We start from the raw sequence: 57,037 nt of genomic DNA on the forward strand, positions 1-57,037 counted from the left end.
AGCAATGCGGCGGTGCTCAGCCACGATATCCAGCACTTCGCCTTTCTCGCCCAACAGGAAGCGGAAGTCAGGGCGATCTTTGAACACCAGCGCATGGGTTTGACGCCATTCGCTGCGCGCCAGGCACAGGCGATGCAGCAGAGGGATCTGCGCCGCAATCGCGTCGTTCTCAGGCTGCCATTCGCTGGCACCGTCGCTTTCCAGCCAGTCGGAGACGTTGTCGTAAGCCAGTTTCGCTTTGGACTCAATCCACGCGGCAAAGAAGTGAATCTCTTCACTCAGGGTGCCGTCTGCTGCCACGTTCACGCGGCAAGCCAGCACCGGACGGCGCTCGTTCGGGCGCAGCGAACAGATGTCATCAGACAGCTGACGCGGCAACATTGGGATGTTGAAGCCCGGCAGATAGTTAGTGAATGAACGCTCAGCGGCAATCGCATCCAGCTCGCTACCGGCAGCCACATAGGCAGTCGGATCGGCGATGGCGATGGTCAGACGCAGCGCACCGTCGGCGGCTTCTTCCACATACAGCGCATCATCCATATCTTCGGTGCTGGCGCTGTCGATGGTAACGAATTCAAGGGCAGTGAGGTCTTCACGTTCCAACTGCTCGTCCAGCATTTCGCCGGCGGTCGCGTCTGGCGCCTCACGCTCAAGATTGTGACGGGAGAGGGTGACCCACCAGGGGGCTAAGTGATCGTCAGCCGTGGTGATAAACGCCGTCAGTTCAGCGTAGAAAGTGCGATCGCCTTTCAGCGGGTGGCGGCGCATTTCCGCCACGGCCCAGTCGCCATTCTGGAAATCATGCGTCACGTTACGATCGGCACGACACTGAATCGCGTCTTTCATCAGGGGATGATCGGGAACGATCGACAGGCGATCGTCTTTGCGCTGTACGCGGCCAACAAAACGGGTCAGGAAAGGCTCAATCAGCTTTTCCGGATCGGCAACTTCACGATCCTTATCGGTTTGCAGGACGGCGACCACGCGATCGCCGTGCATGACTTTTTTCATGAACGGCGGTGGAATGAAGTAACTTTTTTGTGCGTCGACTTCCAGGAAGCCAAAGCCTTTTTCGGTGCCTTTCACTACCCCTTCAACACGCGGCGTCTGGGAGTGGAGTTTCTCTTTGAGCTGCGCGAGCAGCGGGTTATCCTGGAACATAATCTCAACAGTTTTCGTGGCCTAAGAGCGGCAGACAGTTTTACGCGATTAACCGCTTCGCGGCAAGTAAAAAGCCGGGAAACCCGGCTTTGATTAATTTCTGAAAACGCAGTGAACTCAGGCGATGCGCAGGCCCGGTTTCGCCTCGGAGAGGGTGATTTTCACCGGCACCGATTTGGAGGTTGGCGTCCCGCTGCCGTCACCGAAGCTGGAAAGGGGAACCAGCGGATTGGTTTCCGGATAATAGGCGGCAAGGTTGCCCTGAGGAATATTGTAAGAGACCAACTTGAAGTTGAACACTTTACGGATAATTCCGTCATTCCACAGGGTTTCGATATCGACATCATCGCCGGCCGTGAAGCCCATTTTTGCCATATCGTCCGGGTGCATAAACAGCACTTCGCGCTGACCATAAACGCCACGATAACGGTCATCAAGGCCGTAGATGGTGGTGTTGTACTGGTCATGCGAGCGGAGCGTCTGCAGGGTGAACGGCACCTCAACATCGCCCAACTGCGGGAACAGAGAGTCCGGCAAGCGTGCGCTGCTGAACTGGGCCTTATTGTTCAGGGTGTTGAAGCGGAATTCGGCTGCGGCATTGCCCAGGTAGAATCCGCCTTTAATGTCGCACTTCTGATTGAAGTCGGCGAAGCCCGGAATGGTGGCGGCGATATGGTCACGGATCTTGTTGTAATCGGCGGCCAGTTCCAGCCAGTCCAGCTTCTGATTGCCGAGCACGGCGTTGGCGATGCCGGCGACAATCGCCGTTTCTGAACGCTGGGTATCGGCAATCGGTTTGCCGACGCCTTCAGAGGCGTGAACCATGCTGAAGGAGTCTTCAACGGTGATGAACTGCGGACCGGACGCCTGGATATCCTGCTCGGTACGGCCAATGGTTGGCAGGATCAGCGCATCAACCGCACCCGGGCACAGGTGGCTGCGGTTCAGTTTGGTGCTGATTTGCACCGTCAGTTCGCAGCGACGCAGCGCTTCTTCAGTGCGCGGGCTGTCCGGTGCCGCAGCGGCAAGGTTGCCACCCAGCGCAATCAGCACTTTAATTTCATTTCGCAGCATCGCTTCCAGCGCTTCAACGGTGTTATGACCGATGTTGCGTGGCGGCTCGAAGCCAAAATGCGCCGCCATGCTGTCGAGGAAGGCCTTGGAAGGCTTTTCATCGATGCCCATGGTACGGTTGCCCTGCACATTACTGTGGCCACGCACCGGACAAAGGCCCGCGCCTTTTTTTCCTAACTGTCCAAACAGCAGTTGCAGGTTGGTGATTTCACGCACCGTATCAACCGAGTGTTTGTGCTGGGTAATGCCCATCGCCCAGGTACAGATCACCCGCTCGGCGCTTTGATAAATCGCCGCCGCTTCACGGATTTGCTGCTCGGTAAGCCCCGACTGCTGGACAATTTGCGCCCAGTCTGTCGCTTCAACCACCGCCAGATATTCTTCCATCCCTTCGGTTTTGGCATTGATGAACACTTCATCAAACAGGCCTTTTTCACCGGCGGCAATCAGTTCGTTATGGGATTGCGACAGGGCTTTGACCATGCCACGGATCGCCGCCATATCACCACCGAGGTTCGGCTGGTAATAGGTCGAGCTGATGGTGCCGGCTTTGCTGGTGACCACTTCCAGCGGTTTTTGCGGATCGGCAAAGCGTTCCAGACCGCGTTCGCGCAGGGTATTGAAGGTGACGATTTTCGCGCCGTGATCGGCAGCGTGACGCAGGCTGTGCAGCATACGTGGATGGTTGGTGCCCGGGTTCTGACCGAAGACGAAAATCGCATCAGCATGGTCAAAATCGTCCAGGCGGATGGTGCCTTTACCCACGCCAATGCTGCGTTTAAGGCCGGTGCCGCTGGCTTCATGACACATATTGGAGCAGTCAGGGAAGTTGTTGCTGCCGTTCATGCGACCAAACAACTGATACAGCCAGGACGCTTCATTACTGGCGCGGCCGGAGGTGTACAGCTCCATTTGATCCGGATTGTCCATCGCCTTGATATGTTTGGCGATCAGCTTAAAGGCATCATCCCAGCTAATCGGTTCGTAGTGATCCGTTTCGCGGTTATAACGCAAGGGTTCAGTCAGACGCCCCTGATACTCAAGGAAGTAGTCACTCTGCTGATACAGGGAAGAGACGCTGTACTTTTCAAAGAAGCTGGCATCGACATAACGGCGGGTCGCTTCCCAGGTCACGGCTTTCGCGCCGTTTTCGCAGAAGCTGAAGGTGCTTTTATTGTCATCTCCCCAGGCGCAGCCCGGGCAGTCAAAGCCTTTGGCTTTGTTCATGCGCATCAGGTTACGCATGTTTTTCAGGACTTGTTTACTGTCAAAGACAAAACGGGTGGTGGCTTCAAGAGATCCCCAGCCGCCTGCCGCAGCCTTATACGGCTTAATTTCAGTTTTAAATTTCATTGGGCTTCACAGGTGTCTTAATTGTTTTAGAGTTGTTAAGAAACTATTGCTTCTTTTGTGGGATTAGTCTGCAACCCGGTAAAAAAATTGTCTAATTGATTGGTTTAATGGTGCGATAGGCGGTGTTTATCGCAAAAGCGTGAACTGACTCAAAGAATCGCCCGTCGCATTGTGTCTTTACCAGGCTCGTTGCCAGGAACAGGCTAATAATTAACCTTTCTTCAGTGACGACGAGGTGCCTGTGAAAGAATTTGCCAGCAAAATCCATGCGTTCGGCAAGGCGCTGATGATGCCGATTTCGGTGATCGCCGCCGCCGGTATTTTCCTTGGTGTGGCCGCCGCCATGCAGAACCCGGCGATCACTGGCGAAGCCTTTGCCAGCCTGCATACGCCGCAATTGATCATTGGTTTTATTCGTAAGGTGGCCGGGGCTCTGTTTGCCAATCTGCCGTTGTTCTTTGCGGTAGCCAGCGCCATTGGCCTGGCGAAGGCCGAAAAACCTACGGCGGCGTTTGCGGCGGTGATCGGCTTTATCGCTATGCATGTTGGCGTAAGCGCCACGCTGGGTGCGCAGGGACTGACTGCGGCAACCACCACGCCAGACGCATTGCAGGCCAAAGGCATGACGCAGACTGCGGCGATGATGACTTCCGCCGAATATATTCAGATGCTGGGCATCTTTACTTACAATATGAGCGTGCTGGGTGGGGTAATTTCCGGGCTGTTGACGGTAATGATTCATAACCGTTTCTATACCACGCAGTTGCCAACGGCAATCAGCTTCTTTGGCGGCAGGCGGCTGGTGCCGATTATCACCGTGCTGGTGCTGCCGCTGGTGGGGGTGCTGCTGGCGATGATCTGGCCGACCATCGGCGCAGGCATTGCCTGGGTTGGCGAGCTGATTGGCAAAAGTGGCCAGTATGGCGCATTCCTCTATGGCACCAGTGAGCGGCTGCTCATCCCAACCGGTCTGCACCATATTCTGAATGAAACGGTGCGCTTTACGCCCATCGGCGGGGTGGCGACGGTAAACAACGAGACCATTGTGGGCGCGCTGAACATCTTCAACACCGCCTTAACCCATCCGGGGTCGATCCCCGATGAAACGGTGCAAAATGCCACCAAGTTCCTCGCCCAGGGCAAAATTCCGGTAATGATGTTTGGTTTGCCCGCCGCCGCGCTGGCGATGTACCACACCGCGCGACCGGAGCATAAGCAGCGGGTGAAAGCCCTGGTGCTGGCGGGTGCGCTAACCTCCTTTACCACCGGCATCACCGAGCCGCTGGAATTCTGCTTTATCTTTGTCTCGCCGGTGCTCTATCTGTTCCACGCCGTGCTCAGCGGGCTCTCATTTATGCTGATGTCCGCGCTGCATTTGATGATTGGTAACATCCAGGGTGGCGCCATCGATCTGGTGGTGTTTGGTATTCTCGGCGGCAGTAAAACGCAGTGGTGGTGGGCCATCGTGCTCGGACTGATATATGTGCCGGTTTACTACTATGGCTTCAAGTTTGTCATCACAAAAATGCGTGTTGAAACCCCAGGGCGGGAGTCGGATGAAGCCGACACCGCGCCGCAAAAAGTCAGCGCCGATCAGCGAACCCAGGTGATCATCAGCGGCCTTGGCGGCGAAGCCAATATAGAGGACGTCGATTGCTGCTTCACCCGGCTCCGTGTGCGGGTAAAAGAAATGCGGGAAGTGGTCGATCAAACCTTAATGTCGACGGGTGCCAATGGCGTTAACCGGGTCAGCGATCATGATGTGCAGGTAATTTACGGTCCGCAGGTGGAAAAAATTGCCCACGAGGTGAAAACAGCGCTGGGCGTTGGCTGAAATCTGCCGATAAAAAAATACCGGCTGCGAAGCCGGTATGATGAACAGCATCTTGTGAAGACTGTTAAGGGGAGTAAACTTCAGCGGGTTTTCCAGAAAATAGCCCGCTCATTCAATCTGATAACCCGAATGCCAGCATTAAGGACCGCCTTCACCACATGAAAGTTAACAACGATGGACATTAAACAGCTTACCTATCTGGTCAATCTGGAGCGCGAGCGCCACTTTGGTCGTGCGGCGGAAGCCAGCTTTGTCAGCCAGCCTACGCTGTCGATGCGCCTGAAGAATCTGGAAAAAGAGCTGGGATTGTCGCTGATCAACCGCAGCAATAACTTTGATGGCTTCACCGCAGAAGGTGAACGCGTGCTCTCCTGGGCGCGTGAAATCGTCTCGGTATATCAGGGACTGAAACTGGAAGTGGAATCACTCAAGCACGGCGTGAAAGGCACGCTGCGCATCGGCGTGGTGCCGCAGTGCAGTATTTCCCTGCCGTTGATGCTGAAGGGCATCAGCGAACGCTATCCCCAGTTGGATTATCGCGTCGCGGTGTTAAGCGCGGACCAGCTGCTGGATGCGCTTAACAGCCACACGGTGGATGTCGGCATCGGTTTCTTTGAGCTGGCCACCCTGCGCGAGCTGCATTTTCAGGCTGAACCCTTGCGGGATGACGGCGTGGAAGTGGTGTTTCATCCGCAGCATTTTCCCCAGCTGGTTGGGGACACGCCGCTGGAACTGAGCGATCTTGCCGAGGTACCGCTGTGCCTTGCCGAGCAGACACGCTATTTCCGCCGCTATCTGGATACGCATTTTCGTGAAGCGGATATCCGGCTGCGCGTGGTGCTGGAAACCACTTCGATATTTCAGCTGGTGCAGGGGATTCAGGTGGGGCTGGGCTGTCTGATTTCGCCGTGCGGCCATTTGCTGCCGGAAATGACCCCGGAACTGCACAGCCGCAAGCTGGCGATTGCGCCGATGTCACGTCAGGCTGCGGTGGTGATTGCTGAACCGGGCAGGGCGACGCCGCTTGCGCAGCACTTCTTCGATGAGGTGCGTCGCTGGTTAAGCGAAGGACAGGGCGGAAGGCTATCCGCCCCGAGTTTAACGGGCTGAATCCACTGCGGGCGCGGTGGAACCCAAAGCCTGCATCAGGCGATTGTTCCACGCCGCCAGCGCGATACTTTGCACAATACTGAACACCGCGCGATCGCTAAAACCGGCTTCTTTCAGCGGTTGTAGGTGGGCGGCACTGAATCGCTCAGGAGAGCGGGTCAACTGGGCCGCGCAGTGGATCACCGCTTTTTGTTCCGCTATGGCTTTATTCAGCGCCTGTTCCACGCCTTCAAGCAGCGCTTCACGTAACGACGGATCGGCAAACTGCTGGAAACAGAGCGGGCTTCCGTTAATGCGCGCACTGACGGCGGAAGCCAGCCGACCGGCTTCAGTCCCGGTCACGTCCTGCATCGCGTTAAGTAAATTTCCCCAGCCATACAATGCTTCACCATCGTGGGCCAGCAGCCAGGCGCTATCACGCAACAGTTCCTGAGGCTGGCACCAGGTTAAGGCTTCCAGCTGACTGGCGGAGGCGTAACGTAACTCAACCGGCGGTAAAAACGGGCGCCAGGCGTCCAGATGCTGGAAGCAGTCGGTCTCCGCATCTTCTGGCAGGGTAACACCGGGGATCCAGCGCACCGGCAAGGCCAGCAGGGCATTCATCCCCGCCACAATACGCGCCTGATAGCTGACAAAACCGATCAGCTGATGGAAGGTGACGATATCCGGTGCCGTTAATCCCACTTCATCCAGACGGGCCAGCGCCACATTGTCAACCAGGGTTGGCTGGCTAGCCAGTTGACGGGCGTATTCGGTGATCTGGGTAAGGCGTCGGTTGCTCTCGCGGGAAGAGTCGGGGCCGGACAGGGGATTCAGACGCGCGGCATAGTGGTTACACAAGCGCTGAATGCCGGTGACCTGAGCCACGGTCAGCGCGGTGCTCAGACGATCGTAAATGGTCAGCGTATGGGTTTTGCTGGTGGTCAGCTGCTGCGGCAACAGCAGATGATACAAATCTCGCGAAGCCAGCATCGCAGGCTGACATTGGCTGATGGTCGGCCCTAAGGTGTCGGCATACTGCTGAGCCAGACCAAGCAGAAAGCGGTCTTCAATCTCGGCCGCTTCTGGAAACAGCGGCGCAGCATGGGGCGTTAATGTGGACTGCGTTTCATGATACCAGTGGCTGTTGCCGGGAAAACGGCGCTGTTCCATGATCATTCCTTTTCAAGTTAACCGGCCCGGTGAACCAAAGAAAGAGGGGTATGCGCGTCAACGGGCCTGAAGAGCCTGACTATCCTCGCGCAAGCGCTGAGGTGAACCAAAGAATGATCGGTGCTAACACATAGCGGAATGGTATAACGGCGCGGGAGTGGGCGTGAACCGTGCCGAAATCAGACATTCCGCACGGTTCTGGCAAAGCTTAGTTGAATTTATGCCAGGTCTTTACGCCAGGCGTCGGCTTTTAACGGTTCACCGAAGTGGCTGTTAATCAGGCGTTTGGTCAGATCGTGGAGCGGGCAGGCCAGCACCTCCGCTGTGCTGCCGCGTTCCACCACTTCGCCCTGGTGCATCACAATCACCTGGTCGCTGATGTGCTTCATCATCCCCAGATGCTGGGTAACGTAGATATACGAAATCCCGTGCTTATCCTGCAGCTCCAGCATCAGATTGATCAGCTGCGAACGCATCGACATATCCAGCGACGCCATCGCCTCATCGGCAATAATCACTTTGGGTTGCAGGATCAGCGCACGCGCCAGACCAACACGCTGTTTCTGACCCGGTGCCAGCATATGTGGATAGTACGCCGCATGATCGCGCAGCAGGCCGACCTGGCGCAGCGTGGCAATAATCCGTTTCTCGCGCGCTTCCGTAGAGAGTTCGGTGTTTAAGCGCAGCGGAAAATCGAGGATCTGGCCAATGCGCTGGCGCGGATTAAGCGAGGTTGACGGGTCCTGAAAAATCATCCGGATACGCTGGCTGCGATAACCATAATCGCCATACTCCAGCGGATGGTCATCGATCAGAATATCGCCGGTACTTGGCGCCACCATTCCGCTGAGCATTTTCGCCAGCGTCGATTTGCCCGAGCCGTTTTCACCAATGATTGCCAGCGTCTGCCGTTCTCTCAGCGTAAAGCTGACCTCTTTGACCGCCTCAACATGCTGACGACGAAACAGCCCGGTGCGATAGCGGAACGTTTTGCTGAGATTGCGCACTTCCAGTAGCGTTTCAACCATTACTGACTCTCCATGTTAAGTGGGAAGTGGCAGGCAAACAGATGGGATTTGGCGCCGGACAACCTTGGCGTTTCAATACACTTCTTCTGCGCATAGGGGCAACGCGGCCCCAGCCGACAGCCGATCGGCAAGTGTTCCAGTGACGGGATGGCACCGGGCAAGGTGTTCAGCCGGCTTTTATGGGGCATCGCAAGACCAAAATCGGGCATCGCGCGGATCAGCGCCTGAGTATAAGGATGGTGCGGCGCGACAATCAGCGCTTCGCTCGGGGCGGTCTCGACCGTTTGCCCGCAATACATCACGTTAATGCGGTCGGCCCAGTGACTAAGCATCTGCAAGTCATGGCTGATCAGCAGGATAGTGGTGTTGTTGTTTTGGTTCAGACGCGCCAGCAGGCGGAAAATCTGTGCCTGAGTGGTCGGTTCCATGGCGTTGGTGGGTTCATCCGCAATCAGCAGGCGCGGCTGGTTTGCCAGCGCGATGGCAATCATCACTTTCTGGCACTCGCCGTCGGTCAGTTCATACGGGAAGCTGCCCATAATATCTTTGTGATCCTTGATGCCGACGCGGTGCAACAATTCAATCGCCCGGCGGTGACGCCAGCGGAATCGCTGATACCAGCGACCCTTGTAGGTCCATCCGGGAATGGCCTGCACGATTTGCTGGCCAATGTTTTCAGACGGATCCAGACAGGACTGCGGCTCCTGGAAAATCATCGAGACGTTGTGGCCGATGATCTTACGTCTTTCACGCGGGGAGAGATGCAGCAGATCGATATCATCAAAACGCATCCGATCGGCGGTGACACGCCAGTTATCTTTTGTCACGCCGCAGATCGCTTTCGCAATCAGGCTTTTGCCGGAACCCGATTCGCCCACCAGCCCGCGCACTTCGCCTTCGGTCAGCGTGATGCTGACGCGGTCCACCGCCTTCACCGGACCGTCGGCGGTCATAAATTCAATCGTCAGGTTACGAATATCAAGCAACGGCATCTATTCAACTCCCGCAACGATGGCCCGACGAATACCGTCACCCAACAGGTTAACGATTAGCACGCTGAGCATAATCGCCGCGCCAGGCAGCATCACCGTCCACGGGGCAACATAGATCAATTCCAGCGCATCGCCCAGCATCGCGCCCCATTCGGGTGAAGGGAGCTGGGCACCCAGATCCAGGAACCCCAGCGCGGCAATATCGAGGATCGCCATCGACAGGGCGCGGGTAAATTCAGAAACCAGCAGGGCGAGGATATTCGGCAGGATGGCATACCAGAGAATATTCAGGCTGCTTGCGCCGTCCAGCCTGGCGGCAATCACATAGTCTTTCTCCAGCTCGTCATGCACCGCGGTATAAATGGCGCGAACCAGCCGGGGAATGATCGCCAGGAACACCGCCAGCAGGGCATGTTCGAGGCGCGGCCCGAGAAACGCCACCACGATAATCGCCAGTAACAGCGACGGGATGGAAAGCAGCGTATCGAGGATATGGTTCATTATCGCCGAGCGTAATCCTTTGGTCAGGCCGGCCAGCACCCCTAAAACCATGGCACATGCTGCAGCAAAAAACGTGACCAGGATCGCTGAACCGACGGTCGGCGCAGCGCCGCTTATCAGGCGGCTGAGAATATCCCGCCCGAGATCGTCCGTGCCGAGGAAGAACGACACGTCGCCATAACGCGACCAGGAAGGTGGCAGCAATTGGTAACCGAGGAACTGTTGATCCAGCCCGTAAGGCGCCAGCAAGCGGCCAAAGATGCAAATCAGCAGCAGCGCAATAAAGGCATAGAAACCGACCATCGCGCTGGTGTCGTGATAGAACAGACGCCAGGCGTTGCGTAGCGTGCTGGGGAGCCGCTCTTCGGCATAAATATTATCAGCGGGCATGTGATGCCACGTGATGCGGGGTAATCAGGCCTGGGCGTGGGTTAAATTCTTTATTCATATCAGTAATTTGCTCTCTTTTATGCTTCGCGCGGGCTCAATGTCAGGCTATCCGCCACCGGCAGCGTCACAAGCGCGACGCGGGTGAAGATCGGCCCGTACAACTCAGCATAGGCGATTATCCTTCTATATCACTGTCGCAGGCAAGGGAACGCAGAGAACAATTTCACTGATGGATTACAGAAGCTTACGAACGCTGGCGGAATATTGTTAACGCCAGCGCATGCGACGGTTGCTTTTAGCGGACGCGATTTCCCGCGTTTTTGCATGTGAAGTGGCGAGGAATAAAATCATCTCAGCCCGCCGAAATTATTTTGCAGACGTGTTAGTTTTTAATCTAATAACGCCATCCCAAGAAAAAATTTTTGGAAAAACGCTTCCCACTATTTATCTGATGTAAATCAGGGCACTGTAAAGACATCAACGCCTTAAGTTTTTCATTACCCTCTCTTTGATAATAAATATCATGCAAGATCGGAAATTATTAAAATCTATTTGATTCAGTATGTTGTGAATTTTATTTGGCCGGAAAGGAATATTTTATCGCAACCTACGGTGATAAGTTTGCAGTGCAGTAATTGCATTTAAGTGCTAGCGGAAAATGAGTGAAAAAAACCACGTTAGGATTAATCTTAATCGTCCATTTATTCCTGCAATATCTAATGTAATCATTAAATTCCATCTACGATCAATGTACTGATGAAATAAAGCGAACCCCATCCTGCACGGGAAATTAATAGTTAAATTAAGGGGCACAACATCAACCTGAGAGGATCATCATGACGCATTTAGAAAACTATCTCGCCTGGGTAAAAGATGCCCATGCGATGGAAATGCAGGCTGAAAGCATGCTGGAGAAAATGTCCGATCGGCTTGAGCACTATCCCGACCTTAAGGCGCGTATCGACCAGCATATTGAGGAAACCCGGCAGCAGCAGGGGCTGGTCCAGTCCGTCATCGACCGTTACGACACCTCAAGTTCCACCTTCAAGGACGCGATGGGCAAACTGACGGCCATGGGTCAGGCCATGGGCGGGATGATGGCCGATGATGAAGTGGTGAAAGGTGCCATCAGCGGGTATGTCTTTGAGAACCTCGAAATCGCCAGCTATACCTCGCTGATTGCGGCGGCAAAACTGGTCGGTGACGCCGAAGGCGTGCGTGTTTTCACCCAAATTCGTGAGCAGGAAATCGCCATGTCCGAATGGTGTCTGCAGCATCTCCCTGACGTCACAGAACAATTTATGATCCGCTCCGCCACCCCCGGCGTGGAAGCAAAAAAATAAGCCTGTTCCTTTATGCCCGCTACGGTGGGCATTTTTTCGTTATTAATACTGGTTATCCGGAGTAAGCAATGTTCAGACATGTAAAACAACTGCAGTACACGGTTCGCGTGGCAGGCCCAAATCCGGGGCTGGCAAATCTGTTGCTGGAACAGTTTGGTGGACCTCAGGGAGAACTTGCGGCGGCCTGCCGTTACTTCACTCAGGGACTGGGTGATGAGGATCCGGGACGCAAAGATATGCTGATGGATATTGCGACCGAGGAACTGAGCCATCTGGAAATTATTGGTTCGCTGGTCGGGATGCTGAACAAAGGCGCCAAGGGTGACCTGGCAGAAGGCACCGAGAAGGAAGGGGATCTGTACCGCAGTATTACCGGCAACGGTAATGACAGCCACCTGACTGCGCTGCTGTACGGAGGCGGTCCGGCGTTAACCAACTCTGCCGGGGTTCCCTGGACTGCGGCATACGTCGATACCATCGGCGAAGTTACCGCTGACCTGCGTTCCAATATTGCTGCTGAAGCAAGAGCGAAGATTTTATATGAACGCCTGATCAATATGACCGACGATCCGGGCGTTAAGGATGCGCTTGGCTTCCTGATGACCCGTGAAGTCGCGCACCAGATTTCCTTCGAAAAAGCGCTCTATTCCATCCGCAATAACTTCCCACCGGGCAAACTCCCGCCGATTGAGAAATACGCCAGTGCCTATTACAACATGTCTGCCGACGGGGACGTCAGAGGCAGTTGGAACTCGGATGAAAACTTCGATTACGTTGCCGATCCGGCCCCTGCCGTGGATGGCGGAGACGGAACGGCAAGCGTGACGCTTCCTGCGAAACAGCAGGCGGCGTTGGATGCCCTTGCGGCCCGAACCGCCTCCGATCCCCAGGTCAATCCGGTGACCGGCGCCGATATTGGTGCCGTCCCACCGATTGAAAATGAAACGGCATCGGAACCGCCAGCCGGCAAGCCGGCGAAAAAATAGCATTCAGTCCAGGGGCAGGGAAGCCTTTAAGGATGATGGGTTAAATCCATTTGGACTTTCTGAGCTTACGCCACATCAGCACGCACAGTAACAGCGTGCCGACCAGCGTTGCCGGATACCCATAGCGCGCCTGCAGTTCCGGCATATGGGTAAAATTCATGCCGTACATGCTGAATACCACCGTTGGAACCACCAAAATGGCACCCCAACCGGCCAGCTTTTTCACCACCTCATTCTGCTGAACCGTCACCAGCGCCAGATTCACATGCATGGCGCTGGTCAGCATTTCCCGCATGTCATCGGTATCCGCCACCACATGGCTGGCATGATCCTGCACGTCACGAATATAGGCCCGCAGCGGTTTTGGAATGATGTGTTCATGAATGCGGATCAGCTGGGTGCAGATTTCCTCTACCGGCGCGGCGGCATTCTTCAGCGCCAGCAGATGACGTCGCATGCTGTAAACAACCTGCACCGCGTCCCGATCAAAATCGCTGCGGAACATTGATTCTTCCATATCGCTGATTTTTTCGCCCAGCGCGGCAGTCAGTTCGGAATAGCGATCGGTAATGAAATCGAGGATGCAATACAGCGGATAGCCCGGACCATGCGACAGCATCTCCGGATTCTGCGCGGCGCGGGCGCGGACCGGGGCATAGCTTTCAGACGCGCCGTGGCGGATGGTAATCAGAAAGTTTTTACCGGCAAAGAGATGCGTTTCGCCAAAGCTGAAGTCACCTTCATGCTCCTTCACCGTTTTCACTACGATAAACAGGGAGTCGCCGTACTGCTCGATCTTAGGGCGCTGATGGGCAGTCAGGGCGTCTTCGACTGCCAGCTCATGCAGGCCGAACTCTTCCTGCACCTTATACATAAAGTCGGGCTCGGGCTGGTAAAGACCCAGCCAGACAAAGGCGTCAGGCTCTTTGATCACCTCGCTAATATCTTCCATGTCCACGACTTCATCCTGCCGGCCAGGCCGGTAAACCATGCTGTTGATTATCATATTGTTCCGGGTAGGGCTTCTGAGATGCTAACAGCATAATGCCTGTTATGCGTTTGTGCCTTCTGACAATGACAGGATTCAGTCCGCCAGGCTGGCTTTTATGATGGCAGCCAACTTTAGGAAGGCAGGTTCAAGCTCTTGCTCATCCATATGAGCAAATCCCAGCAGTAATCCCCTTGAGGTCACCGTGCCGACAAAATAGCGCGATAAGGGCCGCACCAGCAGGCCACTGTTGTTGGCTTGCCGTGCAATGTCAGCATCATCGCTATCAATGGGCAGTTGCAAAATCAGATGAAGACCTGCGTTACTGTTGTAGAGCCCCAGGGCATCGATCCCCATAACGCGGGTAATCAAATCGACCAGAATCTGCCTGCGGCGTCCATAGAGCTGGCGCATCTTGCGAATATGCGCCGCGTAATATCCTTCACCAATAAATTCGGCCAGCGCTGCCTGAACCTGCAGGTGTCCACCGCGATACAGTTCACTGTGCATCTTTTTAAGCGGTGCTGAGAGCGTTTTGGGCAACACCACATAGCCAAGCCGCAGTGCCGGATAAAGGGTTTTACTGAAGGTGCCGATATAGATAACCGGACTGTTCTCTTCAAGTCCCTGCAAGGAGGGAACGGGTTGGCCGGAAAAACGGAACTCACTGTCATAATCATCTTCAACGATCCAACTCCCTGAGGTCCGGGCGATCGACAACAGGTGCTGACGGCGACTCAGGCTCATCACCGACCCCAAAGGATACTGATGAGACGGGGTGACGAAGATAAGCTTTGGCGAGGCACCCACCGTCTGCTCGGGAATAAGGCCCTGTTCATCTACCGGCATCGGCGTAATGCCGACGTCGTTGATGCGCAGAATATTCTTGATCCCCCAATACCCCGGCTCCTCAGTCCATGCGCTGTCACCGGGATTGCACAACGAACGCGTTACCAGGTCCAGCGCCTGATGAATACCTTGGGTGATGAGGATCTGATCGGGCGTACATCGCACCCCACGCGCCGTCCGCAGATAGTCGGTCAGGGCCACCTTCAGCACGTCCGCGCCGCCGGTGGAATCGTAGGTCAGGTGCTGCGGAAGGGGATGACGTACCTGACGATCCTGGAACTTCTTCATCACCCGATGAGGAAAATGAATGACGTCCGGTACGCCGGGAAGAAAAGGCCCCCACTGGCTGGGACTTGCGCTGGCATGATGCAGCAACTGCAGGCATCGGTCTGAAAGCACCGACCGATCTTCTGCCACGGGGTGTTCGGCATTGACCGACGCCTGGGGCCGGGCATCCAGATTATCCAGTACGCTGTGGGTGACGAACGTTCCATTGCTTTGCTGGGTAGAAATATACCCTTCGGCCTGCAATTGCTCATACACCCGCAGCACGGTATTGCGGGAGATCTCAAGTTCGTTTGCCAGATCGCGCGTCGGCGGCATGCGGGCAGCGGGGTTGAGGTTGCCATTCAGAATCGACTCAGAGATCGCCGAGTAGAGTCGCTTATGCAGTTTTCCTTCCACACGGTGAAAAAATGCCTGTCTGATCACATCTCCAGCAAGTGAACGCATTTGGATCCTATAAATAAAACAGTCTGGCTCTCGTTTAAGGTACCAAACGCTGACAGATTGTCTCTGGTATTACAAACACTTTGTAAAGAGATGAGGCAATGACTATGAACAATAACGAGCTGCAGCAGCGTCGTCTGAGTGCCACTCCGCGCGGTGTTGGCGTCATGTGTGATTTTTATGCTGCGTCGGCTGAAAACAGCACGATCACCGACGTCGAAGGGAAGACCTATATCGATTTTGCGGCGGGCATTGCGGTGCTGAACACCGGCCATCGGCATCCCAGGCTGGTGAAGGCGATGGAGCAGCAGTTGCAGGCCTTCACCCATACCGCCTATCAAATTGTGCCTTACGAGAGCTACGTATCGCTGGCTGAGAAAATTAATGCTGCCGTGCCGATCCCCGGCCCACTGAAAACCGCCTTCTTCTCAACCGGAGCGGAAGCGGTGGAAAACGCCATTAAGATTGCACGCGCGCATACCGGGCGTCCGGGGGTTATCGCCTTTAGCGGCGGTTTCCACGGTCGCACCTACATGACGATGGCCCTGACCGGTAAAGTGGCGCCCTATAAAAAAGGGTTTGGCCCATTCCCCGGTTCCGTTTACCACGTGCCGTATCCTTCCGAGCTGCATAACATTTCAACAGCCGATGCTTTGATCGCCATTGAACGTCTGTTTAAAGCAGATATTGATCCCAGCCAGGTGGCCGCCATTATATTTGAGCCGGTACAGGGTGAAGGCGGATTTAATGTCGCGCCTGCTGAACTTATCGCCGCCATTCGTCACCTTTGTGATGAGCACGGCATGGTGATGATTGCTGATGAAGTGCAGAGTGGTTTTGCCCGCACCGGGAAACTCTTCGCCATGGATCATTATGCCCATCAGCCAGACCTGATGACGATGGCCAAGAGCCTGGCGGGAGGGATGCCGCTGTCAGGTGTGGTGGGCAAGGCAGAAATAATGGATGCGCCGTCACCAGGCGGACTAGGCGGCACCTATGCCGGCAACCCACTGGCGGTGGCTGCTGCCCATGCGGTGCTGGATGTTATTGACGATGAAAAACTCTGCCAGCGTGCGGACCTTCTTGGCGAACGTTTACGTGTTGCGCTGGTGGATTGCAAAGAGTCCTGTGCGGAACTGGTGCAGGTTCGCGGCCTGGGTTCGATGATTGCGGCGGAATTTTGTGATGCGAAGACGGGTGCGCCTTCCGCAATCACTGCCCAGCGGATCCAGAAAAGCGCGCTGGAACAGGGTCTGCTGCTACTCACCTGTGGTCAATATGGCAATGTGATCCGCTTCCTTTATCCCTTGACCATTCCCGACGACCACTTTGATGCCGCCCTCAACATCCTTAAATCAGTGATAAAGAGCTGAAGGACTAACGCTTCCTCATTCCCTGTGCCGGAATACTTCGCTCACACGAGCGCCGACGAGTGTTATTACTCGTCGGTTTTTTTTATCCCGCTTTCCGCAGCAAGCCATTAACAAAAGTGTGACATACGCAATATACATATAACTTATTATGTTTTATAAATTAGTCACTATCGCCTGCGATTATGCCCCAACAGAGAGCGACATATGGAACAGACATCTGAAAAAAATAGCCATAACCATCAACCTGAAAGCAAAGAGCAGTTCAACCGGTCAATCGGTCTGATTTCCAACTTTGCGCTCGGCTTTACCTACCTTTCTCCTTTAACCGCCGTGTACTCGCTCTTTGCACTGGCCATTACCTTAGCCGGGCCGCCCGCAGTGTGGTGGATCCTGATTGTTGCCTGTGGTCAGCTACTGGTTGCCTTAGTGTTTGGTGAAGTGGCATCGCAATATCCGATCACCGGAGGCCTTTACCCGTGGGCGAGACGGCTGTGGGGCAAAAAGTTTGCCTGGATTACTGCCTGGATCTACCTGTGGGCGCTGGTGGTGACCATCACATCGATTGCGGAATACACTTCGACCTTTGTGGCGTCGCTATTTCACTTCGTTCAGTCACCGCTCAATTTGCTAATGACCTCAGTGGTGCTGTTATTGATGATGATGGGCGTCAACATGTCGGGGACTAAAAACCTGGCGCGGGTGGCAAAAATTGGGTTTTGGTGTGAAATCGTCAGCGTTATCGCGCTGGGGATTTACCTGTTGATCTTCCACCGGTCGCAGCCGTTCTCTGTGGTGTTTGATTCAATGGGCATGTTGGCAAAGGACGGCAGCTATACCACCGCATTTATGTCGGCGTCGCTGATGGGCCTGTTTATGTTTTTCGGTTTCGAAGCCTGCGGCAATGTGGCGGAAGAGGTTAAGAACCCCGGCAAGCAGATCCCGGTAGCGATGATCCTGAGTATTGTATTCGGCGCAATTTCGGCCGTGATTTCCGTCATGGGCTATCTGCTGTCTTCACCCGATCTGGCCAGCATTGTTTCCGGTAAAACCGCCGATCCTATCCCGGTGATCCTCAATGAAGCATTGGGCAGCACCGGCGCCACCGTTTTCATCGTCATCGCCATTATTGCCATGCTGTCGTGTATTCTTTCGCTTCAGGCTGCGCTGAGCCGTCTTATCTTCTCTTTCTCACGCGATAAAATGCTGCCGGGCAGTCAGTGGATGTCCAGAATCTCTAAAAATAGCGTGCCGGACAATGCCATGCTGGTCAGTTGCATTCTGCCGGTGATCATCTGCGTCTGGGTCTATTTCCAGCCGGATAACCTCTCGCGGATCACCGCTTTTGCCGTGATTGGCATTTACATCTCTTTCCAGCTGGTGGTGCTTGCCGCGTTACGTCAGCGCCTGAAAGGCTGGAAGCCAGCAGGGGAATGGTCGTTGGGTGCATGGGGCATCCTGGTGAATGTCTTCGCCTTACTTTATGGTCTCTGCGGCATCTGGCTGCTGGCGCAGCCTGCTGATAGCGCGGGCTTCCTGGACCGCTGGACGGTGTTGATTGGGCTCGCAGTCGTGCTGCTGACCGGGCTGGTTTATATGACGGTCGCAAACCCGTTCGGTCGTTCAAGCGCGCCGGAAAACGATGCGATCGAATATGCCAGCAAGCTCAGAGCAAAAGAGGAGTTCTGAGGGCTGCCGGGCGGATGTTCTTATAAGACGAGCGACTAAAACCGTAGCCTGGCGCTACGGTTTTTTTTGCACTGCATGACGTGGGAGGGTGACTCGTTTGGCGCGGCGTAATGCCTTTGCACCTAGTGCAGGATTACAGCCAGTACAGTGCCGCATAGCTGTTTTGGTAAGCCCGTTGTTGCGCTTCACCCGTAAACAGTTCGCCAATGCGCAGCCGGGGATTTGACGAAAAAATGATGCGGCCTTCAAGGTTAGTCAGGACGACTTTTTCGTTCGCACACAACGGCAGCAGTTCTTCCTCAATCCGACTCACCAGAATATCCAGCGCGGCAACCCCCAAAACGTTTCCTGCAACCCGAACCGGGACGGCAACGGTCAGCGTCAGCGAGGTATTGCAGATATAGTCAACGTAAGGGCCATGGATATAGGGTTTACCTTCGGCGATCGGGGTTTGGAACCAGGCAAAGGTGCGGAAATCCAGCCGTTGCTGGGTAGACTGATCGAGGTCCAGACTGACCTGTTTTAAGCCGTTATCTTTTTTATACCACCATTCCAGCACCCAGTACTCGCCGACAGAGGCGGTGCTTTCAATGTGGCTGGCAACGCCAGCGCCCGAGCAGTAGGGGTTTTCATCCAGCGTCAGTTTGATGATCGGTTGCATGGCCGCTTTGACGCCTGTTTCCAGCAATGCTTCGGGCCCGGGTTGCGGATGAGCGGAAAGGCAATGGGCGATCTTCTCAGCTAATAAACCGGTACTGTCGACAGATGACTGAAAGATGTCGTCAATTTTGAGGGTTAGCGCATGAATGTGCTCTGAATTATTCATTTTCGACATTGCCTATACGGGTTATTTTTCAGAAGGGTAATTCATTTTCTTTTCTAAAAAATAGACGGTGAAGGTATCAATCAGCTGCGAAGCGGCTTGAACGGCTGCCTGTTCTGAATGCGACGCCAGGGCATCGGTAAGCGTGGCATAAAGCCCGGTAACCTCACGATGCACGTCATCAGAGCGATAAAGCACCGCAATCAACGACGCCCATTCGGCCTGCAGTTGCAGTTCCTGATTTGCCAGCCTGGCAGACTGTGAACTTGCCGCGATGGCAAGCAGGCAACGCATGTCGGCCTGCGTTCTCTGTTCCGGGGTTTCTGCCGAGGCCAGCAATGCCGTAAATTCGCGCAGTCGCTGCAAATCTACGTCGGTCATCCTACGTGAGGCCAGCCTGGCGCTGTGGCTGATAACAGCACTGTGCATCTCTCCCAGATCGGAAAGATAATCGGTACTGATGCCCCTGAAAGGGTGGAGGTTCCTGCCGGAATGCAGAACATTTTCACAGACAAAACTGCCGCCATTTCGGCCCCGGACGGTGTGTATCAGTTCATTAGCCCGCAGGGTATTTAGCGCTTCCCGGATGGTAATGTGCGACACGCCCATCATCTTTGCCAAATCCGTTTCATTCGGCAGCTGTTCGTGCGGTTCTAACAGTCCGGTCACAATGGCATTGGAGAGCCGCTGAACAATCTGATCAGAACGGCTGGCCTGTCCTATCGGTGCGAAAATTACCGCGTGAGTAATCATAATCTTCTCTGAAAATCCCTTATGCAGGCCGCCATACTTAACATAAACCACCCTGGCAAGGAAGCAGTAAATAGGGGCGCCTTTTGTCAGGCAGACCGTAGAAATGGGGTGTGAAATCCGTTATTTACCGCAGGCCTGATGCCAATTCACTGCATCGGGTTTCCCCCAAAATGCCAGAGGGAAGGGCAACATTGTAATCATTTTGTTAAAAATGCGAGGCGCTTCATGTTGTAAGGAGAGAGTCATTGAAAAAAACCACGCCAATATATATTACATAATATCTTATATGTATTAACCGACGTGGAGAATGCGATGCAAACCTTACAGCACTTTATCAACGGACAGTATGTCCCGAATCAGCGGGAGGATTTTTTTGAGCTGATCAGTCCGGTTGATGGTGAAACCTATGCTATTTCACCAGACGGGGGAACGGCGGAGGTGGATCTTGCCTATGCTGCGGCTGAAGAGGCGTTTGCGGTGTGGAAAAAGTCCACGCCTGCCCAGCGGCAAAAGGCGCTGCTTGGTCTGGCGGATGAAATTGAACGAAACGTGACGCGGCTGGCCGAGTTGCAGAGTAAAGAAACAGGACAGCTCAGGCATTTTATTGAGAAAGAAGAGATCGCAGCGTCATGCGATGCCATCCGCTTTTTTGCCGGCGCCGCGCGTTGCCTGGAAGGTAAAGCCGCCGGCGAATACGCGGCGGGATTCACCTCGGTGATCCGCCGCGAGCCGCTGGGGATTGTCGGGCAGGTCACGCCATGGAATTACCCCTTTATGATGGCGGTCTGGAAGATCGCCCCGGCATTAGCGGCAGGGAATACGGTGGTGTTGAAGCCAAGTGATACCACGCCCATCAGCACACTTTTGCTGGCGGAATTAGCGGCGCCATTCTTCCCAGCGGGCGCCTTTAACGTGGTGCTGGGAAAAGCCAATACCGGATCGCTGGTGGTGTCGAATCCTGTCGCCTCACTGGTGTCGATCACCGGCTCGGTGCGGGCTGGCCTGCAGGTCGCTGCGTCTGCCGCCGCCAACCTCACTAAATCCCACCTTGAGCTGGGCGGCAAAGCGCCGGTGATCGTGTTTGCCGACGCCGATATGAACAAAGCCGTGGACATCATCACCACCGCCGGATTTTTCAATGCGGGGCAGGACTGCACGGCGGCAACCCGCATCCTCGTCGAGGAATCGGCCTATCAGGATTTCCTCGAAAAACTGGTGTCGCGAACGCGAGAGATAAAATTTGGCCTGCCAGATGACCGCGACGCCCTTTACGGATCGCTGAACAGTCGCAGTCAGCTCGAGCAGGTTAAAGGCTTTATTGAACGCCTGCCGTCACACGCCACCATTGAAGCCGGCGGCCATCCGGGCCAGGGGCCAGGCTTCTACTTTGAACCCACCATTATTTCCGGTCTGCAACAGCACGACGAAGCCATACAGCATGAGGTTTTTGGCCCGGTGATGACCATCCAGCGCTTCTCAGACGAGGCGGATGCGCTGAATAAAGCGAATGACGTCGAATATGGTCTTGCCGCCAGCATCTGGACCAGCAGCCATGCCCGCGCGCAGCGATTCAGTATCGATCTCGAGTTTGGCACGGTGTGGATCAACAACCACATCCCGCTGTGTGCAGAAATGCCCCATGGAGGGTTCAAAAAATCGGGTTACGGCAAGGACCTGTCGTCCTATTCCCTCGATGAATACACCCGCATAAAACACATTATGTGCGACATCAACGATTAGAGGCTCACCATGAAATTACTAAAAATCGCGGCAATGACGGTTGTGCTGAGTTCATTTAGCGTACTGGCAGAAGAGTCACCGCAATCGGTGGTTAACGATTATATGGCCGCCTGGAATGGACACAACGCTTCGCAGGCGTCGCGTTATCTGGCTAACGATGTCATTTATTACGACGCGGCAACGGGTTCACCCGTTAACGGCAAGGACAGGGCAGAAAAAGAGGTGATTGGCGCGTTTATTCATGCGGTGCCCGACCTGCAATGGAAAATGACCAGCAAGCCCGTTTACAACAAAGACACCATTGCCTTTCAGTGGACGTTTACAGGAACCAATTCGGGTGAGTGGGCGGGGAGTCCGGCAACAAATAACAAAATCAAATTTGAAGGCGTCAGCTTTATTAAGGTGGTAAAGGGCAAAATTACCTATCAGGGCGATTATTACGATTCAAAAAAACTGGATGCTGAGCTGCAATCCTCGAAGTGATAACGCCACCTTGACGCTCTTTTCCATCAGGCGCGGCGGAAAAGAGTGGGTCACATTTAAGCATTTTGCTTCACCCGATAATTAACAGACTTTAAAGGTTAAAAATGTCCATTACCCGACGTGATTTTCTTAACGGTGTTGCGCTGACGGTCGTTGCCGGGTTAACGCCCTGGGATCTGGCCAGGGCGGAAGAAAACGGTATAGCTGAGAAAGCCGGGGAGTATTATCCTCCCTCTTTAATGGGGTTGCGCGGAAATCACCCCGGTTCATTTGAGATGGCGCATGCCCTCGGACGTGAGCATCAAAAATTCGACTTCGATTCCCTGACGGTTGAGGAAGAATACGATCTGGTGATCGTGGGTGGCGGCATCAGCGGCCTGGCGTCCGCTTGTTTCTGGCAGCAGGTGGCAGGCAAAGATAAAAAGATCCTGATCCTCGATAATCATGACGATTTTGGCGGACATGCTAAACGGAACGAATTTACCGCGGGAAAAAGCACACTGATTGGATACGGTGGCAGTGAATCCTTTCAATCGCCAAAACATAATTTCAGTCCTGAAGTGAATAAACTGCTGGCCGATGTCGGCATCAGCGTCGTTAAAATGAAAGCGGGCTTTGACCAAAACTTTTATCCCGACCTGAATCTGAGTCGTGGGGTATTTTTCGATAAAAAGAACTTCGGGGAAACCCGCATCGTCAGCGGCGATCCGGGACGGGCAGTATCAGACGATATTCCCGCTGACAGACTGAACGGCCGCAAAATTGAAGATTTCATCAACGATTTCCCGCTCGGTGAAACCGACAAAGCCGCGTTAATCGAACTGCATGTCAGACCAAAAGACTATCTGCCGGGGATGAAAGTCGACGAAAAACTCGCGTGGATGGATAAGCACAGTTACAGCGAATTTCTGTCTGAAAAAGTCGGTCTGAGCAAAATGGCGTTGCTCTATTTCCAGCAGCGTACCAATGATTTTTTCGCCATCGGCATTGAGGGCATTTCCTGCAGTGACGCACGGGTCTGCGCCTTGCCAGGCATGGAGGCGATGCATCTGCCGCCGCTGGATGAGGAATCCCTTGCCGATCTGGAAGAACCCTACACCTATCATTTCCCGGATGGCAATGCAGGCCTGACGCGGATGCTGGTCAGGCATCTGATTCCGGATGCATTACCCGGAGAGTCGATGGCAGACGCCGTGACCTCAACCCTTGATTACAGCCGTCTGGACACGAAAGAAAATAGCACGCGTCTGCGCCTGAACAGCATTGTGATCAATGCGAAAAATACCAACAACGGCGTTATCGTCACCTATATCCATCAGGGACACCCTTATCGCGTACGCGGTCGCAATACCATCATGGCCGGTTATAACATGATGATTCCGTTCCTCGTCCCCGAAACGCCGGAGGAACAGAAAGCGTATTTGCGAATGAACGTTAAGGCGCCACTGGTGTATACCAACGTGGCCATCCGCAACTGGCGATCCTTTACCGATCTGGGTATCCATGAATTTTATTCTCCCGCCGCGCCGTACAGTCGGGTCAAACTTGATTATCCCGTCAGTATGGGGAAATACCATCACCCGCGTAATGCGGATGACCCGATGCTTATTCATATGGTCTACGTTCCCACCTATCCCGGCAGTAACCTCACCGCACGCGAGCAGTTTCAACGCGGACGCGCCTGGTTATTAGGAACAACCTTCGAGACTCACGAACAGATGATCCGTGAGCAGTTGCAGGAAATGCTTGGCTCGACAGGATTTGATCATCAACGGGATATTGCGGGCATCACGGTTAACCGTTGGGCCCATGGCTACGCCTATTATGCCAGCTCACTTTTCGATGACATGGATAAAATGCCGGAGATCATCAAAGAAGCACGCAAGCCAATTGGGCGTATTGCCATCGCCAATTCTGACTCCGACTGGAGTGCTTATGCTCATGCAGCCATTGATCAGGCATGGCGAGCCGTCAATGAACTGAAGAACCTGGGTTAACGCCATGATTAAAATTATCCTGACAAGCGCGTTGATTATTTCTGCCAGCTGTTTCGCCGCGTCTCCAGAGGGAGAGTATGTGGCGCGTATTTCGGACTGCGTCGCATGCCATACCAAAGAGGGCGGCGATGTAATGGCGGGAGGTAAACGATTTCATACTCCCTTAGGGGATATTTTTTCAACCAACATTACGCCGGATGTGAAAGAGGGAATCGGTTTATACAGTTACGCAGATTTTGAAAAAGCGGTCAGAAAAGGCGTGGCCCGCGATGGGCATTATCTTTATCCGGCGATGCCCTATCCGTCATATGCCAAAATGAACGATGAAGATATCCACGCGCTCTACACCTATTTTAAACAGGATGTGAAAGCATCAGCACAAAAAAATAGTCCGGGAGAAATACCGTGGATATTCTCTCCGCGTTGGCCGCTGGGTATCTGGAACTGGATGTTCACCGATAGCAACGAAGAGGTTAAAATCCCGGCGGGAGTCGACGACGGGTTAATTCAGCGCGGTAAATACCTTGTCGAAGGTCCTGGCCATTGTGGTGCCTGCCATACACCGCGGGGGATTGGCATGCAGGAAAAATCGTACGACAGTTCTGATGCCTCTTTCCTGAGTGGCGCCATGATTGACGGTTGGTATGCACCCTCGCTCAGGAATGGGGCTATTCCGGCCGAAGAAATAAAAGATTTACTGAAAATAGGGCGAAGCAAGCACTCCGCTATTTCGGGCCCGATGAGCGACGTTGTGACACAAAGTACCCAGTATCTGAATAACAATGACCTGAATGCCATCAGCAGTTACCTGGTCAGCCTCAGCGATAAAAAACCGTCCTCACATACCCATGCGGCTGCAACGGAAACCCGCGGGGCGATCGCTGCAGGCGGTTCCGGGCAGACGCTCTATTTGCGTTATTGCTCAACCTGTCACGCTACAACCGGGAAGGGAACCGATGACAATGTCCCCTCATTGGTAAATAACCCGTCTGTCAGCGCTGAGGAGCCCGACAATCTGATCAAGGTCATCGCGTTCGGCGCAGAAACACCGGTCACCCAGGGAAGCATTCCCTACAAAATGCCTGCCTATCATGGCCTGCTTCAGCCCCAGCAGATGCGGGATATCGTCAATTACGTCAGAGGTCAGTGGGGGAACCCTCCCCATCCGGTTGATGAAGACAACATTAAGGACGTTTTAAACGCGGATAAACAATAACTGTACAGGCCGGGAAGGTGGGAGGTGATCGGCCGGGAAGAGCGCGGGAAGACAATCTGGGAAATTTCAGATATTTGAGAGAAAAATTGAGTGAGCTATCAATGTCGTTGAATATAGCTAGCAATTACAACGCGGAGCCAACTCATGAACACTTTCCCTAAAATTGTCTTTTTATCGCTTTTCGCCGCCTCCTGCACAGCCGGTGCTGCGCAAACTGCGCCCGTTGCCAATCCGCTCAGCGTCCATGTCCTCAACCTGGAAACGGGTACGCCAACGCCGGGCGTGGAGGTTGAACTCCAACAGCGCCAAAAGGATAACTGGGTTAACCTGGCGTCAGGCAAAACGGATGACCATGGGCGCATCGCCGCACTGTTTCCGCAGGATAAGCCGATGACTGAAGGCGATTACAAGGTGGTATTCAAAACCGGCGATTACTATAAGAGCGCGGGCAAGCCAACGTTTTTCCCTGAGATCCCGGTGTTGTTCCATGTGGAAAATGGCGGGCATTACCATATCCCGTTACTGCTGAGCCAGTACGGTTATTCGACCTATCGCGGTAACTAACGGAAACCGTCTGGTTTACCGAGCGGTCTTTTTTCGCAAATGGGCCCGTTGCCTGAGGTGACGGGCCCTTTTGGGTCAGAGGCTCAGGATGCGGTACGGAAAACGGCCACCATGTCCCGAAGGTGAGCCGCACGGTGTGCCAGATCATCTGCCGAGGTGGCCGATTCCTCAACCAGCACGGCGTTTTGTTGGGTTACCTGATCCATTTGATTTACGGCGATATTAATCTGCGTAATACCGCTGCTTTGCTCAGCGGATGAGGTTGAAATATCGCGGATCAATTGTGAGGTCTGCTCAATGGCCTCCACGCTCTGCCTGACCCTATCTCCTGCATTCTTAGCCATCGCGATCCCCTCATGGGCATGATCAACCGACTGCTCAATTAACCCTTTAATCTCTTTCGCTGCAGCAGCCGATCGTTGCGCAAGGGCGCGCACTTCAGAGGCGACCACCGCAAATCCTTTGCCTGATTCCCCGGCACGCGCCGCTTCAACCGCGGCATTGAGCGCCAGAATATTGGTCTGGAAAGCGATGCCGTCAATCACGCTGGTGATCTCTTCAATTTTTCCGGAACTGCCGCGGATCTTATGCATCGTTTCCATCACGGATTCCATGGCATTTCCACTGAGAAGGGCAGCATTGGTTGCCGATTCTGCCATGGTGGACGCATAGCGGGTATTTTCTGCGTTATGACTGATGATGGACGCTAACTGCTCCATACTCGCGGCAGTCTCAGCAAGCGAAGCCGCCTGCTGTTCGGTACGAGAAGAGAGATCGCCGTTACCGCTGGCTATCTCTTCGGAAGAGGTTGCGATGGTGATAGCATTGGATTTGATGCCTGAGACAAGCTCTGCCAAACGGTTCTGCATCAGCAGCAACGCGTTTAACAACGTGGACATCTCATTCGTTCCTGTCACCGTAAACGAGGTCGTTAAATCGCCTGCAGCCACTTTGCTTGCCGCATTAACTGCCAATTCCACCGGTCCGGTGACCGATCGCGAAATCATAACCGCCGTATACACCGCGAGTAACGCGATACTGAATAAGCCGGCCAGCAGCCAGAATTGAGCATGGCGTTTTTCGGTTGCCTGACTTTCCAGCATCTGGGACAGTTTATCCGCGCTATTCGACCCTAACTCTGCGTAACGGTTTATTGACTGGGTGAAAACGCGAATGTATTCGGCGGGCGCGACGGTAACGCTTTTACTGACAAAGATATGCTCCGCCAGTTGCAGGGCGTCATTGGCCTGCTTATTCGCATCCTGATCTGAACGGGCAAAGATTTCACGCAGGCTGGGTTCGATAGTGAACACTTTTTCCATATTGCTGTTGAACTGTGCGAGGGCGGTTTTGCCACTTTCGATTTGAAACGCCATACGACTGCGATCCGCCTCGGTGACGTTATTGCCCGCAGCAATAACAGACGCGCCACTGGCTCTGATTTGTCCGAGGGTTTCGGTCAGCTGAGGTAAGCGACTAAAAATACTGATAATAAACTGATAAGTATTGAGATCGGCATCCAGCGTTAAGCCATAAAAATCCAGCACATTCTGATTCGCTATCAGCAGTTTTTGAATCAGGCTGGCGTGGCGCTGCAGGCTGTCAGACAGGCTCAATCTCCCGGCTAAAATATCGTTTTGCAACTGCTGCCAATCATCATTGAACGTCGCCAAACTGGTCAGCGGCTGGGCAGTGTTATCCACCTGCTTGAGGTCGGTGATGATCGTTGTGAGATCCCGGCTGGCATCTTCAGCCAACGCCAGGCGAGGCGCGTTGTCAGGTTTATGTTGAGAAATCGCAATGGCGCTTTCGGCGCGGTGACGCTGGATTTTATTAAGCAGCGTCAGCATTTTTTTCTCTACCGGAATGCCGCTGAGTTCAATTTTTTTTGCATCAATAGCCTGACTGCCGCTTTGAATGAATAAAGCCGTGGGCAAAAAAAACAGAATCGCTGAAAACAGCCCAAGCAGTAGAAACTTTGCAGGCAAACTGGTGCGGTTAAGTAGGTTTTTCATTCTTATTTCCTGGTGTAAGAGTACTGATCGTTTCTGGTCAGACAGACCCATTAGGCAATTTTTTTAGTTATTTTTTATCCATTAACATCAATCTTTGCAGGTGTAGATACGCTAATTTTTATCTTTTAGTGGATGCTTCAGAGGTTTATTCATTCTCCCCGGTCAATCAGAAAAATTGTATTATAGGTGGCGATCAGAGAATTGACAGGTGAATAAACGACTAAATTTACTGGAGGTAAAAATAAAGCCAAATTAATTTTTAGTATTGTTTTTCAGGGTGTTATGGTTTTATTTTTCGGGCCTTTGCGACGTTGCGCGCGCTATCAGTGAGAAACAATCATTCATTATCAGCCTAATGAATTGCTGAGGCGCGGATAAGGGGCGGGAAATGGACTTTAATTTTGGATAGGGTTCAATACAACATTACAAGCCTCAGGAACCCTGTGAGCAGAACGGCTTATTTTTTCTTTTGAGACAAAAGGGCAAAATTAGGATGCTCTCCGGCCAGTAACAATAGCAATTCGTATTCTCCCTGGCTGAGCGGGGTAGGATTCTTTCCCGTCTCTTTCATCTGCCAAACGCGCAGGCTGAGATCGAAACGCTCTGCGGCAGTTTGCTGAGAGAAGCCGGCGGCGATCCTGAGTTCACGAATGTTATGCTTTACGGCCACCGGCCGTTCTATAAGTTGGTTTCTCATAAAGATATTCCTGATGCCTCTCGCAGGGTGACGCCGGTTATGACGTTGTTAATACGTCAATTTTACGTTCGCGGCTGACGCTATTCTGCGGAGGCAATTTTATGTGTTTGGGGTTGTAGTGTAGGTATTCCCTGGTGCTGTCATTACAAATGATAAGGGTTATCGCTTAACTACATAGTGCACTTTATAATAGCGTGCTACTTATGTCGTATGTCTATTGTGGCACTCATCTGAAAAAAGTAAAACATTCCCGTGATTAAATAAATGTATCGTCTCCGTATAAATATTTCGTTAAAGAAAATGAAAACGTCATCCGTCAAACTGCATTTACTCTTCGCGGGAAAATGGCGGCGTGGCTTCAGGAGAAGTTGCGGGGCAGTGTGAAACCCCGGCGTTTTATTGAGATCGAGAGGTGAAAAATGTCATGACAACCGCACTAAGTAGCAACACACCGCTCAGTCCAAACGCACTCAGCCAGCCCAGATGATCAAACACCATCCCGCCAGCCGTTGACCCCAGGGCGATCGACAGCTGAACCACGGCGACCATCAGACCGCCGCCTGCCTCGGCATTCTCGGGCAGCGTCCGTGCGATCCATGTCCACCATCCCGTTGGTGCGGCAGTTGCAAGCATTCCCCAAAGCCCTAATAGCGGCGCAACCAACCAGACGTTGTGACCCGCTAGCATTAACAGTCCGGCGATAATGGCCATAAGAAAAGGGATGGCAATGAGCGTCGGGTAAAACCGCGCGTTGAGAAAGAGGGAAACGATTAACGTCCCAACCAAACCTGAAACACCGATAATAAGCAAAATCAGTGATAAGCCGGACGGGTTTACCTGAGTGACGGTTTCCAGAAACGGGCGCACATAGGTAAATAAGGTAAACTGCCCCATAAAAAATAAACCACACGCCAGCATGCCAATTAAAACAACAGGACGGCTTAATAGCCGAAAAACCCTCCCGCGAGGTTGATTCGTCTTATTACCGGGCATATCTGGCAGACTCAACCATTGCCAGATGAAGGCGACCAGCGCAACAGGGACAATGCAGATGAAGGCACCGCGCCACCCGATGGTTGCGCCAAGATAGCTCCCCAACGGGGCTGCCACGACAGTCGCCAGCGCATTGCCGCCATTAAAAATAGCCAGCGCATGGGATACCCGATGCGAGGGCACCAGACGAATGGCCGTTGCCGCAGAGAGAGACCAGAATCCACCGATGGCAATACCAATCAGCGCACGCCCTGACATATAGACCAGATAGCTGGAAGCCTGCGCGATGATCATCCCCGATATGGCCATTAATACCGTCATTCCCAGCAGAAGATATTTGCGGTTAATATTGGCGGCAATGTCAGAAATTGTCAGACTGGTCAGTACAGCCAGTGCGCCGGAGATGGCGATTCCGAGCCCAGCCAGCCCTTCGGTGACGTGTAAATCGTTGGCAACCGGCGTGAGCAGGCTGACAGGCAAAAATTCAGAAGCAACCAGGACGAAAGCGCAGAGGGTCATCGCAAAAATACCAGTCCAGTTTGCACGCTGCGGGTTATGGGATGTTTTAACTATCGACATAGTATTAACTTCTCTAAATATCAGCCCTGAATGAGAAACCGCCTGTCGCTGACAGGCGGTTTTATAAACCAATCATTCTCGGGAGGTTAACGTAAGCGGGTTTTAAAAAACGTTTCAAAGCGGGTGAAAGGTATCTTACCGGCAACGTTGTCGTATAAATCGACATGGTTAGCGCCCGGGACAATCACCAGTTCTTTATCTTTGCTGCCAACCGCCTTAAAGGCATCTTCCGCGAAATAGCGTGAATGGGCTTTTTCACCGGTAACGATTAACGTTGGAATAGTGATTTCATTGGCATAGCTCAGCAATGGCATATTCATAAACGATAAGGGCGTTGTGGCTGTCCAGGCACCGGCAGAGTTAACCGAACGCGGATGGAACCCGCGCGGCATACGGTAATAATCGAAGAACTCTTTCAATACCGGATTGGGATTTGCGGGTAAGGTTTCCGGTAGAATACGTTCGGAAGTCGTTACTTTCCCGCTCTCATCAACGTAAATATCATGACCCGCATAGGCGGTTTTGCCGCTTTCTGCATCCTTCCAACGCTGCTCGTTCAGATAGTGTAATACCGCACGGCGGTCGGCCGTTGAATAGCGGTCTTTTCCGTCGCCAACACCATGGCCCATGGCGCGGCTCATGTCGTACATAACGCTGGTCGCGACTGCTTTGACGCGGGTATCCATTGCTGCTGCATTCAGCGCCATACCTCCCCAGCCGCAGATGCCGAGAATACCGATGCGGTTGCGATCGACCTCTTTTTGTAAACCAAGGAAATCTACCGCAGCACTAAAGTCTTCGGTGTTGATATCCGGAGAGGCAACATTGCGAGGCGAGCCGCCGCTTTCCCCGGTATAGGAGGGATCAAAGGCCAGGGTAACAAACCCATCTTCTGCCAGTGTCTGCGCGTATAAACCGCTGGATTGCTCTTTGACCGCGCCAAAGGGACCGCTGACCGCAATTGCTGCAAGCTTGCGGTCTCCACGATCTTTAGGAATATACAGATCGCCGACCAGAGTTATCCCGTAACGGGTTGGGAAGGTCACCTTACGATGTTCGACCTTACTGCTTTCAACAAAGGTTTTGTCCCATTTCGCCACCATCGACACGGGCGCATTTGGATTGGTTGATTCAGCGTGACTCATTGTTGTAACTCCACTTAATGACGTGCATAGCAGTAACGCGGGTATGACAGCTGTGACTTTACGGGTGAAAATTTTCATAAAAGACTCCCCTTGAAAAACACGGTGTGAATGCAGTTTCCGCAAGGGAAGGCGCTGCATTTGAGCTCGAAAGGGGGATTATACTTAGCGTAAATAGTGATGATTAGACGGCGGAAAGTGCTAGGATTCATACCCTATTGGTATAGATCGAGATGCATGGGAACGGTGATGGCCAAACGGGAAAACTACAATGAGCTTTACCTGTTTATGCAGGTGGTGCGGGAAGGCAGTTTTACTGCCGCAGCGCAGCGGCTTGGCCTCGCTCAGTCTGGCATTAGCCGTTCTGTCCGCGAGCTTGAGGAAAGGTTAGGGGTACAACTTTTGGTCCGTACCACACGCAGGCTATCGCTGACCCAGGCCGGGGAGCAGCTCTACAAGACGGCGGAGACCGGATTCGATGCTCTGAATAGTGGACTGGCCACACTGGCACATTATCGTCAGACGCCTTCTGGCACCGTGCGTATTAATGCCAGCCAGCATGCCATTGATAAAGTCCTCCTGCCCAAGCTGGCGGTTTTTCAACAACGTTATCCGGATATCCGGCTGGAGCTGATCAGCGAAAGCCGGTTTGTCGATATCATTGCGGAAAGATTCGATGCTGGCATACGTCTTGGTCCTGAGGTCGGACAAGGCATGATCGCGGTACGAATTACGCCCGATATGGAGATGGCGATTGTTGCTACACCTGAACATTTTCGTCGTTACGGCTTTCCACAAACTCCGGAGGATTTAGTGGCGCATCCCTGTATTGCCTACCAGCTTGCCGACGGCAGCGTGTATGCATGGGAACTTAACCAGCAGGCAAAAAAAATCACCCACCGGCCTCAGGGACAATGGGCCTTTTCTGACAGTTATATGGAGGCCGAAGCCGCCAGGCGTGGTCTTGGATTGGCTTATGTTCCAGAGGAACTGGTATCCGATGATCTGCAGCGGGGGAGATTGATCAGAGTGTTACAGCGTTACAGCCAACGCCTGGAGGGTTCATTCCTCTATTACCCGCATCGGAATGTGTCACCGGCATTAAGAATCGTGATTGATGCATTAAAAACCTGAAGGTAGAGGGTGGGGGTATTGGTGAAGCCGTTCCCCTCTGGCAAACTGTCCGCTAACGTCCATCACTGAAGGCGTTAAGGTCTTTCTGGGGGAATAATTATCCTGTCAGTTTTCGCCCATATCAGTTATAACGTCATGTCATAATATACCCCGGTACCCTATATGAGGATGTATGCCACACTCCCCCGAAGATAAGAAACGCGCGCTAAACAGAATAAAAAGGATTCAGGGGCAATGCGAAGGGATACAGCGTTCGCTGGAAGCGGGTGCGGATTGTGCCCCGGTACTGATGCAAATGGCAGCAGTCAGAGGCGCGATGAATGGCCTGATGACCGAAATCCTCGAAAGCTATATAAAAGAAGAGTTTGCCGACAAATTGAAGCCTGACAGCGAGGCGGGTGAAGATATCGGTGAGCTGGTCAAGCTCGTTAAATCCTACTTCAAATAACGTCCTGTTAGTATGTTCAGTCATCTCGATGCCGGCAGCCCACCTACAGGCTGCTTTATGTCCAAAAAACTGCGCATCTGCTCAGTCAGCCAAATATCAGAAGCACCCGCCAAAATATTGTCAAAACCCTTTAGCGACATTTAAATTCTTTTGATAACAATCAATTAATTCATTAAGCACTATTTAATACCCTTAATCTATATACCCCATAGGGGTATGCGATCTATACTCTTCCCCATGATGAATCATTCATCCCTGCAGAGAGCGGCGAAACTGAGACTCACGATCTCTCCCTCCGCTTCCTCTAACCCTATTTATGTGGAGTGCAATATATGAAATCTCGTGCTGCGGTTGCGTTTGGTCCAGGGAAGCCTTTAGAAATTGTCGAGCTCGACGTTGAGCCGCCGCGTGCTGGCGAAGTGCTGGTGAAAATCAGCCATACCGGCGTGTGTCATACGGATGCCTTCACCTTGTCTGGCGACGATCCTGAAGGGGTGTTCCCTGCGGTGCTGGGCCATGAAGGTGCGGGTGTGGTGGTTGAAGTGGGTGAAGGGGTCACCAGCGTCAAGCCAGGCGATCACGTCATCCCGCTGTACACCGCTGAATGTGGCGAGTGCCTGTTCTGTAAATCCGGCAAAACCAATCTGTGCACCGCCGTTCGTGCCACCCAGGGCAAAGGCCTGATGCCCGATGGCACCACGCGTTTCTCCTATAACGGCCAGCCTATCTATCACTATATGGGCTGTTCAACATTCAGCGAGTACACCGTGGTTGCTGAAGTCTCACTGGCAAAGATCAATCCGGAAGCCAATCACGAGCACGTTTGCCTGTTGGGTTGTGGCGTGACCACCGGTATTGGTGCAGTTCACAATACGGCTAAAGTGCAGGCAGGCGACTCGGTAGCTATCTTTGGCCTGGGCGGTATCGGCCTTGCAGCGATTCAGGGCGCGCGTCAGGCGAAAGCGGGTCGCATCATTGCTATCGACACCAACCCAGGCAAGTTTGAGCTGGCTAAAAAATTCGGCGCGACCGACTGTATTAATCCAAACGATTTCGACAAGCCCATTCAGGAAGTCATTATTGAAATGACCGGCTGGGGTGTTGATCACTCATTTGAATGTATTGGCAATGTGAACGTGATGCGTGCCGCGCTTGAGTCTTCACACCGTGGTTGGGGTCAGTCCATCATTATTGGCGTCGCCGGTGCAGGTAAAGAGATCTCCACGCGTCCGTTCCAGCTGGTAACCGGTCGTCAGTGGAAAGGCTCGGCGTTCGGTGGCGTTAAAGGCCGCAGTCAGTTGCCTGGAATGGTTGAAGACGCGATGAAAGGGGATATTGAGCTCGAGCCGTTTGTCACGCACACCATGGGTCTGGATGACATCAACGATGCATTCGATCTGATGCACGAAGGTAAATCTATCCGCACCGTTATCCATTACGAATAACAGTCAGCTTTCGTAAAAAGTTCTCCACAATAATAATATGTGCTTAGACGTATTGCCGGTTACACCTCTTGGGAGTAACCGGCTATTTTTTGCCTGAAAGTCATGCGCAGTGGATGGCCGTAATAGCCAGGTGGTGTGTTATCTCACGGATAAATACCAACCCTGCCAGCACCTGTAGTGCATCCGTCGATAATGACAGCGGATGGTGGGAAAGTTCATCGGCCAGTTTAGTAAATGCAGCTTCAATAGGCTCCGGCGTGGCGTGGGATTTACCCGCAGACCGGCATTATATAGCGATATCGTCGTTGAGATTGACCTGAGATCGCAGGGCAATCTCTCTGCGCCAGGCATCAACCCGTGGCGGCCAGTGCATTCCCTTGACGATGGATAATGAACGCAGCAGGGGGAAAAGGCGAATATCGGTCAGTGATAATGTCTCACCGTCACGCTTCGTCACTGATATTAACGTTTCCAGCGCGGCAAGTTTCTCATTCATTTCCGCAACCAGCGAATCGGTTTGTTCAAGTAAAGACGGGAACGGGCAGTGATCGTAAACATACAGTTTCATAGCAGTGTCTTTTTTGGTCTGTTGAAGGAGTTTAGCGGGTAAAGCCATCGAAGGGTTTCATATACACGGCACCGAATGGGTTCAGTCGTGCACGAATTTCATCATCCGGCTCACCGTAAACCGTCAGGCCGGTGATGGTCACCAAAGAGAGAAAGGCTTCGGCGAAAGGCGCGAACGTGATGTCGACATGGCTTACCACATCCTGCTGGCGATAACGCTCAACAATGTGGGCCGTTTTCTGGTCGTCGCTGATGCTATAGACATAGCTGAGGGTGCCGGGCTCTTTGCTGGTGGCTTCGACCACGCGGGAAACTAACTCTTTAAACGCCGGAAATTGTCCGTCATTGACGGCCAGGTGGAATACGCAGGTAATTTAATTTTTCATGAAGATCTCCAGAGATCGGGGAGGAGGCGGAAGTACAACGGAGAAAGCGGGGAGTGCGCACTGAAGTGGCACAGGCCGTTAAGGACAAAGACATAACGGCCGCTATGGCTGCATCTCAGCCCGATTTTTTCAGCGTCTCAGCAAAAATCTCACCTGAAATTGCCCAGTTGTCGGTGGTGACGTCGTTGAAAATGACGTAGACATACTGTGGATCAACGTTGGCATGGGTGGCGATAGCGTCGGTCACCGCTTTAGCGATAGCCGGTTTGGCATCATCACGACCGTCGAACATCTGAATATTTACTACTGGCATGGTAGAACCCCTTCATAAGTTGATGAACTGTCAGAACACCTGACGTTGAAGAAATCCTACGCCGAACGTGGAAGTGGATAAACAGGCTGAAAGGGCACAGAGTGTAGAATTAAATTCTACAATCACGCGAAGGTTTTTTGTCCGGCTAACGCAATAAGCTCATCAATGATAAAGCGCACGCCGGGCAGTAAATGACGGGCGCGTGGCCAGATCACATTCAGCTCGGTGGGGGCGGGATTGCAGGCCGAAAGTATCGGCACTAACTTGCCGCTTTGTATATGAGGCCGCAACAATGCTTGCGGAAACTGAATCAGGCCCGCGCCGGCAATGCAGGCATCGATCATCGCATCGCCATCACTTATTTGATGAAAAGGCGTGGGCTTAATTCTGACATCTTTCCCCTCACTATCACGAATCAACCAGCTGAGCGGTGCGCCACCGCGCCAGGCGAGCACACAGCGATGATGATTGAGATCGTCCAGAGTCTCCGGCTTGCCGTAAGCCGACAGATAGTCAGGAGACGCGCAAATGATCAGCTGCTGGTCGTTCAGCTTGCGGGCGATAAGATCGGTGGTGTCTTTTACAGCGCCAAAACGAATCGCGAGATCGAAGCCAATATCCAGTGGGTCGATGATGCGGTCATTAAAGATGATCGTCAGCTTCAGGTGGGGGTAGCGCTTTGTCATATCCATCAAAATCGGCATCATTACCGATCGGCCAAATGCCGCCGGCAAATCAATCCTCACCGTGCCCGTGGGTTCCGTCAGCTTAGAGCGCAATGCCATCTCGGCCATTTGCAGCGTTTCCAGCGCGCTCTGGCAACTGGCGAGATAGGCTTCACCTTCCGTCGTCAGGCTGATTTTTCGGGTGGTGCGGTGGAACAGCGCGGTTCCCAGATTATGTTCAAGGCGCTGAATACTTTTCCCAATTGCCGATTTCGACACCCCCAGCTGTTCAGCGGCTTCGGTAAAGCTGCTGCAATTTGCCGCCGTCACAAAATGAACGATGCTGTTGAAGGATTCTGTGGAAATAACTGCTGGCATAGTGGGCGCCCGGATGAAAATCAGTGAGTGACTTTAGCGTAAACGCTAATTACCTACACGTTAATGATGACAGTGAAAAAGATAAATCAGGCAGGAAGAACAACAGGAGAAATGAATTGTTGAGAATAGAGAGGCCGTTAATAACAAGCCGCCTGGCGGCGGCCTGAAGAGGTTTTACTTTGCAATGATGAAGCGCTGGTCGTCATCAATGTAGGTTTTTTCGCCTGCTGGCGCTTCAATTGAGCCAAAGTTCATGTGTGCCCTCAATTTCCACGACTCAGGGATCTGCCAGGCAGTCTTCACATCGCTGTCTATCAGGGGATTGTAGTGCTGCAGGTTAGCGCCAATGCCTTTTTCGGCCAGTGCCAGCCATACGGCGTACTGTGCAATGCCGGTGCTGTGTTCAGACCAGACCGGGAAATTATCAGCATAAGAAGCAAACTGCTCCTGAAGCGTTTTCACCACGTCCTGATCTTCGAAGAACAGTACCGAGCCTGCTGCAGCGGCAAAGCCATCGACTTTGGCAGAGGTTCCCGCAAAGTGATCCGCCGGCACGATTTTTCTCAGCTGCTCACGGGTGATTTCCCAGAAACGGTTATGCTCTTTTCCCAGCAGGATAACGATACGGGAACTTTGGGAGTTAAAGGCAGAAGGGGCCTGTTTCACCGCCTCTTTAATCGTATCGATCGCTTCTTCATCCGCGACAGGCATGTCTTTACCCAGTGCATAAATAGTCCGGCGTTGTTTTGCCAGGTCCAGAAAGTGATTAGACATCGTATTTTCCTGTTGCTGAGTAGTATCGAAATGCATTTCCGTGGAATTTTCATTCCCGCGTTTGAAAATGCTGCTGAGTAGTTTGCTGAACATAGACAGGTATTCCTTCCGAAGTCACTGTGCGGGCAGAATTTAACGCTATCAGGGCCGCCGGACGGGCGACCCGAAGCGTTTTATTATTTAATCAGCTCTGCAGTCATGTGCACGTAGTTGTTAGAGCTTGCTTCGGTGATTTTATATTTTGCACCGAGTTCCTGTGCCTGGGCGGCGATTTGTGCTTCTGCACCATCCAGAGAGGAGGCTGAAGCGGTGATGCTTTGCGCAAAGCTACCGAAAGAAAGTGTAGAGAGGGCAATAATCGCAACTAAATTTTTGACTGATTTCATGATCGTTTCCTGAGTTTGATTTATTCATAATGAGGCGTTCTTCCTCGATGTGAAGAATGATACTCCTGATGATTATTTTGCGAAAGGCGGGTTATTTGCTTCTGTTTGTCAAAATATCTGAATGAGATTTGGGTGTGTTAACTGCTGCTACAACGTGGGCTAACGTTAATACCCTAAGGGTGACCGCTTCACCCGCCACGACGCGTCCATCCGATCCCAGCCACTACCGGTCCGCTGGTTCGCGCGATCGGTGATCCTCGAGTACGGTTAGTTGAAGGCTAACTATCGGGAGAAAAAATGATGGCAGAAGAAACCGTGACCCACGAACTGGCGCTGCTGGATAAATACTGGCGCGCTGCAAACTATCTTTCGGTGGGGCAGATTTACCTGATGGGTAATCCGTTATTACGCAATCCTCTTTTGCCAGAGCACATCAAGCCCCGCCTGCTTGGGCACTGGGGGACCACTCCCGGCCTGAATTTTATTTACGCCCATTTGAACCGCATTATCCGTCAGCGCGATCGGGATCTGCTGTTTATCTGTGGGCCGGGGCACGGCGGCCCCGCGATGGTGGCAAATACCTGGCTGGAAGGCAGTTACAGTGAAATTTATCCCGACGTCAGCGAAGACGAAGCGGGTATGCAGCGACTGTTCAAACAGTTTTCATTTCCCGGCGGCATACCCAGTCATGCAGCACCGGAAACGCCGGGTTCAATCAATGAAGGGGGCGAGCTGGGGTATTCTTTATCCCATGCCTTTGGCGCCGCTTTCGATCATCCCGAGCTGATTGTGCCTTGTGTGATTGGTGACGGTGAAGCGGAAACCGGGCCGCTCGCCTCAAGCTGGCACGGTATAAAATTTCTCAATGCCCAGCGTGATGGCGCAGTACTGCCCATCCTGCATCTAAATGGCTATAAAATTGCCAGCCCGACCATTCTCGGGCGCAGCAGTGACGAGGACCTCACGCAGCTGTTTAGCGGCTATGGCTACGCGCCGCTGTTTGTCTCGGGGCACGAACCTGCCGACATGCATCAGCAAATGGCATCGGCACTGGATTCGGCTTTCTCCAAAATTGCCGATATCCAGCAGCAGGCCCGTTCGGGTAATGGCTCAGAGACTGTTCCACGATGGCCAATGATTGTGTTTCGCAGCCCGAAAGGCTGGACCGGGCCAAAAGAGGTAGATGGCAAAAAGGTCGAGGATTTCTGGCGTGCGCATCAGGTGCCGGTCTCGGCCTGTCGGGAAAACGACGCGCATCGGGAAATTTTAGAGAACTGGATGCGCAGTTATCAGCCGCAGGAACTGTTTGACGATAATGGCTCACTGATAGCTGAACTCCGCGCGCTGGTGCCTGCGGCGAATAAACGGATGGGGTCGTCACCTTATGCCAACGGCGGTCGCCTTCGTCGCGAGCTGAGCGCACCCGATATCCATGCGTTCGCGCTGGAGACCGGTCAGCCAGGCAGCACAACCGGAGGCGCTACGGAACAGTTGGGTCATTATCTCGCGGAGATATTCCACCGCAATCCTGATAATTTCCGTCTTTTTGGTCCGGATGAAACCGCATCGAACCGGCTCACCCCGGTATTCGACGCCACCAGCCGCAGCTGGATGGCGCCGCTGAAGACATATGATGAGCAGTTAGCCCGCGATGGCAGAGTGATGGAGATCCTCAGCGAACATCAGTGTCAGGGCTGGTTGGAGGGCTATCTTCTGACGGGCCGTCACGGCCTGTTTAACTGCTACGAAGCGTTTATTCATATCGTAGATTCGATGTTCAACCAGCACGCGAAATGGCTGAAGGTGACGCGCAAACTGGGGTGGCGCAAGCCGGTGTCGTCGCTGAATTATCTGCTTTCTTCACACGTCTGGCGGCAGGACCACAACGGTTACAGCCATCAGGATCCCGGCTTTATCGATCATGTTGCCAATAAGAAAGCCGACATCGTGCGGATTTACCTGCCGCCGGATGCCAACACGCTGCTGTGGGTAGGCGATCACTGTCTGCGCACCTGGGATCGCATTAATGTGATCGTTGCCGGCAAGCAGCCTTCACCGCAATGGCTGGATATGCCAGCTGCGATTGCCCATTGCGAAGCCGGTATGAGTGAGTGGCGTTGGGCGAGCAGTGAGGGCGAACCTGATGTGGTGATGGCCTGTGCCGGCGATGTGCCAACGCTGGAAACGCTGGCGGCAGTCGACCTGTTAGGTGAGATTTTGCCGGAATTACGCGTCCGCGTGGTGAATGTGGTCGACCTGCTGGCATTGCAAACCCAGCAGCAACATCCTCATGGCAAATCTGAGACGGAGTTTGATGCGCTGTTCACCCGCGATAAGCCGGTCGTTTTCGCTTTCCATGGTTATCCAAACCTGGTTCACCGACTGACCTACCAGCGTAACAATCATCATAACTTCCACGTGCATGGATTTAATGAAGAGGGAACCACCACCACGCCATTTGATATGACGGTGCTGAATGAGCTGGATCGCTATCACCTGGCGCTGTCGGCCATCCGCCATGTTCCGGGAGTGGCCGACCGTCATCCACAGGCCGTTGACGATCTGCAGCAACGTCTGCAGAAACACCATCATTACGTGCGCGAATATGGCGAAGACCTGCCGGAAATTCAGCACTGGGTGTGGTCGGGCACAAAAAAATAAACCGCCGGGCGGCGGTTCAGGTCAGCATAATGCGTGAGAATTTTCAGCAAGCCGCATCAGGATTTCCAGCATTAAGGCCTTCTGATTACGATGACTTTTTATGCCACTTATCATCGTCGCCTTTTTCGTACTGATGCTTAACCGCCGCCCAGGCCACTTTATGGGCCACTTCTTCCCGCGAGCTGTCATCCTTGCGGTCTTTTTTATCTTTATACTCATCCCAGGCACTGTTAAATGCGGCCATATAAATGTCCTGAGCATGAGCAGGAAGCACATGCTGAACGCTGTCGGGTAAGGCACTTCGTGAATCGTAGGGCATGACTGACCTCCTTTAATCGATGCCTAAAGTCTGGCGCAGTCAGGCGATTTTTCAAGCTGCCCTGCGATTGCGCCTAGCGGACGGCGTTCCATTCTTTATGCTTCAGCGGCGTCAACGCGGCACCCAGAATATCGGCCAGCACGTTTACCGTGATCACCAGACCGCCCACCATCATCACCCCGGCGGAAATCGCCGCGTAATCCTGCTGACGAATGGCATCCACCAGCCAGCGACCAAGTCCCGGCCAGCTGAACACCACTTCGGTAACCATCGCCAGCGTTAACATGGTGGAAAATTGCAGGCCCAGGCGTGGGATCACCGGTGGCAGGGCGTTATGCAGCACGTGGCGGCGAATGATGGTAAACCGTGACAGGCCGCGGGTGGCAGCCGCCTTAATATAGTTCTGCTCCATCACTTCGCGGGTACTGATGCGCAGCAGACGCACTACTTCCGTTGTCGGCGCGACGGCGAGGGCGGTGACCGGCAAAATCAGGTGCATCAGCGCACTGACCAGCATCTCATGGCGCCACGGCGAAGGACTGATCCACGCATCAATCAGCGCGAAGCCGGTGACATTCTTCACCGGGTACAGCAGGTCAAAGCGGCCAGAAACCGGCAACCAGCCGAGGTTCAGCGAGAAGAACAGCGTCAGTAGCAGCGCCAGCCAGAATACCGGCATCGAAAAACCCAGCAACGCCAGCGCGCTGATGGTTTTATCCTGCCATTTATTGCGCATCACGCCGGCGGCAATTCCCAGCGGAATACCAATAAACATCGCCAGCGCGAAAGCCATAATGCACAGCTCCAGCGTGGCGGGAAACACCTCGCGGATCTGCTGACCAATTGGCTCGCCGTTGATACTGGAAACGCCAAAATCCAGCTGGAACAGGCCTTTGTACCAGAAGAAGAAGGCGTCTGAGAGCGATGCCCCTTGTAAAGGCGCATGCGGCGTAAAGTAACTGAGGCTGAAGCCCACCAGCGTCAGCATAAACAGGGTAACCAGCCACAGCACCAGGCGTCGCAGCGTATAAATCACCATGGTTATTTCTCCTCGCCTTTATCACGGTGCACGCCGGCAAACGACGCGTTACCGAACGGGCTCAACACCAGGCCCTGAATATCGTGGCGATAGGCCTGCAGGCGTAGGGAATAGGCCAGAGGCAGCACCGGCAGCGACTGGGCGAGCATGCGTTGTGCCCGATCGTAATAGTCAATGCGCGAAGCCAGCTGCTGAGAAAGCAACGCCTTATGCAGCACCTCGTCAAAGGCCGGGTCGCACCAGTGAGCATAGTTGGTCTGCGAGCCGATCGCCGCGCAGCTTAACAGCGGACGGAAGAAGCTGTCCGGGTCGTTACTGTCCGTCGACCAGCCCGTCAGCGTCAGGTCATGATTCATCTGCATCAGGCGCGCTTCCTGGAACCGGCCTTCAACCGAGACGATGGTGACCGTGACGCCGATTTGCGCCAGATCCGCCTGAATCAGCTCAGCCGTTTTTAACGGGCTGGGATTCCACGACTGGGACGCTGACGGCACCCATAAATTCAGATGCAGATCGGTCAAGCCCAGCGCCTTTAGCTCTTCACGGGCTTTTTTCGGATTATATTCGGTCACTCTGGCTTCATTATCGTAAGCCCAGGACGCGCGCGGCAGAATAGATGCCGCGGTTTCCGCCGTGCCGTAATAAATGGATTCCATCAGACGTTCGTTGTTAATCGCCAGCGCCAGCGCCTGACGCACCTCAACGCGATCCAGCGGCGCTTTGCGGGTGTTAAACGCCAGATAGGCAATATTCATCCCCGGACGCAAGGTCAGACGCAGACGCGGATCGTCGCGCAGAATGGAAATCTGGCTGGCGGCAGGATAGGCCAGTACGTCGCACTCGCCGGTCAGTAACTTCGACAGCCGGCCCGTGCCGCCAGCGCCCATATCAATCACCACCTGCGGCATGCGCGGCAGGCCTTTCCAGTACTCCGGATTACGCGCCAGACGGATATATTGCCCGGTGCGATAGCTGCTTAACATAAACGGACCGGTGCCGACCGGCTGGCGATCCATCTGTTCCTGGCGATCTTCCTTGGTCAAGCGATCGGCATATTCGGCGGAAAGCACCGGCGCATAATGGGTGGCGATATGCCAGAGGAATGAGGCGTCCGGGTTGTGCAGGCGGATCTCAACGGTATTTTTATCCAGCTTCTTCACGCTTTGCACGGCATCGGCGAACTGCAGGCTGTCGAAATAGGGATAGCTGCCGCCATTGACGTTATGCCACGGCGACTGGCGGTCAAAAATGCGCTGGAAGCTGAACACCACATCGTCGGCATTCAGCGTGCGGGTAGGGGAGAACCAGGCTGTTTTCTGGAAATGGACATTATCCCGCAGATGAAAACGGTAGGTAGCGCCGTTATCCAGCACTTCCCAGCTTTGCGCCAGTTCCGGGATCAGCCGGTAGGTATAGGGGTCAACATCCAGCAGACGGTCATACAGCTGGGCCGCCAGCGTATCAACCACCAGGCCGCCGCTGGCTAACTGTGGGTTAAAGGTGGTGACCGCGCCGTTGACGCAATAGACAAAACCGCTCTGACGAATATCGCCGGGCGAAGCGGACCAGGTTGAGGCACTGAACAGGCTCAGCCCCAGCAGAAGCGTGGAGAATAATGTGCGCATAAGTCATCTGAAAAATCAGGCAATAGTCAGAGTGTACCGCACTCTCCGGTCTGCCCCAAAGTTTGCCGGGATAACTGACGTTTTTTCAGGCAAAAAGGGAATAAAAGGTTTCCCTGCACTGTTCAGGGGTGTTCAGAATACGCCCAATGTTGCTATGGTAATGAGAAATATTCTCAACAAAGTGCTTTACAGTTGATACTGCGAATGATTATTATTCTCCTGCACTTCGACGGTGGCTCTACCGAAGAAGAGCACGACATTGCTCACATTGCTTCCAGTATTTTTTAGCCCGCCTCGAGCGGGCTTTTTTTTTGTCTGCCGTCAGGGCTTACTTATCGACATTGATGCCGTGCTTTTTCATCATCGCGCGCAGCTGGTGATAGGTAACGCCCAGTAATTCCGCTGCGCGACGCTGGCTATAGCGGGCCTGAGCCAGGCTTTTATCCAGCAGATCTTTCTCCTGCTGATTCTGCCAGCGGCGCAGATCCAGAGGTAAATCCGGCAGGCTGCCAGCCTCAGCCACTTCAGTCTCCCTGGCAGGCTGCTGGCGCTTAAAAGGGTTGATAATGATGCTGTCCAGCTCCTGATCGACTTCGCTATGGCGATAGACCGAGCGCTCAACCACATTCTTTAACTCGCGGACGTTACCCGGCCAGCCGTAGTCCAGCAGAATCTGCTTTGCCTGCGCCGAAAAACCTGGGAACAGCGGCAGGCCAAGCTCGCGGCACATCTGAATGGCAAAATGCTCGGCCATCACCAGAATATCGCTGCGGCGTTCGCGCAATGGCGGCAGCTGAACCACATCAAACGCCAGGCGATCGAGCAGGTCGGCGCGGAATTTTCCCTCCTGCGCCAGCAGCGGCAAATCATCGTTGGTGGCACAGACCAGCCGCACGCTCACCTGCAGCGGCTGGCTGCCGCCCACGCGCTCCAAATGCCCGTACTCAATTACCCGCAGCAGTTTTTCCTGTACCAGCATCGGTGCGGTGGCCAGCTCATCGAGGAATAGGGTGCCGCCATCAGCACGTTCGAAGCGGCCCAGATGGCGCTTTTGCGCGCCGGTAAAGGCGCCGGCTTCATGGCCGAACAGCTCCGAATCCAGCAGGTTTTCATTGAGCGCCGCACAGTTAAGGGAGATAAACGGCCCCTGCCAGCGGTCGGACAGGTAATGCAAACGGCTGGCGATCAGCTCTTTCCCGGTTCCCCGCTCGCCAATGACCAACACCGGCTTGTTCAACGGCGCCAGACGGGAAACCTGCTCAAGCACTTCAAGGAAGTTATTTGACTCGCCGAGCAACGTCTCGTTATTTTCGCTCATTAAATTCACCAGATGTTAGTTATTTACACCACATTAACCAATTGGCATCAGCCTGTAAACACTGAGAATGCCCATAAATCAATAAGATAAAAGTTGGCACGCGATTTGAATAGGTAATAGCGTCGACGCAGATCACTGCGCACATTCAATAAGACACTACCGAGGACTTTGATTATGGGTATTTTTTCTCGCTTTGCCGATATCGTGAACGCCAATATCAATTCGCTGCTGGAGAAAGCAGAGGATCCGCAAAAGCTGGTACGCCTGATGATTCAGGAAATGGAAGACACGCTGGTCGAAGTGCGCTCGACCTCCGCCCGTGCGCTGGCAGAAAAGAAACAGCTGGTGCGTCGTATCGACCAGGCTGAAGCACAGCAGACCGAATGGCAGGACAAAGCCGAGCTGGCGCTGCGTAAAGAGAAAGACGATCTGGCCCGTGCGGCGCTGATCGAAAAACAGAAGCTGACCGAGCTGATTGTGTCACTGAAGCGTGAAGCTGAGCAGGTTGAAGAGACGCTGACCCGTATGAAAGGCGAAATTGGCGAGCTGGAGAAAAAACTCACCGAAACCCGCGCCCGTCAGCAGGCCCTGACCTTACGTCATCAGGCCGCTTCTTCTTCACGTGACGTGCGTCGTCAGCTGGACAGCGGTAAAATTGATGAAGCGATGGCCCGTTTCGAATCCTTTGAACGCCGTATCGATCATATGGAAGCCGAAGCCGAAAGCCAGAGCTTTGGTAAAAAGAAAACGTTGGATCAGGAATTTGCTGACCTGCACGCCGATGATGAAATCAGTGAGCAGCTGGCGGCGTTAAAAGCCAAAATGAACCGCAGTGAGTAATGCCTGTGCCCGGCATCCCTGGCTGGATGCCCGTTCCTGAAAATGTTCAGGTCGATATTTCAAGGAGAATGAATGAGCGCGTTATTTCTGGCCATACCCCTGACGATTTTCGTGCTGTTTGTGGCACCGATCTGGTTATGGCTTCATTACAGCAACCGTCAGAACAACGGCGCTGAGCTGTCACAAGGTGAACTGCAGCGTCTGCAGCAGTTAACTCAGGATGCTAAACGGATGCGTGAGCGCGTGCAGGCACTGGAAGAAATTCTGGATGCAGAGCACCCGAACTGGAGGCAGCCATGAGCGGCGTAACCATTAAGGGCAAAAAGCTTTACCGCATTCCTGCTCGCGGCAAAGTGAAGGGCGTTTGCGCCGGCGTGGCCGAATATCTGGATATCCCGGTACGTCTGGTGCGGGTGATTGTGGTGCTGTCGATGTTCTTTGGCCTGTTTTTCTTCACCCTGATCGCCTATTTTGGCCTGGCGTTTTTGCTGGATGAGATGCCAGATGAACTGGACAGAAATGGCGAAAGAGCACCAACTGCGCACCAGCTGCTGGATCAACTGGGCGCCGAGCTCAACGGCGGCGAAGCCAGCCTGAGGAACATGGAGCGTTACGTTACCTCGGAAACCTTCAGCGTCCGCAGCCGTTTTCGTCAGCTATAATCCCTCTGAGCGGGCTCGTTCGCGGGCCTTTCTCTTCTTTTCAGGAGTACATTTATGCGTAACTGGCAATCATCTGTAAAAAGTAACGCCGCGCCCGCGTTCAAGAGGGTGGGGAAATTTGTGCTGATTAGCGCACTGACGTATGGACCAGGCGGTCTGGCCGGTTGGGCGGTTAAATCTGTCGCCCACCGTCCGCTGAAAATCTTCCTTGCCTGGGCACTGGAACCCTTACTGCGTCGTGCGGTGCGTGGCGCTTCCGCCCGCTGGAATAAGTCTAAAACCTTGCCTTAATTTGCTACACTTGCCGTCCCGAATACTGCTGTAAAAAGAACAATAAAAGGTGCCGACACCACAATGAACCGACTTCAAAATGAATTGCTGTCGCTGGTGAATCGGGGCGCGGATCGCCACCTGCGCCTTGCTGTCACTGGCCTCAGCCGCAGCGGGAAAACCGCTTTTATCACCTCTCTGGTTAATCAATTACTTAATGTGAATTCCGGCGCGCGCCTGCCGATGTTTTCCGCCGTTCGCGAAGAGCGGCTGTTAGGCGTTAAGCGCGTGCCTCAGCGTGATATGGGCATTCAGCGCTTCACCTACGACGAAGGTCTCTCCCAGCTTTATGCGTCGCCGCCGGACTGGCCAACGCCAACCCGCGGCGTCAGCGAAATGCGCCTGGCGCTGCGCTATCGTTCACGAGAATCGCTGCTGCGGCATTTCAAAGATACCTCAACGCTCTATCTGGAAATTGTCGACTATCCCGGCGAGTGGCTGCTGGATTTACCGATGCTGGCCCAGGATTACCTCGGCTGGTCGCGGCAGATGACCGGTTTGTTGCAGGGCGATCGCGCCAGCTGGTCTGAACGCTGGAAAACCCTGTGCGAAGGTCTGGATCCGCTGGCACCGGCTGATGAAAATCGGCTGGGTGAAATTGCGGCGGCCTGGACGGAATACCTGCTGAAATGTAAGCAGGAAGGCCTGCATTTTATTCAGCCTGGTCGCTTTGTGCTGCCCGGCGATATGGCCGGCGCGCCCGCGCTGCAGTTCTTCCCGTGGCCACAGCTGGATGAGGGTCAGGAAGCCCGACTGGCGCAGGCGGACGCCAGTAGCAACATCGGTATGCTGCGCGCGCGCTTTAACTACTATTGCCAGCATGTGGTCAAAGGTTTCTATAAAAACTACTTCCTGAAATTCGACCGCCAGATCGTGCTGGTCGACTGTCTGCAACCGCTGAACAGTGGCCCGCAGGCGTTTAACGATATGCGCCTCGCGTTGACCCAGTTGATGCAGAGCTTCTCCTACGGGCAGCGCACGCTGTTCCGCCGTCTGTTCTCGCCGGTAATCGATAAGCTGCTGTTTGCCGCCACCAAATCCGATCACGTCACCGCGGATCAGCACGCCAATCTGGTGTCACTGCTGCAGCAGCTGGTGCAGGACGCCTGGCAGAACGCGGCGTTTGAAGGCATCACCATGGACTGTATGGGCCTGGCCTCGGTGCAGGCGACCCAAAGTGGCTTGGTGGATCATCAGGGTGAGAAGATCCCGGCATTGCGCGGTCATCGCCTGGCGGATAACGAACCGCTCACCGTCTATCCCGGTGAAGTGCCGCCACGCCTGCCGGGCAACGCATTTTGGCAGCAGCAGGGTTTTCATTTTGAACAATTCCGGCCACAGGATGTGGATGTTGATCGTCCTCTGCCGCACATCAGGATGGATGCGGCGCTGGAGTTTTTACTGGGAGATAAATTGCGATGAATACGCCAATTAAACCTCGAATTGATTTTGCCAAGCCGCTGGAAGCCGAAACGCTGCCGAATCTGAAGGCGGCACAGGCATTTGAGCAGCAGAATGCGGTTTTCGTCCCGGAAGATCCCGATCTTGAGCCTGTCGAGGAGGGCGAAGGTGAACGCGTGGTTGAAGCGGCCCTGCGGCCAAAACGCAGTCTGTGGCGCAAAATGGTCAAGGCCGGTCTGGCCGTACTGGGGATCAGCGTGGTCGCGCAGGGCGTGCAGTGGGCGCACAATGCCTGGCTCCAGCAGGACTGGATAGCGATGGGCGGCTGTGTCGCCGGTGGGTTAATAGTGTTTGCCGGCGCGGGTTCACTGATTGCCGAATGGCGTCGCCTGTATCGCCTGCGTGAGCGTGCGGAAGAAAGGGATGTGGCGCGGGAATTACTCACCAGTCACGGTATGGGCAAAGGGCGGGCGTTCTGTGAAAAGCTGGCCAGACAGGCCGGGCTGGATCAGGGACATCCGGCGCTGCAACGCTGGCATGCCTCGCTGCATGAAACCCACAACGATCGCGAAATCGTCGGTCTGTATGCCCAGCTGGTTCAACCGGTGTTAGATCGTCAGGCCAGGCGTGAAATTGGCCGCAGTTCGGCTGAGTCGACCCTGATGATTGCCGTCAGCCCGCTGGCGCTGGTGGATATGGCGTTTATCGCCTGGCGAAACCTGCGTCTGGTGAACCGTATCGCCGCCATTTATGGCATTGAATTGGGCTACTTTAGCCGTATCCGCCTGTTCCGTCTGGTGCTGCTGAATATCGCGTTTGCCGGTGCGTCCGAACTGGTCAGGGAAGTGGGGATGGACTGGATGTCTCAGGATCTGGCCGCGCGCTTTTCTGCCCGTGCCGCGCAGGGGATTGGTGCCGGGCTGCTGACCGCCAGGTTGGGGATCAAAACCATGGAATTGTGCCGTCCGCTGCCGTGGATTGAAGGTGACAAACCCCGTCTGGGTGATTTCCGTCGCGATCTGATTATCCAGCTGAAAGAAACCCTGCAAAAAGGGCCAGTAAACCCCGAAAAATAGTCGAAAGTTTACGCGCCAACCCGGATTATTGCTGGGTTGGTGCGCATTCAGCACGGTCCCTGTCAACTTTTCCTTCCAGACCACTACTGGCGCTCACGCCGATAGAGTATCATCAGTCAAAGCCCGAATAATGAAAGGTTGCCCCTTATGCGTCTGGAAGTTTTTTGCCAGGACCGACTTGGTCTTACCCGCGAATTGCTCGATCTCCTGGTGGAGCGAAACATCGATTTGCGCGGAATTGAAATTGCCTCAATCGGGCGCATCTACCTCAACTTCAGTCCGGTTGAATTTGAACTGTTCAGCCAGCTTATGGCAGAAATCCGCCGCATTCCCAGCGTAACCGATGTCAGAACCGTCAACTTCCTTCCTTCGGAACGTGAACACCGTGCGCTCAGCGCGCTGCTGGTCGCGCTGCCGGAACCGGTGTTTTCTATCGACATGAAAAGCAAAGTGGAGCTGGCGAACCCGGCGGCACAGGGATTGTTTGCGCTCAACGAAGAGAAGATGCGTAATTTTGGCGCCGGTGCACTTATCCCCGGTTTCAACTTTCAACGCTGGCTGGAGAATGAGCGCATTGAACCTCAGGCTCACCACGTGGTGATTCAGGGGCGCGATTTCCTGATGGAGATCACCCCGATTTACGCCGCGGGTGAGGTGGTTAACCCGGTGGGTGCGGTGGTCATGTTGAAATCCACCGCCAGAATGGGCCAGCAGTTGCAAAACCTGGCGGTGAATGACGACAGCGAATTTGACCACATCGTCGTGGTGACGCCGAAAATGCGTCAGGTGGTCGATCAGGCGCGCAAACTGGCGATGCTTGATGCACCCTTGCTGATTGTCGGCGATACCGGCACCGGCAAAGATATGCTGGCCCGTGCCTGTCATCTGCGCAGTGCGCGGGGCAAAAAGCCGTTCCTGGCGCTGAACTGCGCCTCGTTGCCGGACGATGTGGCCGAAAGCGAACTGTTTGGCCATGCGGCCGGGGCCTATCCGAACGCGCTGGAAGGCAAGAAGGGCTTCTTCGAACAGGCCAGCGGCGGCTCCGTGCTACTGGATGAAATTGGCGAAATGACCCCAAGGATGCAGACCAAGCTGCTGCGTTTCCTCAATGACGGCACCTTCCGCCGCGTGGGCGAAGAACATGAAGTGCATGTGGATGTGCGGGTGATCTGTGCCACGCAGAAGAATCTGACCGAAATGGTGCATCGCGGGGAGTTCCGCGAAGATCTGTTCTACCGCCTCAATGTCCTGACGCTAAACCTGCCACCGCTGCGCGATCGACCGCAGGATATTCTGCCGTTGACCGAAATGTTTGTGGCCCGGTTTGCCGATGAGCAGGGCGTGGCCAGACCAAAACTCGCGCCACAGCTGAATGCGTTCCTCAGCCGTTATACCTGGCCGGGTAACGTGCGCCAGTTAAAGAATGCGTTGTATCGGGCGCTGACTCAGCTTGAAGGTCATGAACTGCGTCCGCAGGATATCATCCTGCCGGAGTTCGCCATGGAGATGCCGTTAGGCGAGGAAGTGATGGAAGGGTCGCTGGATGAGATTACCAGCCGCTTTGAGCGTTCAATCTTAACCCGGCTTTATCTCTCGTATCCCAGCACGCGCAAACTGGCAAAACGACTGGGCGTGTCTCACACCGCGATTGCCAATAAACTGCGTGAATACGGGCTCAGCCAAAAGAAAGCCGATCCTGAGAACCGTTCCTGAACGCCAGTCCCGTTATCCCTACCTTTAAACAAAAAAAACAGGGCGGAAACACTCCGCCCTGTTTTATATGCCGCGCTGACGAAAGGAGGCCTGCTCCCTTCACTCAACGTTTGCCATTACTTTAAAGCAGCCAGCGCCGCATCATACTCCGGCTCAGTGGTGATCTCGTTAACCAACTGGCTGTAAATCACCTTGTCCTGCTCATCCAGAATCACCACTGCGCGCGCCGCCAGACCTTTCAACGGGCCATCAGCAATCGCCACACCATAATCCTGTTTGAAATCACTGCCACGCAGCGTGGAAAGGGTGACCACGTTGCTTAAGCCTTCAGAGCCGCAGAAGCGGGACTGAGCAAAAGGTAAGTCGGCAGAAATACACAGCACGACCGTGTTGCTCACTTCACCTGCCAGCTGGTTAAATTTGCGTACGGAAGTGGCACACACGCCGGTATCGACGCTTGGGAAGATGTTAAGCACTTTACGCTTGCCGGCATACTGAGTCAGAGAGACTTCCGACAGGTCTTTAGCGACCAGTGTAAATGGCTTAGCGGCTTCGCCCTTCTCGGGGATCTGACCTGCAACGGCAACCGGGTTGCCTTGAAAATGAACTGTCTGAGACATAATTTTTCCTTATAAGCGCAGTAAACCCAGCACTGAGTGTATGTCATGCTGGCGATCGCACACAGATAAATCCGTAACAAACAGCGTATCAGAACACGTCTTCGTTCAGTTCAGGCCAGGCCACCGCAGGGACTGCCTCAAGTTTTGGGGTCGCAAACAGGAAGCCCTGGAAATGACTGATCCCGGCGGACTCCAGCCACATCCACTCTTCCGGCTGCTCGACACCTTCCGCAATCACCCCGATGTTCAGCGACTGACAACACTTAATGATGGCGTGCACAATCGCCTGTTTTGGGCCGCTTTTATGCACGTCATTAATAATGTAGCGATCGATTTTGACACGGTCCGGTTGGAACCGGGCCAGCAGTAATAAACCGGCGGATCCAGCACCAAAATCATCAATGGCCAGATTGAAGCCTGCGGCTCTTAACTGTTTTATGGCCAGCGAAAACTCGTCCGGGCGCGAGATAACTTCGTTTTCGGTTACCTCAATCACGATTTGCTCGGGCACTAAGCCGTTGGCATCGATCTGCTGGATCAGGAAATCTACCGCATCAGGCACCATCACCAGTGACATCGGCAGTAAATTAATGGAAAGCGTCAGTCCCTCGATGCCCATTTTTTTAGCCATTTCAAACACCACTTTCTTAGACTTGATATCCAGTTCGTAAAGTTCATTACGAGGCAGGGTGTCGAAATAGTCCAGCGGGTTCAGCCCGGAAGCACTACGCATCAGCGCTTCAAGTGAAACGATCTTTTGGGATAACGGGTCGACGATCGGCTGGAAAGCAAAACTGTATCCCTGCTCAGGGAACTGACGATCATTTTCGTCAGGCTCAGCATCGCTGACAAAGTTCCAGTTAACGGCAGGCGGAATTTCAAAATACTCTTCACTTTCACGCGCCTCGACAAAAGAGCGCAGAAACTGTAACGCGCGGTCGTCGTAAGTCAGTTGATACTTAGAGGTCCCTTTATCCAACACCGCCTGCAGCACCGTATCGCGATCGTGAAGGCGCAAATCGAACAGTTCCATTCCGGCATTGCCAAAGCGGCGGGAAGGGGCATAGTCGCGCATTAACTCGACCAGATTATGGTGACGTTTATCGAGGCAAATATGTTCGTAAATGGTTTTTACAGCCTGTTCAGGGCCTTCCAGCAGCTGGAAGAAATGGGTGCCGTTAAACAGCAGGATCCCGGTAACCTCGTTTAATTCATTATTTTTATTGGCTTTTAATAAGAGGTTCTTCAGTGCTTTGACCGGAACATCATCACAAATATGGCTGCGGTAGAGGAGAGTAGACAGCATTGAGGATTCCATAAAATTGTTTTTATATAGTCAGGATGTTGAGTGCCATGGTCTGACAGCGGTTCCAGTATAGAGGTTTTTTATTCGGATGCGAATGTTGTTCAAATTTTGACTGGCAGGCAACAGGTCAGAGAAATATCGGCATGAAACGCTGGAATACTTTTCAGGCAATTAATTAAATATAATTAATACTTTCAAGAAGGTGCCGTAAATAATATTCCCGATTTGTGCAGAATGTCTATAATGATAAAGGCACGTATAGGAAGTATCTGTATCTGCTTATTCCGGGTTTTTGGAACCCTTATCTGATGATAAAATGTTGAGTCTGGCCAGTCTGATACGGAGGAGATGTGCAGGGCAAAGATAAAGATTATCCTTCAGAAATCTATGCGGTGATTGGCAGAGCGGTATCTGCATTGTTGGAAGCTGGCGAGCCTTTGGAAAAGAAGAATGTGTTAATTATGCTGCAAGCCCACAGCACGGCAACCCGCGATAAGCATCTTCAATCTATCTATCAGCAGGCCTTCCGATATCTGCTGGAAAGTTTTCATTAAACCTGACCGGTAAAACCGCAATTGCTAGCAATTATCATTCACTGCTAGCAATTGACGAGTCTCTTATGCGTCGTCTGGCGTTCGGCCTACGACCACTTCCAGCGCCTGGCGGTAGATATCCAACTGAACCACATCGGACGTCGTTTCCAGTTTCTCAATAAGCTTAAGGATGATGGCCTTGTTATTAACATGCTGTCCTTTGGTGGCAATCTCGCGGATTACCATGCCGATGACAGCCGTTTCCTGCGCGAGGACGTCACCTTCTGCTTTAAAAAACGAGAGGATTTCGGATTCTGTGCTTTGCTGTTGCATGTGTAAGACCTTATAAAGTTACAAAAACTGGCGTAATGCCAGCGTAAAATTAAATCAATGTTTTTTGCTGCCGTCTGGTGGCCCTTGATTTACAAGGGGCCGTTTCTTGTCACGATTGTGAACTTGATGACGGGGTAGTGGCGTGCCGGCAGAAGCATAGTTTCTCACTTCACTTACCGCCAGTCGGTAAGCACGCTTTTGTCGCGGGTCCGTTTCCATTTCGGACTGGAGCCTCATCTGCTTGATCAACGCAGCATTACTGATTGCCGCATCTTCCTTAAGCAAGACCATCACTGCTTCGCCCAGTAGAATATCAACCCGTTTTTCTTCGTCGTTTTTATCCATACCAACATCTCTGAATCATTAAGACTGCGTTCAGCCCCGGCGGCCGAATAGCAGACCAATCAGTTCGTGGTAGTGTTGCTCCTGCTCCGGACCTGACGCCAGTTCCAGCCGGGTGAGCAGTTTAGAACAAAGTGATTTACGGTTAAGATTTTTGCCTGAACGCAAAATCTCCACCACTATCTGGCCCAATGTTTCCTGCTGAGAAGGCAACACGGCCTCATTAAAATAACGACTGATGTCATTTTCAGTCTTTGGGTGCGATCCGCCCTGATGCATTAAGCTGCCCTCTCAGTCATAAAGTTCAAATTTTATCCACGTTTTCGGCGTTAAAGTTATACATGTAAAGCAAGCTTGTACAGAATTTCCGGGTTATCCAGGGATGCTATTTTAGGCATAAAGTGCTAGCTATTTGTTATCAGGGAGTTACAAAGAGAATTTTTAGTGTTGCTGCGGCGACGACAGCCTGTTTTGCAGAAAAACTGGATGCATTTCAAGCGGTGAGGGGATTTGGGAGGGATGGGAAATACAGGGGGAAGGAGCAGAGCCGCCTCCCCGGATACAGGCTGTTTACTTTTCCGCTTCGTCAGACTGTGATGAGCGTGGTCGGTTATCAGCGCCACGGGATTCTGGATCGTTCTGGCTATCCGAAGCCGTAACCGCATTTTTTGAAGGAGTGCCGGCATGGTGGTTCTTTTGCGTAACCAGCCATTTTCTCGTCTGCGCGATCTGCAACAGCCTGTCATCGTCGTCTTCATCAACGGCCATTACCTGCAGTTGGTGCAGTAATGCTGCCGGACTTATTTCTTGCCTGCTGAAGATAAGACTCATCGCTGCTTCGCCAAGCATAACGTGGTGCTCCTGATCTTCGTCAGTAATAGTCAAAACGAACCTCCCTCACTGATGCTGAATAATGATTAACCCCTGTTATTTTAAAACAGGATCGGCAATTTGTGAAATTGGCTCACACATTGCCAAACCCTTCCAGTCAGGACTATGTTGATGGTGTATTTTCACTTTCTTCCCCGCAATAAGGATTTGTTGATGAGAGCAGTAAAGGTGTACCCGGAAGCCTGGCCATTGCATACGCCTTTTGTGATTGCCCGTGGCTCACGCAACGAGGCCGGTGTGGTGGTGGTGGAACTGGAGGAAGGGGGAATTAAAGGGGTCGGTGAATGCACGCCGTATCCCCGTTACGGAGAAACTGAAGCGTCGGTGCTGGCGCAAATTGCGGCGTTATACACCCAGCTTGAACAGGGAATGACCCGCGAACAGCTTCAGCAGGCGCTTCCTGCTGGCGCGGCGCGTAATGCGATTGACTCCGCGCTGTGGGATTTGCAGGCCAGAAAGCTGTCCACCAACCTCTGGCATCTGACCGGGACCACGCAACCCTTCATTATCGATATGGCGCAAACCGTCAGTATTGATGCGCCAGAAATGATGGCCAGCTCGGCGCTGGCGCTGTGGGAAAATGGCGCAAGGCTGCTGAAAATCAAAATGGATAATGCGTTGATCACCGAAAGGCTGGTGGCGATCAGAACCGCCGTGCCGCAGGCAACGCTGATTGTTGATGCTAACGAATCCTGGCACAGTGAAGGACTGGCTGCGCGCTGTCAGCTGCTGGCTGACCTTGGCGTGGCGATGCTGGAGCAGCCGCTGCCGGCGGGCGATGACGCCTCGCTGGCAAACTTCATCCATCCGTTGCCGGTTTGTGCCGATGAGAGTTGCCACACCCGTGAAAGCCTGGCGGGGTTGAAAGGTCGCTATGAGATGGTCAACATCAAACTGGATAAAACCGGCGGTCTGACCGAAGCGCTGGCCCTGGCGCAGGAAGCCAGAGCGGCCGGTTTTGAGATCATGCTGGGATGTATGCTTTGTACTTCACGTGCCATCGCCGCCGCGCTGCCGCTGGTTAATTCGGCCCGTTTTATCGATCTGGACGGGCCAACCTGGCTGGCTGTGGATGTGGACCCGGCGCTGCCGTTCAGCTGTGGCCGGATCGCTTTTTAAGGCTGCCAGCTGAGGAGATCGACCATGGCGCCGAGATATTTCTCCGTCGATTCATCGGCGGAGATCGGCGGCAATTCAGCGGTGATCACCGGCAGGCTCAGGTCGGCACACCAGCTGCCAAAAGAACCCGGCGTGGCATAACCGACGCTGGTAACCAGCGGCAGTTCCATCTTCTTCGCCAGCCAGTGACCTAACGGGCTGGTATCCGGATCTTCAATGCAGGCCAGCGGCTCGTGGAAGGTGACGATCCAACTCGGCTTCAGCGCATGAATCAAATCACACAAGGCCTGCGTTTCGGGTTCTGACGCCGGTTTTTCGCCGGTAGACAGCACAACATCCCGCTCATCGGCCTCGCTGTTCCAGCGATAAACCGTGTCGCCCGGCTGCCAGTTAGCCGCGGGGAAGTTGCGGTTCAAATCCACGCCGCGAGAATTGGCCCGCAGCCCCAGCTGGCAACCGTCGGGATTCACCGCCAGCACCACATGATGTCGGCGATGCGGTTCCAGCAAGGTGCGCATCGCACAGGAGAGCGTCACCACCGCAGCCGTCTCATCACCGTGCGTTCCCGCCAGGATCAATCCGCTGTCTTCGTCAGCCGCCGGAGCAGGAAACCATAACAGCGGCGCGCCGAGTATCGAGGCACCATAAACCTTACTGACTGCATCAAGCTTGCCGCGTAACGGGCGCGGATGGATCGGGGACATGATTTTACACTCCTGAACGGTTTGTCTAACCTGGACGGTTTGTCTAACCTTGAAGGTTTATCTAACCTGGACGGTCTACTTAAAACTAGCGTAAACGCGCCGGGAACAAAAGGGCTGTCAGGTCACGGTTTTCCGAACCCATGAGCAATGTAGCGAAA

Annotated in this window: 55 protein-coding genes (1 of these 55 running past the window's edge); 24 read left to right on the top strand and 31 right to left on the bottom strand. The window is 53.5% G+C overall.

From position 1 onward, the window contains the following. Positions 1-1,161: the 5' portion of an exoribonuclease II gene (locus tag AC0IXH_RS05425; RefSeq protein WP_471720117.1), read on the bottom strand. 780 nt of this gene lie to the left of the window's left edge; only the first 1,161 of its 1,941 coding nucleotides appear in the window; its start codon is at positions 1,159-1,161; the stop codon falls past the left edge of the window. 117 nt (positions 1,162-1,278) lie between these two features. Next, positions 1,279-3,588 (bottom strand): FdhF/YdeP family oxidoreductase, encoded by a 2,310-nt coding sequence (locus AC0IXH_RS05430; RefSeq protein WP_206400949.1) that lies wholly within the window; start codon positions 3,586-3,588, stop codon positions 1,279-1,281. A 286-nt stretch (positions 3,589-3,874) separates the two neighbouring features. Between AC0IXH_RS05430 and AC0IXH_RS05435 the strand changes: the two genes are divergently transcribed. Then, on the top strand, positions 3,875-5,422 hold the full coding sequence (locus AC0IXH_RS05435; protein WP_471721120.1) for a PTS transporter subunit EIIC: 1,548 nt from the start codon (positions 3,875-3,877) through the stop codon (positions 5,420-5,422). Between the two features lie 174 nt (positions 5,423-5,596). Further along, positions 5,597-6,532, top strand: a complete 936-nt coding sequence (locus AC0IXH_RS05440; RefSeq protein WP_455863735.1) for a LysR family transcriptional regulator — start codon at positions 5,597-5,599, stop codon at positions 6,530-6,532. On the opposite strand, the gene AC0IXH_RS05445 is transcribed toward AC0IXH_RS05440, so the two are convergent. From AC0IXH_RS05445 to sapC, 4 genes are all read right to left on the bottom strand, one after another. Beyond that, complete coding sequence (locus AC0IXH_RS05445; protein ID WP_471720118.1) at positions 6,521-7,684, bottom strand: CMD domain-containing protein; 1,164 nt, start codon at positions 7,682-7,684, stop codon at positions 6,521-6,523. The genes AC0IXH_RS05440 and AC0IXH_RS05445 overlap by 12 nt on opposite strands. Before the next feature lie 218 nt (positions 7,685-7,902). Further along, the gene (sapF, locus tag AC0IXH_RS05450; RefSeq protein ID WP_013202361.1) at positions 7,903-8,712 is read right to left on the bottom strand and encodes a putrescine export ABC transporter ATP-binding protein SapF; all 810 of its coding nucleotides are present in this window, start codon (positions 8,710-8,712) and stop codon (positions 7,903-7,905) included. Next, positions 8,712-9,704, bottom strand: coding sequence for a putrescine export ABC transporter ATP-binding protein SapD (gene sapD, locus AC0IXH_RS05455; protein ID WP_151037334.1), 993 nt, complete (start codon positions 9,702-9,704; stop codon positions 8,712-8,714). Before sapD ends, sapF begins: the two co-directional genes overlap by 1 nt. After that, positions 9,705-10,595, bottom strand: a complete 891-nt coding sequence (gene sapC / locus AC0IXH_RS05460; RefSeq protein ID WP_013202359.1) for a putrescine export ABC transporter permease SapC — start codon at positions 10,593-10,595, stop codon at positions 9,705-9,707. It abuts the gene before it with no gap. An 836-nt stretch (positions 10,596-11,431) separates the two neighbouring features. On the opposite strand from sapC, the gene AC0IXH_RS05465 reads away from it, so the two are divergent. Together AC0IXH_RS05465 and AC0IXH_RS05470 are read left to right on the top strand one after the other, a co-directional pair. After that, positions 11,432-11,938 (top strand): ferritin-like domain-containing protein, encoded by a 507-nt coding sequence (locus AC0IXH_RS05465; RefSeq protein ID WP_013202357.1) that lies wholly within the window; start codon positions 11,432-11,434, stop codon positions 11,936-11,938. A gap of 68 nt (positions 11,939-12,006) precedes the next feature. Next, the gene (locus AC0IXH_RS05470; protein ID WP_013202356.1) at positions 12,007-12,924 is read left to right on the top strand and encodes a manganese catalase family protein; all 918 of its coding nucleotides are present in this window, start codon (positions 12,007-12,009) and stop codon (positions 12,922-12,924) included. 40 nt (positions 12,925-12,964) lie between these two features. On the opposite strand, the gene AC0IXH_RS05475 is transcribed toward AC0IXH_RS05470, so the two are convergent. Both AC0IXH_RS05475 and pdxR read right to left on the bottom strand, forming a co-directional pair. After that, positions 12,965-13,930 carry a magnesium and cobalt transport protein CorA gene (locus AC0IXH_RS05475; RefSeq protein WP_013202355.1) on the bottom strand — a complete coding sequence of 322 codons (966 nt, stop codon included), beginning with the start codon at positions 13,928-13,930 and terminating at the stop codon, positions 12,965-12,967. A gap of 78 nt (positions 13,931-14,008) precedes the next feature. Next, positions 14,009-15,493 carry a MocR-like pyridoxine biosynthesis transcription factor PdxR gene (gene pdxR / locus AC0IXH_RS05480; RefSeq protein ID WP_471720119.1) on the bottom strand — a complete coding sequence of 495 codons (1,485 nt, stop codon included), beginning with the start codon at positions 15,491-15,493 and terminating at the stop codon, positions 14,009-14,011. Between the two features lie 104 nt (positions 15,494-15,597). On the opposite strand from pdxR, the gene puuE reads away from it, so the two are divergent. Together puuE and AC0IXH_RS05490 are read left to right on the top strand one after the other, a co-directional pair. Beyond that, positions 15,598-16,863, top strand: coding sequence for a 4-aminobutyrate transaminase (gene puuE / locus AC0IXH_RS05485; protein WP_471721121.1), 1,266 nt, complete (start codon positions 15,598-15,600; stop codon positions 16,861-16,863). Between the two features lie 204 nt (positions 16,864-17,067). Then, complete coding sequence (locus tag AC0IXH_RS05490; RefSeq protein WP_105759726.1) at positions 17,068-18,549, top strand: APC family permease; 1,482 nt, start codon at positions 17,068-17,070, stop codon at positions 18,547-18,549. Between the two features lie 133 nt (positions 18,550-18,682). Here AC0IXH_RS05490 and AC0IXH_RS05495 read toward each other — a convergent pair whose 3' ends face one another. Then, positions 18,683-19,375, bottom strand: a complete 693-nt coding sequence (locus AC0IXH_RS05495; protein WP_471720120.1) for a cache domain-containing protein — start codon at positions 19,373-19,375, stop codon at positions 18,683-18,685. Positions 19,376-19,396: 21 nt separating this feature from the next. Beyond that, entirely contained in the window at positions 19,397-20,125 is a 729-nt protein-coding gene (locus AC0IXH_RS05500; protein ID WP_471720121.1) for a FadR/GntR family transcriptional regulator, read from the bottom strand. 312 nt (positions 20,126-20,437) lie between these two features. Between AC0IXH_RS05500 and AC0IXH_RS05505 the strand changes: the two genes are divergently transcribed. The 5 genes from AC0IXH_RS05505 (at position 20,438) to uraH (ending at position 26,125) form a co-directional block, all read left to right on the top strand. Further along, a complete protein-coding gene (locus AC0IXH_RS05505) occupies positions 20,438-21,865 on the top strand; it encodes a gamma-aminobutyraldehyde dehydrogenase (RefSeq protein ID WP_346567415.1) in 1,428 nt (475 codons plus the stop codon). 9 nt (positions 21,866-21,874) lie between these two features. After that, positions 21,875-22,348, top strand: coding sequence for an ester cyclase (locus tag AC0IXH_RS05510; protein ID WP_013202348.1), 474 nt, complete (start codon positions 21,875-21,877; stop codon positions 22,346-22,348). 104 nt (positions 22,349-22,452) lie between these two features. After that, entirely contained in the window at positions 22,453-24,345 is a 1,893-nt protein-coding gene (locus AC0IXH_RS05515; RefSeq protein WP_471720122.1) for an NAD(P)-binding protein, read from the top strand. A gap of 4 nt (positions 24,346-24,349) precedes the next feature. Next, on the top strand, positions 24,350-25,561 hold the full coding sequence (locus AC0IXH_RS05520; protein ID WP_471720123.1) for a c-type cytochrome: 1,212 nt from the start codon (positions 24,350-24,352) through the stop codon (positions 25,559-25,561). A gap of 144 nt (positions 25,562-25,705) precedes the next feature. Then, positions 25,706-26,125: a hydroxyisourate hydrolase gene (gene uraH / locus AC0IXH_RS05525; protein ID WP_455863726.1), complete on the top strand. Its 420-nt coding sequence runs from the start codon at positions 25,706-25,708 to the stop codon at positions 26,123-26,125. A gap of 83 nt (positions 26,126-26,208) precedes the next feature. Here uraH and AC0IXH_RS05530 read toward each other — a convergent pair whose 3' ends face one another. The 4 genes from AC0IXH_RS05530 to AC0IXH_RS05545 all read right to left on the bottom strand — a co-directional run bounded on the left by AC0IXH_RS05530 (position 26,209) and on the right by AC0IXH_RS05545 (position 31,632). After that, positions 26,209-28,140 (bottom strand): methyl-accepting chemotaxis protein, encoded by a 1,932-nt coding sequence (locus tag AC0IXH_RS05530; protein WP_346597387.1) that lies wholly within the window; start codon positions 28,138-28,140, stop codon positions 26,209-26,211. Positions 28,141-28,597: 457 nt separating this feature from the next. Next, positions 28,598-28,837, bottom strand: coding sequence for a hypothetical protein (locus AC0IXH_RS05535; protein WP_013202343.1), 240 nt, complete (start codon positions 28,835-28,837; stop codon positions 28,598-28,600). 396 nt (positions 28,838-29,233) lie between these two features. Then, on the bottom strand, positions 29,234-30,409 hold the full coding sequence (locus tag AC0IXH_RS05540; protein ID WP_471720124.1) for an MFS transporter: 1,176 nt from the start codon (positions 30,407-30,409) through the stop codon (positions 29,234-29,236). Positions 30,410-30,495: 86 nt separating this feature from the next. After that, a complete protein-coding gene (locus tag AC0IXH_RS05545) occupies positions 30,496-31,632 on the bottom strand; it encodes an alpha/beta hydrolase (protein WP_471720125.1) in 1,137 nt (378 codons plus the stop codon). Between the two features lie 168 nt (positions 31,633-31,800). Between AC0IXH_RS05545 and AC0IXH_RS05550 the strand changes: the two genes are divergently transcribed. From AC0IXH_RS05550 to AC0IXH_RS05560, 3 genes are all read left to right on the top strand, one after another. Continuing rightward, entirely contained in the window at positions 31,801-32,685 is an 885-nt protein-coding gene (locus tag AC0IXH_RS05550; RefSeq protein ID WP_471721122.1) for a LysR family transcriptional regulator, read from the top strand. Between the two features lie 172 nt (positions 32,686-32,857). Further along, positions 32,858-33,133: a metal/formaldehyde-sensitive transcriptional repressor gene (locus AC0IXH_RS05555; RefSeq protein WP_471720126.1), complete on the top strand. Its 276-nt coding sequence runs from the start codon at positions 32,858-32,860 to the stop codon at positions 33,131-33,133. Positions 33,134-33,465: 332 nt separating this feature from the next. Further along, on the top strand, positions 33,466-34,578 hold the full coding sequence (locus AC0IXH_RS05560; RefSeq protein WP_105759716.1) for an S-(hydroxymethyl)glutathione dehydrogenase/class III alcohol dehydrogenase: 1,113 nt from the start codon (positions 33,466-33,468) through the stop codon (positions 34,576-34,578). Positions 34,579-34,864: 286 nt separating this feature from the next. Here the strand turns inward: AC0IXH_RS05560 and AC0IXH_RS05565 are convergent, their stop codons facing one another. The 6 genes from AC0IXH_RS05565 to AC0IXH_RS05590 form a co-directional block, all read right to left on the bottom strand. Next, entirely contained in the window at positions 34,865-35,146 is a 282-nt protein-coding gene (locus AC0IXH_RS05565) for a glutathione S-transferase family protein (RefSeq protein ID WP_471720127.1), read from the bottom strand. 31 nt (positions 35,147-35,177) lie between these two features. Continuing rightward, positions 35,178-35,519 (bottom strand): putative quinol monooxygenase, encoded by a 342-nt coding sequence (locus AC0IXH_RS05570; protein WP_471721123.1) that lies wholly within the window; start codon positions 35,517-35,519, stop codon positions 35,178-35,180. Positions 35,520-35,646: 127 nt separating this feature from the next. Beyond that, a complete protein-coding gene (locus AC0IXH_RS05575) occupies positions 35,647-35,844 on the bottom strand; it encodes a tautomerase family protein (protein WP_013202334.1) in 198 nt (65 codons plus the stop codon). Positions 35,845-35,966: 122 nt separating this feature from the next. Further along, positions 35,967-36,887, bottom strand: coding sequence for a LysR family transcriptional regulator (locus tag AC0IXH_RS05580; RefSeq protein WP_471720128.1), 921 nt, complete (start codon positions 36,885-36,887; stop codon positions 35,967-35,969). A gap of 174 nt (positions 36,888-37,061) precedes the next feature. Then, positions 37,062-37,661, bottom strand: coding sequence for a nitroreductase family protein (locus tag AC0IXH_RS05585; protein WP_041692323.1), 600 nt, complete (start codon positions 37,659-37,661; stop codon positions 37,062-37,064). 176 nt (positions 37,662-37,837) lie between these two features. Beyond that, positions 37,838-38,047, bottom strand: coding sequence for a YdgH/BhsA/McbA-like domain containing protein (locus tag AC0IXH_RS05590; protein WP_105759713.1), 210 nt, complete (start codon positions 38,045-38,047; stop codon positions 37,838-37,840). Positions 38,048-38,344: 297 nt separating this feature from the next. Between AC0IXH_RS05590 and AC0IXH_RS05595 the strand changes: the two genes are divergently transcribed. Continuing rightward, positions 38,345-40,708 (top strand): phosphoketolase family protein, encoded by a 2,364-nt coding sequence (locus tag AC0IXH_RS05595; RefSeq protein WP_151037354.1) that lies wholly within the window; start codon positions 38,345-38,347, stop codon positions 40,706-40,708. Between the two features lie 85 nt (positions 40,709-40,793). Here AC0IXH_RS05595 and chaB read toward each other — a convergent pair whose 3' ends face one another. The 4 genes from chaB to pspF all read right to left on the bottom strand — a co-directional run bounded on the left by chaB (position 40,794) and on the right by pspF (position 45,009). Beyond that, on the bottom strand, positions 40,794-41,027 hold the full coding sequence (chaB, locus tag AC0IXH_RS05600; protein WP_013202329.1) for a putative cation transport regulator ChaB: 234 nt from the start codon (positions 41,025-41,027) through the stop codon (positions 40,794-40,796). 73 nt (positions 41,028-41,100) lie between these two features. Further along, positions 41,101-42,066, bottom strand: a complete 966-nt coding sequence (gene sapB / locus AC0IXH_RS05605; RefSeq protein ID WP_471720129.1) for a putrescine export ABC transporter permease SapB — start codon at positions 42,064-42,066, stop codon at positions 41,101-41,103. A 2-nt stretch (positions 42,067-42,068) separates the two neighbouring features. Further along, entirely contained in the window at positions 42,069-43,691 is a 1,623-nt protein-coding gene (gene sapA, locus AC0IXH_RS05610) for an ABC transporter substrate-binding protein SapA (protein WP_471720130.1), read from the bottom strand. A gap of 328 nt (positions 43,692-44,019) precedes the next feature. Continuing rightward, positions 44,020-45,009 (bottom strand): phage shock protein operon transcriptional activator, encoded by a 990-nt coding sequence (gene pspF / locus AC0IXH_RS05615; RefSeq protein WP_013202326.1) that lies wholly within the window; start codon positions 45,007-45,009, stop codon positions 44,020-44,022. Between the two features lie 174 nt (positions 45,010-45,183). Between pspF and pspA the strand changes: the two genes are divergently transcribed. The 7 genes from pspA to tyrR all read left to right on the top strand — a co-directional run bounded on the left by pspA (position 45,184) and on the right by tyrR (position 51,031). Then, on the top strand, positions 45,184-45,849 hold the full coding sequence (pspA, locus tag AC0IXH_RS05620) for a phage shock protein PspA (RefSeq protein ID WP_013202325.1): 666 nt from the start codon (positions 45,184-45,186) through the stop codon (positions 45,847-45,849). Between the two features lie 72 nt (positions 45,850-45,921). Continuing rightward, the gene (gene pspB / locus AC0IXH_RS05625) at positions 45,922-46,149 is read left to right on the top strand and encodes an envelope stress response membrane protein PspB (protein ID WP_013202324.1); all 228 of its coding nucleotides are present in this window, start codon (positions 45,922-45,924) and stop codon (positions 46,147-46,149) included. Then, entirely contained in the window at positions 46,146-46,511 is a 366-nt protein-coding gene (gene pspC / locus AC0IXH_RS05630) for an envelope stress response membrane protein PspC (RefSeq protein WP_013202323.1), read from the top strand. Before pspB ends, pspC begins: the two co-directional genes overlap by 4 nt. A gap of 54 nt (positions 46,512-46,565) precedes the next feature. Continuing rightward, positions 46,566-46,802, top strand: a complete 237-nt coding sequence (gene pspD / locus AC0IXH_RS05635; RefSeq protein WP_013202322.1) for a phage shock protein PspD — start codon at positions 46,566-46,568, stop codon at positions 46,800-46,802. A gap of 63 nt (positions 46,803-46,865) precedes the next feature. Continuing rightward, the gene (locus AC0IXH_RS05640; protein WP_471720131.1) at positions 46,866-48,263 is read left to right on the top strand and encodes a YcjX family GTP-binding protein; all 1,398 of its coding nucleotides are present in this window, start codon (positions 46,866-46,868) and stop codon (positions 48,261-48,263) included. Next, on the top strand, positions 48,260-49,318 hold the full coding sequence (locus AC0IXH_RS05645; RefSeq protein ID WP_346594511.1) for a YcjF family protein: 1,059 nt from the start codon (positions 48,260-48,262) through the stop codon (positions 49,316-49,318). Before AC0IXH_RS05640 ends, AC0IXH_RS05645 begins: the two co-directional genes overlap by 4 nt. A 147-nt stretch (positions 49,319-49,465) precedes the next feature. After that, positions 49,466-51,031 (top strand): transcriptional regulator TyrR, encoded by a 1,566-nt coding sequence (tyrR, locus tag AC0IXH_RS05650; RefSeq protein WP_471720132.1) that lies wholly within the window; start codon positions 49,466-49,468, stop codon positions 51,029-51,031. A gap of 116 nt (positions 51,032-51,147) precedes the next feature. Here the strand turns inward: tyrR and tpx are convergent, their stop codons facing one another. Both tpx and AC0IXH_RS05660 read right to left on the bottom strand, forming a co-directional pair. Continuing rightward, a complete protein-coding gene (gene tpx / locus AC0IXH_RS05655) occupies positions 51,148-51,651 on the bottom strand; it encodes a thiol peroxidase (RefSeq protein ID WP_013202318.1) in 504 nt (167 codons plus the stop codon). Between the two features lie 88 nt (positions 51,652-51,739). Further along, entirely contained in the window at positions 51,740-52,957 is a 1,218-nt protein-coding gene (locus tag AC0IXH_RS05660; RefSeq protein WP_471720133.1) for a diguanylate phosphodiesterase, read from the bottom strand. Between the two features lie 350 nt (positions 52,958-53,307). Here AC0IXH_RS05660 and AC0IXH_RS05665 point away from each other — a divergent pair, with 350 nt between their 5' ends. Beyond that, positions 53,308-53,511 carry a hypothetical protein gene (locus tag AC0IXH_RS05665; RefSeq protein ID WP_013202316.1) on the top strand — a complete coding sequence of 68 codons (204 nt, stop codon included), beginning with the start codon at positions 53,308-53,310 and terminating at the stop codon, positions 53,509-53,511. A 63-nt stretch (positions 53,512-53,574) separates the two neighbouring features. Here the strand turns inward: AC0IXH_RS05665 and AC0IXH_RS05670 are convergent, their stop codons facing one another. The 4 genes from AC0IXH_RS05670 to AC0IXH_RS05685 all read right to left on the bottom strand — a co-directional run bounded on the left by AC0IXH_RS05670 (position 53,575) and on the right by AC0IXH_RS05685 (position 55,050). Next, entirely contained in the window at positions 53,575-53,823 is a 249-nt protein-coding gene (locus tag AC0IXH_RS05670) for a biofilm/acid-resistance regulator YmgB/AriR (RefSeq protein WP_013202315.1), read from the bottom strand. A gap of 54 nt (positions 53,824-53,877) precedes the next feature. Beyond that, positions 53,878-54,168, bottom strand: coding sequence for a hypothetical protein (locus AC0IXH_RS05675; RefSeq protein WP_013202314.1), 291 nt, complete (start codon positions 54,166-54,168; stop codon positions 53,878-53,880). Between the two features lie 30 nt (positions 54,169-54,198). Then, entirely contained in the window at positions 54,199-54,444 is a 246-nt protein-coding gene (gene ycgZ / locus AC0IXH_RS05680) for a regulatory protein YcgZ (RefSeq protein WP_013202313.1), read from the bottom strand. A 291-nt stretch (positions 54,445-54,735) separates the two neighbouring features. After that, the gene (locus AC0IXH_RS05685) at positions 54,736-55,050 is read right to left on the bottom strand and encodes a hypothetical protein (protein ID WP_157868020.1); all 315 of its coding nucleotides are present in this window, start codon (positions 55,048-55,050) and stop codon (positions 54,736-54,738) included. Between the two features lie 159 nt (positions 55,051-55,209). Here AC0IXH_RS05685 and ycjG point away from each other — a divergent pair, with 159 nt between their 5' ends. Next, entirely contained in the window at positions 55,210-56,175 is a 966-nt protein-coding gene (ycjG, locus tag AC0IXH_RS05690; RefSeq protein WP_013202311.1) for an L-Ala-D/L-Glu epimerase, read from the top strand. On the opposite strand, the gene mpaA is transcribed toward ycjG, so the two are convergent. Next, positions 56,172-56,879, bottom strand: a complete 708-nt coding sequence (gene mpaA, locus AC0IXH_RS05695; RefSeq protein ID WP_346594513.1) for a murein tripeptide amidase MpaA — start codon at positions 56,877-56,879, stop codon at positions 56,172-56,174. The genes ycjG and mpaA overlap by 4 nt on opposite strands. Positions 56,880-57,037: the final 158 nt, after the last annotated feature.

The organism is Erwinia sp. AC075, from assembly GCF_979253995.1.

Coding starts and splice junctions, on each gene's coding strand:
- AC0IXH_RS05430 (WP_206400949.1), bottom strand. CDS start 3,588: ATGAAATTTAAAACTGAAATTAAGCCGTATAAGGCTGCGGCAGGCGGC.
- AC0IXH_RS05435 (WP_471721120.1), top strand. CDS start 3,875: ATGATGCCGATTTCGGTGATCGCCGCCGCCGGTATTTTCCTTGGTGTG.
- AC0IXH_RS05440 (WP_455863735.1), top strand. CDS start 5,597: ATGGACATTAAACAGCTTACCTATCTGGTCAATCTGGAGCGCGAGCGC.
- AC0IXH_RS05445 (WP_471720118.1), bottom strand. CDS start 7,684: ATGGAACAGCGCCGTTTTCCCGGCAACAGCCACTGGTATCATGAAACG.
- sapF (WP_013202361.1), bottom strand. CDS start 8,712: ATGGTTGAAACGCTACTGGAAGTGCGCAATCTCAGCAAAACGTTCCGC.
- sapD (WP_151037334.1), bottom strand. CDS start 9,704: ATGCCGTTGCTTGATATTCGTAACCTGACGATTGAATTTATGACCGCC.
- sapC (WP_013202359.1), bottom strand. CDS start 10,595: ATGCCCGCTGATAATATTTATGCCGAAGAGCGGCTCCCCAGCACGCTA.
- AC0IXH_RS05465 (WP_013202357.1), top strand. CDS start 11,432: ATGACGCATTTAGAAAACTATCTCGCCTGGGTAAAAGATGCCCATGCG.
- AC0IXH_RS05470 (WP_013202356.1), top strand. CDS start 12,007: ATGTTCAGACATGTAAAACAACTGCAGTACACGGTTCGCGTGGCAGGC.
- AC0IXH_RS05475 (WP_013202355.1), bottom strand. CDS start 13,930: ATGATAATCAACAGCATGGTTTACCGGCCTGGCCGGCAGGATGAAGTC.
- pdxR (WP_471720119.1), bottom strand. CDS start 15,493: ATGCGTTCACTTGCTGGAGATGTGATCAGACAGGCATTTTTTCACCGT.
- puuE (WP_471721121.1), top strand. CDS start 15,598: ATGAACAATAACGAGCTGCAGCAGCGTCGTCTGAGTGCCACTCCGCGC.
- AC0IXH_RS05490 (WP_105759726.1), top strand. CDS start 17,068: ATGGAACAGACATCTGAAAAAAATAGCCATAACCATCAACCTGAAAGC.
- AC0IXH_RS05495 (WP_471720120.1), bottom strand. CDS start 19,375: ATGAATAATTCAGAGCACATTCATGCGCTAACCCTCAAAATTGACGAC.
- AC0IXH_RS05500 (WP_471720121.1), bottom strand. CDS start 20,125: ATGATTACTCACGCGGTAATTTTCGCACCGATAGGACAGGCCAGCCGT.
- AC0IXH_RS05505 (WP_346567415.1), top strand. CDS start 20,438: ATGCAAACCTTACAGCACTTTATCAACGGACAGTATGTCCCGAATCAG.
- AC0IXH_RS05510 (WP_013202348.1), top strand. CDS start 21,875: ATGAAATTACTAAAAATCGCGGCAATGACGGTTGTGCTGAGTTCATTT.
- AC0IXH_RS05515 (WP_471720122.1), top strand. CDS start 22,453: ATGTCCATTACCCGACGTGATTTTCTTAACGGTGTTGCGCTGACGGTC.
- AC0IXH_RS05520 (WP_471720123.1), top strand. CDS start 24,350: ATGATTAAAATTATCCTGACAAGCGCGTTGATTATTTCTGCCAGCTGT.
- uraH (WP_455863726.1), top strand. CDS start 25,706: ATGAACACTTTCCCTAAAATTGTCTTTTTATCGCTTTTCGCCGCCTCC.
- AC0IXH_RS05530 (WP_346597387.1), bottom strand. CDS start 28,140: ATGAAAAACCTACTTAACCGCACCAGTTTGCCTGCAAAGTTTCTACTG.
- AC0IXH_RS05535 (WP_013202343.1), bottom strand. CDS start 28,837: ATGAGAAACCAACTTATAGAACGGCCGGTGGCCGTAAAGCATAACATT.
- AC0IXH_RS05540 (WP_471720124.1), bottom strand. CDS start 30,409: ATGTCGATAGTTAAAACATCCCATAACCCGCAGCGTGCAAACTGGACT.
- AC0IXH_RS05545 (WP_471720125.1), bottom strand. CDS start 31,632: ATGAAAATTTTCACCCGTAAAGTCACAGCTGTCATACCCGCGTTACTG.
- AC0IXH_RS05550 (WP_471721122.1), top strand. CDS start 31,801: ATGGCCAAACGGGAAAACTACAATGAGCTTTACCTGTTTATGCAGGTG.
- AC0IXH_RS05555 (WP_471720126.1), top strand. CDS start 32,858: ATGCCACACTCCCCCGAAGATAAGAAACGCGCGCTAAACAGAATAAAA.
- AC0IXH_RS05560 (WP_105759716.1), top strand. CDS start 33,466: ATGAAATCTCGTGCTGCGGTTGCGTTTGGTCCAGGGAAGCCTTTAGAA.
- AC0IXH_RS05565 (WP_471720127.1), bottom strand. CDS start 35,146: ATGAAACTGTATGTTTACGATCACTGCCCGTTCCCGTCTTTACTTGAA.
- AC0IXH_RS05575 (WP_013202334.1), bottom strand. CDS start 35,844: ATGCCAGTAGTAAATATTCAGATGTTCGACGGTCGTGATGATGCCAAA.
- AC0IXH_RS05580 (WP_471720128.1), bottom strand. CDS start 36,887: ATGCCAGCAGTTATTTCCACAGAATCCTTCAACAGCATCGTTCATTTT.
- AC0IXH_RS05585 (WP_041692323.1), bottom strand. CDS start 37,661: ATGTCTAATCACTTTCTGGACCTGGCAAAACAACGCCGGACTATTTAT.
- AC0IXH_RS05590 (WP_105759713.1), bottom strand. CDS start 38,047: ATGAAATCAGTCAAAAATTTAGTTGCGATTATTGCCCTCTCTACACTT.
- AC0IXH_RS05595 (WP_151037354.1), top strand. CDS start 38,345: ATGATGGCAGAAGAAACCGTGACCCACGAACTGGCGCTGCTGGATAAA.
- chaB (WP_013202329.1), bottom strand. CDS start 41,027: ATGCCCTACGATTCACGAAGTGCCTTACCCGACAGCGTTCAGCATGTG.
- sapB (WP_471720129.1), bottom strand. CDS start 42,066: ATGGTGATTTATACGCTGCGACGCCTGGTGCTGTGGCTGGTTACCCTG.
- sapA (WP_471720130.1), bottom strand. CDS start 43,691: ATGCGCACATTATTCTCCACGCTTCTGCTGGGGCTGAGCCTGTTCAGT.
- pspF (WP_013202326.1), bottom strand. CDS start 45,009: ATGAGCGAAAATAACGAGACGTTGCTCGGCGAGTCAAATAACTTCCTT.
- pspA (WP_013202325.1), top strand. CDS start 45,184: ATGGGTATTTTTTCTCGCTTTGCCGATATCGTGAACGCCAATATCAAT.
- pspB (WP_013202324.1), top strand. CDS start 45,922: ATGAGCGCGTTATTTCTGGCCATACCCCTGACGATTTTCGTGCTGTTT.
- pspC (WP_013202323.1), top strand. CDS start 46,146: ATGAGCGGCGTAACCATTAAGGGCAAAAAGCTTTACCGCATTCCTGCT.
- pspD (WP_013202322.1), top strand. CDS start 46,566: ATGCGTAACTGGCAATCATCTGTAAAAAGTAACGCCGCGCCCGCGTTC.
- AC0IXH_RS05640 (WP_471720131.1), top strand. CDS start 46,866: ATGAACCGACTTCAAAATGAATTGCTGTCGCTGGTGAATCGGGGCGCG.
- AC0IXH_RS05645 (WP_346594511.1), top strand. CDS start 48,260: ATGAATACGCCAATTAAACCTCGAATTGATTTTGCCAAGCCGCTGGAA.
- tyrR (WP_471720132.1), top strand. CDS start 49,466: ATGCGTCTGGAAGTTTTTTGCCAGGACCGACTTGGTCTTACCCGCGAA.
- tpx (WP_013202318.1), bottom strand. CDS start 51,651: ATGTCTCAGACAGTTCATTTTCAAGGCAACCCGGTTGCCGTTGCAGGT.
- AC0IXH_RS05660 (WP_471720133.1), bottom strand. CDS start 52,957: ATGCTGTCTACTCTCCTCTACCGCAGCCATATTTGTGATGATGTTCCG.
- AC0IXH_RS05670 (WP_013202315.1), bottom strand. CDS start 53,823: ATGCAACAGCAAAGCACAGAATCCGAAATCCTCTCGTTTTTTAAAGCA.
- AC0IXH_RS05675 (WP_013202314.1), bottom strand. CDS start 54,168: ATGGATAAAAACGACGAAGAAAAACGGGTTGATATTCTACTGGGCGAA.
- ycgZ (WP_013202313.1), bottom strand. CDS start 54,444: ATGCATCAGGGCGGATCGCACCCAAAGACTGAAAATGACATCAGTCGT.
- ycjG (WP_013202311.1), top strand. CDS start 55,210: ATGAGAGCAGTAAAGGTGTACCCGGAAGCCTGGCCATTGCATACGCCT.
- mpaA (WP_346594513.1), bottom strand. CDS start 56,879: ATGTCCCCGATCCATCCGCGCCCGTTACGCGGCAAGCTTGATGCAGTC.